This window comes from Paenibacillus sp. FSL H7-0331 (assembly GCF_001956045.1).
This window is the reverse complement of record NZ_MRTH01000023.1, coordinates 1-57,671: the sequence shown is the minus strand read 5'-3', so window position 1 is coordinate 57,671 and position 57,671 is coordinate 1. Positions and strand designations below refer to the sequence as shown.

The following is a 57,671-nucleotide window of genomic DNA, read 5'->3' as shown; positions in this document are numbered from 1 at the left end:
CCAGAAGGTATCCGCCGTATAACCAAAATGCTCACGCGTGTAACGCTGCCCTTTCAGAAACTGGCGGACCAATGACTCACCCGACACCAAATTGCAGTCGCATTCAATCCATACTCCCCCATTCGGCTCCCAACGTCCTTCCAATATGCGCTGCTTCATCCCTTCGAAGATATCGGGATAATGCCTTCTCATCAATTCCGTATGAAAGGCGGAGCTTTGCACAAAGGTATATTCCGGGTATTGCTTCATCAGGCTGAGTACATTCGCATAAGTGCGGGCACATTTGCGAATCGTTTCCTCGCGCGTCCACAGCCAAGCTGTATCCATATGGGAGTGGCCAACTATACCGGCATGCGGAGCCGAATCGCCATTCCTCTGCTCCAGCAGCGGCTTCATAATCGCCCGGGCTTTGGCAAGAGCAGGCCTCCACACGCACTCTTCTATTTCGTCCGGTGATTGAACCAACACCTGAAACACCTCAAGCAGGGCGTTGATGATTTTCCCTTTGCGGAATGCATCGACTACCTCCGAGCTCACAAGCTGGTTCAAAATCCGCAGATCAAACACAAAATCTTTGACATCATCCCGGCGCTGCATGATATCGATCGACTTGAACAAACGTTCAAAGCGGTTCGGATAGCCGTCATGTGAGCGGTAATTTTCGTAAGGCTGCGTACCTACGCACGGATGACCGGCGTAGCTCTCAAAAGCCAGCTCAAAAGCCGTTCCGGCCTCTGAGCCTTCGGTCAGCAGCAGCGTATGATGGTTGCCGCGGTTGGCCGCCTCCTTCACATGTGTGAAAATCCCGTCCGGCTTTCCGTTTACCCAGAACAACGTCTCGACACCGTCCGTATGCGCACTGACATATAAGGGCTGCCCCTTCAAAGCATCTGGCACAAGATACATGCCCTTGAACCAGGCCGAGCTCCATTCTTGGCCCCAGGCCATTCCTTGCCGGATCGGCTGCCATGGCTTCTCAGGACCCGGAACTTCATATCTGTGCTCAGCCGTCTCCCAATAGTGGACAGCAACCTCATCCAGCTTTTCAAATATATAATCCGTGTAAATCTCGTCCAGCTTCCTCAATTTACTTAAGGTCTTGGCGATTTGCTTTTCGTGAATCATCTGTGTTCACAGCTCCTCAGAGAAAATAAACGAACGGCTGCTTGTCATAATTTCAGCCGCCCGCTCCATCCATCTTGTTCAATTTATTCTTTAATCGCGCCCAGCATAACACCCTTGACAAAATAGCGCTGCAGGAATGGGTACATCAATAACACCGGTATCGTGGCGACAATGATCGTGGCGTATTTGATCGTTTCCTGAAGCAATCCTTTATCGATATCACTGATGCCTGAAGTCATCGTGTCCGTACTCGTCGTTATTAAGATCTCCTGGAGCACCAGCTGCAGCGGGTAATAATCCCGGTTACGGATATAAATCATCGCATCCAGATAGGAATTCCAGTGCTGAACGCCGTAAAACAGCAGCATAACAGCCATAATCGGAAGCGATACCGGTATGAATACGCGCATCAAGATCGTAAAATCATTGGCCCCATCGATACGAGCGGACTCCTCAAGCGCTGCCGGAACCTCCTGAAAGGAAGTTCGCATAACGAGTAAATTCCATGTATTAATCGCAGAAGGCAAGATCATCACCCAACGGGTATCGAACAAATGCAGGTTCTTAATGACGAGATAGGTGGGAATCAGACCCCCGGAGAAGAACATCGTAAAGACGATAAAGAAAGTAATCGGACCTACCAGCATAACCTGCTTGCGGGACAAGGCGTAAGCGGCAAAGGCCGTCAATATAATATTAAGCGCTGTCCCCACAATCACATAAATGAGTGTGTTTCCATAGCCGATCGCGATCAACGGATTGTTGAGAACAAGCCGATAAGATTCCAGGTTGAAACCGGCAGGACGAAATAACAAACCGCGATGCTGCAGCAGATCGGCCGGATTGCTGAGTGAAGCGAACACAATATATAGAAACGGGTAAAGTGTTATTAGCATCAACAGGAGCATCATCACGATATTGAAGAGGTCAAACGTATGCTCGCCCCAATTTTTTCGAACGTTCATGGCGCTCCCCCCTACCATAATTTACTCTCGCTTAGTCTGCGGCTAAGCGCATTAGCCGAGATCAGCATAATAAAATTGATGATATTGTTCATCAGGCCAATCGCCGCTGAGAAGCCATAGTCCATTTGCAGCAAGCCCCTGCGATACACAAAGGTTGAAATCACATCAGCCGTATCATAAATCGTCGTATTGTACAGCAGTATAATTTTCTCAAAGTTAATGCCGGACATCATCCCGCCAATCCGCAGAATAAGCATAATAATGACTGTCGGCATGATGCCAGGAACTGTAATGTGCATCATTTGCTTCAACCGACCAGCCCCATCCACCCGGGATGCTTCATATAAGGAAGGATTAATGCCGGCTATAGCAGCAAGATAGATGATGGAGCCCCAGCCAACACCTTGCCAAATGCCGGAGGATACATAGATGAATCGGAACCACTCCGGTTTAATCATGAATGAAATCGCCTCTGCCCCAAATATCGCCGTAAGCCTGTTGATCAGCCCGTCACTCGCCAAAAAATCAATCAGCATTCCTGACACTACAACAACAGAAATAAAATGCGGCAAGTAGGTAACCGATTGCACAATATTTTTGAATATGCGGTGGCGAAGCTCGTTCAGGAACAAAGCCAGCACAATCGGCGCCGGGAACCCAAACGCAATGTCATAGATGCTCAGCACAAACGTGTTGCGGACGATCCGCCAAAAATAATAGCTTTGGTAAAACGAAACGAAATGCTTGAAGCCTACCCACTCGCTGCCCCATATCCCTTTGGTGGGCACAAAATTTTTGAAGGCAATCTGCAAGCCGTAAATAGGGAGATACATGAATATAAAATAATAGGCAAGTACCGGAATCAGCATCAGGTACACATATTTATTTCTAACCAGATCTCTCCTCAGTCTCAATCCTAAGGGTTTGTCCATCCTAACGCTCACCTGCCTTATGCCTTGTTAGAAACTGGCATTGAAGCGCTCCCGCTCTTCCTCTGCCGGTTCCGGAATGTAAGCTTGATTCCTTCTAACGCTTCAAATAGCGTTCATATGCGGCTTGCTCGATTTTGACGGCTTCCTGGATGTTCATTTTATTCAGTCTATCAACAAACTTGTCGAAGTTTTCGATAGGCTCTGCGCCCATAACAAATTTATCAAACATTTCATCCGTGTAGGTTTTCACGTCATTCATAATTAAAGCGATCTGCGAAGCTTCCTCGGAAGTAAGCGACAGTGGAGGCAGTATGCCCTTATTGTCAGGCTGCACCCAGGTTTTGAGCGCTTCGGTTTGCTGCGGCATCGATGCATTTTGCTCCTGGTAGCGTTTATCCTGAACAAGCGGTGCACCGAACGGAACCGCATATTTGGATAAAGCTGCCGAGAATGACAGTCCGTCCTTGTTTTTCATAACATCGTCCGTATATTTGGGAAAGCCGTTCTCCATCGTATAGCTTTTGCCCGGAACACCAAAGTTGAACAGCATATGGCCTTCCTCGCCGTACTTGTAGTCAAGCCATTTGACCGTTTCTATAATGTGCTTGTTGTTCTTCGTGATCACCGCCCCATACCCGTTAAAGATCGGCTCCTGCTGTCCCTGTACAGGCTTGTCGCCTTTTTTCAAGGTCGGATAAGGCGCCCCTGCCAAGTCGAACGTAGGATGCTTATCCTTCATGGCTGCCAAGTATTTGCCGATCCCGCCGCCAACCGCCATATCCGTTGCGCCGACCAGATCACCTGTGACCTTGGCGTCCTTCTGCTTATCGTTCGTTGCCGCATAGTCAGGATCGATCAGCCCTTCCTTGTACCAATTCCGCATCGTGGTAAGGAATTCTTTATACTGCGGCTTCACAGGACCGTACTGGACCTTGCCGTTATCCAGGTAAAAGTCATAGCGGACCCCCCAGGCATTCAGATACAGATTACCAAAGGCCAGCTTGCTCTTGAGCAGAAGCATCGGTATTTCATCCGCCTTGCCATTTCCGTTCGGGTCCTTCTCCTTGAACGCTTTCAATACGGTGTGCCACTCATCGATTGTCTCAGGCATAGGCAGCTGCAGCTTCTGGAGCCAATCCTTACGAATACCGAGTCCAAAATAAGTCTGTAAGGACGGGTCGTTGCGAATGAACGGGAACGTATAAATGTCACCATTATCGGTAGATACCTGCTTGCGCGCTTCCGGATTTTCTGCCAAAAACTTTTTCAGATTCGGAGCGTACTTGTCAATGTAATCATTGAGTTTAATAATGACTCCATTGTTAAGTGCATTTTGCCCGCCGCCGGGATAGGCGCTCCAGCCCCATTCGATCACATCCGGGTAATCACCGGAGCTGAGCATCAGATTAAACTGGTTGGCCTCTTGACCAACCGCTGGATGCATGAAATTCACATGAATCCCTGTTTTCTTCTCCAGCTCTTTATAGGCTTCCATTTCGTTCGCGTCCTTTAAGCCATTCGGAAGCCCAACAAAATAACTGAGCGTTAGCGGACTGGACACAACTTTGCCATCAGCCGGAGTATTGGCGGCTCCCGCAGGTGCACCGGATGGGGCTTGTGAACCCCCGCTCTCCTCTTTCCCGCTGCAGCCCGCCGCAGCAGAAGCTAAAGCTACCATCATGGCGGTCGAGACGAGTATCCCTTTTATTTTGGTATGGGTTGTGGTTATTTCTATCTTCCTCATTCACAAACTCTCCCTTTATGCTGAATTAGGTCAGCGCCTGTTAGACGTTGGTGCCTTGAATCGATTGTAGGCGTTATCGTTTGGCTTAGGATACAGCTCATTGTTAAGATATATAAACTGTAGACCCACTACTGATAAACCAATGGTAAGATTAATGATCTTTTGGCAAGCTCGAACGGAAAGCTCCGGGGGTCACGCCTTCATTTTTTTTGAAAACCCGGATAAATCCAATGTCATTCGCATAACCAACCATGATCGCAATTTGGGCGATCGTATAGTCAGGATTGGCCATAAGCCGCTTGGCTTCACGAATTCGGATCATAACCACATAATCAGCAAGGTTCTGTCCAGTCGATTTTTTGAATAAGCCGGACAAATATTGAGGGGTTAAGCTAAAGTGCTCAGCAATCGAACTCACACTTAGAACGTTCTCACCATATTGCTGTTCAATATAACGCATAATGTTGTCCATCAGCCGCTCGCTATGTCCTGAACGCTTTTGCTTATAGACCAGGCATACGCGGCCGTACAGCTCCTGCATTTCGCTGAACAACCGTTCACGTTCGCTGCTATCGTAAGTATGGGTAATGTCCCATAGCTTGGCCGCAATCGCTTGCTCGGTTTGGGGTTGTCCTTGCACGATCTTCAATAACGCTCCCAATAGATTGGTGATGAGTACACGTTCAAAATCCGGTGGGATGTCATGGATCACAAAATTTTCCTTGTAGACGGAATCGATCAACGCAGAGGTTTTGGATGCGTCTCCAGCCTTGACCAGGTTCACCAACTGCTGCTCGACCTCCAGTGGAAAGTAATAATAGAAGCTGCTCTGCACCCTATCATCATAGGCTGCCGTCCGGTTATCCCTCTTCCTGTTGCTCGGGTCCAGCCCTTTCAGCGCTTCGCGAAACGCAGCACCCATCCCCGCAGCATCAGTCACCCCACTGACTCCAATTGATATTTTCAGGTGAAATCTATTTTCCAACACTTGTACGAGCGTTTCGCTTATCGCTTGCAAATCCTGAGCCGAATCATTCAAGCGTTCCTCATTCAGATTCAGTAAAACAGCCACCCGCTTGTGCTCCAATTCGACCGGAAAGCCCAAGTGCTCCTGGTTGGCAAGCTCACCTGCAATATTAGAAACAATAAAGCTGACCAATGGCCATTCGCGTTCGTTACCATCAGCTGTAAACCCGCTCATATCATCGATCTCAATAAGCAGCACGGCATAGGAGGGCCCTACGAACTGCACACCCACGAAAGCAAGCGTTTCCGGCTGCAATTCGGCAGGGTCCACATTACCATAAATAAATCGAGTCAAAAAATTAAAGCGGATAATCGGCGTTTGCTGGGAGATCAGTCCCCGCAAATGGGATTCGGTTAATTGAGCCGATTCAATTGTCTTTCGTATGAATTCGTATTCACTGCCTCTTGGCCCTGTAACAGCTTCATTGCCTTGCCTGATCGTGCGTAGCACCTCTCGCAGCGGAGCATAATTCCGGTAAGCCAAAAACAGCGATGCCGTAATGCCCCCAAGCACACATAACGATAAGAGCAGAAGCGCCCATCTTTTGACAGAGAGGACCTGATCAAGAAATACATCCTGAGGAATGGTGTATACATATTTCCAGCCATTCGTGTTCGATGTCGTATAGGCTGCCACGTAGGTTCCTTCATCCCGGTTAACGATTAATTTGCCCTGCTGTCCAGCCAACTGCTCGTAGCGAAGCTGCAATTTGTCCGCATTCGCGCTCGTCGCGCTTATAATCTGATTGTGGTTATCGAGAATATAGACGGATCCCTGATTGACATCAACCAGCGTTTGGAACAAGCTGCGAAGCTTATTTTCATCAATGAAAATAAGCAGTGCTCCTTTCAAGGAGGATCTGTCGGCAACGGGAAGCGACTGTTTGTAGGTTATGATGCTCTGCATACCGCCACTCCCTACATTCACCGGCAGCGCAGGCATGTATTCGCGAAAATGTATACTCTGCATGTCTTTACGCCATTGATCACTGCTGATGCCAGTAAAATTGTACATGCCATCAAACAAAATCCCGGGCGATGACTTCACGTTGGGTCCGATAAAGGTGTCCGTTTTGGAAACATAAATATAAAAATCCAGGATATAATTGCTTAAGCTTTGATATCTTTGCAGCTCGTTCGTGAATTGAATGATCTCATAAGCGTCTGCATCCGACTCTTTTCCGTCGTTGTTCAGCAGCCAATGCAGCTTGGGATGCAGCGTAATTTGATGCTCTAGCTTTTCGATTTCCTTCAACCTGCTGTCAACAGCCTCACGCAGCTGCTCAAGCATTGCGGTATTCGTATGATCTACGGTTCGTTCCACTACCGATTTGGCTTTCCAATACAAGACGCCGCCGATCACGATAGCTAACATCAGTATCGCTATATACGACCAAAACATCGGTACCATGACACTTTTGGAGCTGCCGCGAAGCCTGATTCTCCAACTCTTTAAGGTCATTTCCTGCATCTCCTTTTCCATTCGTTGGAGCCTGAATAAGTCTTCATTTTATCACTTCCGTGAGGGAAGCAGAATAATCCATTCACCATGTCAACTGCTTATTTGTAAGGTCAGCTATACCAAACCTTGATATAAACAACAAAGAGGACTGCCTTCTTCGGCAATCCTGGTTGTACCTTGTATTGAATTATCTCTTTCGGTTATCGAGCGGCTGTTCAAGAGTATACAATTCATCTTCGATTTGAGCGGCTTTTTCGTTTATTAAGGTTCTGGCATCAGCAATCCCCTTGTTATACAAATACGGCCCAAGCTCCTTGATCATAAAATCAATTAATTGCTCTGCTCCCAAATCTCCTATCGTTTCCGATCTTTCTTCATTAAAATAGGCTTGAACATTTTTAATGATTTCTTCCTTTTGTTCTTTAGGCAGCTTCATGGGTATGATCATAAGTAATAGCATCTCCTTAAGATTGATTATTAAATTACAGGATATGGAAGGCCTGAAGCGCGTATTCAATGCCGTCATCGTCTACTGTTCTAGTTACGAAATCCGCCTTTTCTTTCAAACTGTCTCTGGCATTCCCCATGGCAACCCCAATTTTAACCATCTGGAGCATCTCGATGTCATTGCCACCATCCCCAAAAGCCATCGCTTCATCCGGGGTAATCTGGTAATGCTGTAACACTTGTTCAACCGCTCTTGCTTTGTTGTTACCTTTTCGCTCTATATTATACGCATTCGGTATCTCGCTGCCCCAATGATAAAACTGAAGATCGTCTGAAACCTGAGCGTAATCTTCAATCTTTCCACGGTCCAGGAATAAACACATCCCCATATATTCTACTTCATTGTCAGGGAATTTACTTGGAATCACCTGGCAATCTATATGCTTCAAGATAGGTAAGGCTACCTCGGCAGCGAGTCCATTCGAAAAGGTTTCTTCTATCCCAAAGCAGGACAAATGATCGCCACTGAGGCTGCTGATTTGGACCAAACGATCCCAATCTCCTGTAGAAATGGGGTCCTTATAGATTTCTGTTCCATCCAATGTGATGTAGGCACCACTACAATTAATAAAATTGTTAACTCCAAGCTGTTCCCCTACCGACTTCGCAAAAAAATAGGAGCGACCTGTAGCGACAACGACGTGGATCCCTTTTTCATGTAACGTTTGTATGCTTTGTATGGTTGAAGCTGGCACTTTTCCCGTTGTATTATCCACAAGCGTCCCGTCTAAATCGAAGAAAACAATTTTGATACTCATCCCAATCCTCCCACACGGGTTTATTCATATATCAGCCATATCTGCTTAACGGCTAGAAACATTATACATCAGTCGGCCATTTTTTACCTGTACAGGGAATCACTTTATAAGAAAACACAAGGTGAACGTAAAAAATGTCCTTTTATATTTTGTGCAAACTAGTATCATGAAGCGATTACTAAATAATGCATACAATTTGTATGATGAAGGTGGCGGTCTGCTCGATGAAATTAATTAAAGCCAGTAATTTCTTTTTTCACATGAAAAAGGTCGAGCAGAGGAATCTATCACCCTCTTGACTCGACCTTTTGGGGTCAGCTATACACCTGAATAAGCCATAAATCCGCCATCCACCGGCACCGTAATACCGGTCACAAAGCCGGATAGATTCGAATCGGCCAACCACAGCAGCGTTCCCAGCAGATCGTCGGGAGTGCCGAATCTTCTCATCGGCGTATGCGTGATGATTTTGTGCGATCTTTCGGTTAACGAGCCGTCTTCGTTGGTCAGCAGCTTCTTATTTTGCTCTGTCAGGAAAAAGCCCGGTGCAATTGCATTTACCCGAATACCGGAATCCGCCATGTGCACAGCGAGCCATTGGGTAAAGTTTTCGATAGCAGCCTTCGCCGCGCTGTAGACCGGGACCTTGGTCATCGGACTTGGTGCGCTCATCGAGGACATGTTGATCACAACCGCACCCGGACGATTGATCATCCCCTTGGAAAATACTTGTGTCGGCAGGATCGTTCCCAGGAAGTTCAAATTGAATACATATTCAATCCCCTCCTGGCTCAAGTCAAAAAACGTCTTCAGCTCTTTGTTATCCAAATCCTCAAGCTTCAGCGTTTCATTCGTTGTGATGCCCTTCGGATGATTGCCTCCTGCACCATTAATCAGAATATCACAAATGCCGAGCTGTTCGGTGACCTGTTTCTCTGCAGCCTTTACGCTTTCGATATCGACCACATTACATGCCACAGCAATCGCCACGCCGCCAGCCTCCCGTATCGCAGCCGCGACGAGCTCGCCTTTCTCCGCTGTCCGATTAAGGATAGCCACCTTGACGCCTTGACGTCCAAGCTCTCTGGCCATTGCCGAGCACAGCACGCCGCTGCCTCCAGTAATAACCGCTACTTTTCCTTGTAAATTCTCATTAATGCTGATCATACCCTCGTCCCCCGTTTCGTTCTCTCCAATGAATCCCATATTCCCCATAGATACATAATGCCAAGCGCACGGTCATATAACCCGTACCCCGCCCTGCATTTCTCATCCCAAATATGACGGCCGTGATCCGGTCGTGCGTAGCCTGTGAAGCCATTCTCATGGTACGCCTTCACAATATCGCAAATATCTACGCTTCCGTCGGAGGCTCTATGCGAGGTTTCGATGAAATCCCCATTCTCGTAAAGCCGCACATTGCGAATATGGGCAAAAGGAATCCGGTCAGCGAATTCCCTGACCATCTCGGCTACATTATGGTTCGGATTCACACCGAGTGAACCGCTGCACAGCGTCACGCCGTTATACGGATTATCGACCAGCTTCAGCAGCTTACGGATGCTGTCCGGACCCGTCATAATTCTCGGCAAGCCGAAAATCGACCAAGGCGGATCATCCGGGTGAATCGCCATTTTGATATCGTTGGCTTCCGCTACCGGAATAATCTGCTCCAGAAAATATTGAAGATTATTCCACAGGTCATCTTCGGTTACGTTCTTGTACGACTCGAATACCGAGGATAAGTGAAGCAGTCTGGCAGGCTCCCAGCCCGGCATCGTAAAGTCTGGATTCTCATTAATTTTTCGCACCAAATCCATGGGGTCCATCGCGTCAACCATCGCTTTTTCATAAAACAGCGCGGTTGAGCCATCCTCCAGCTCCTTGAACAAATCGGTGCGAATCCAGTCGAACACAGGCATGAAGTTATAGCAGATCACCTTCGCGCCTACCTTGGCCAGCTTCTCAATCGTCCGTTTGTAATTTTCGATGTAGCGATCGCGCGTCGGCAGGCCCAGCTTGATATCCTCATGGACATTGACGCTTTCAACGACCTCCAGATGGAAGCCGTAAGGATCAGCCAGTTTTTTGTAGGCAAGGATGTCCTCCATGGGCCATTCTTCGCCTGCGGGCAGATGATGAAGTGCCCAGACAATGCCTTCAACTCCGGGAATTTGTTTGATTTGCGGCAGGGTTACGGTATCGTTGCCTTCTCCATACCATCTAAATACCATTCTCATCCTGATTCCTCCAACAACAACTAATTATACTGATATTACTAGTATACTAGATTATTTATATTTTTGAATACGTTTTCTTAAAAAATAAATAGCCTGCGTGAGACTATTTAAAATATCCAGGATATTTGTGTTTTAATTCCTCTTTTTCAATAACGACCAGCTCCAGATGATCCCGTAACACCTGTTCGGCTGCATCGGGATTCTTTTCCTTGATGGCGCGGACAATCCCATGATGCTGGGAAAGAATAATTTTCCAGTCATGATTCGTAGCCAATCGCAAAAAACGGATTCGGTTATAATGTGTCGTCACCTGCTGAATAAGACCCCAGGTGCGCGTACGACCGCAGCCTACAATAATGGATCGATGAAACTCCTCGTCCAACTCGAACAATCGTTCATAATTCTCTTCGGATTCGCACAGCTCCTGTAGCGCAATCAGGTTCTGAAGGTGCAGCACCTGCTCACTGCTCAGCTTTACGCACGCCTCACGTACAATCGCCGACTCCATTGTTTCTCTTAGGAATCGGGCTTCCTCAGCATGCTGCATATCGATCAGCGAAATCACGGATCCTTTTTGCGGAGTGGTTTCAATCAGCTCATCCTGCGACAATTTAACAAGCGCCTCACGAATCGGAGTCCTGCTAACCTGAAGCATTTCCACCAGCTCTTTTTCCGAGATTAAACGTCCGGGCTCCAGCTTTAATTCCATAATATTTTTTTTCAGGTTTTCGTATACATGATCCCGAATGAGTCCCTTTTTATCTTTTAAAGTTGTTAGTTGCGTAGACATTAAAAAACCTCCCAGGCTCATTCGAGCTCATGCTGTATGATAGACGAGGACAAAAAACGCTATCTGACAGATGCTGCACACATTGCGGTTTTCTGCTCACTATTTATCACTATTATATACGAAGACCTGTCAGCGACATAGAAAAATTGTCAGCGTCCTCCGATTTGCCGTTTTTGTTTAACCTTTGACTGAACCCATTAAGGCTCCCTTGGCAAAATGCTTCTGCAGGAATGGATATACGATCATAATAGGAATCGTGGATACGACGATAACCGCCATTTTGACGGATTCGCCATAGAAGGCCACCGATTCGCCGCCATCACCCAAGCCGCCGGACGCCAGCACGACGATCTGTCTGAGCAGTACCTGAACCGGCCACTTATCCGGAGTGTTGATGAACATGATCGCGTTGAAATATTGATTCCATATGCCAACGGCATAAAATAAACCAAAAGCAGCGAGCGACGGGAGCGAAAGAGGTAAAACAATTCTTATTAACACGACAATCTCATGGGCCCCGTCCATCTTGGCGGATTCGATCAGCTCGGTCGGCACGCTGGAAAAGAAGTCGCGCAAAATGATCAGATAAAAAGCACTGACCAAACCGGGAATCATAAGCGCCCACAGCGAATCAATCATGTTCAGCTCTTTGACCACGAAATAAGTAGGGATAAGCCCGCCTTGAAAGAGCATCGTGAATAACACGAGCAGCATGATTTTGCTTCGACCGGGAAGCTGCTTATAAGATAAGGAATAAGCCATCAATGCGGTCGTAAGCAAGCTTAAAGCCGTTCCCAGCAAAGTAATGTAAATCGAAACGCCCAAGCTTCTGACAAACGTTTTCGTTGAGAAGATGTAGCGGTACGCGTCCAGATTATAATCACTCGGCCAGCCTGAGGTATCTGCAGAGAAAGAAGTGATAATGACGTATACGAATGGTAAAAAAGTAAGCAAGCCGATCAAACCAAGCAGGACGTAGTTGCACATTTCGAATATTTTTTCACCAAAAGTCTGATTGTGATGCATGGTGCTCTCCACCTTTGCTTAATATATTCCCTCTTCGCCAAACCATTTGGCAATCTTGTTTGCCATGAGCACCAGGACGAGTCCCACCACCGACTTGAACAGCCCGACCGCCGCGCTATAACTAAATTGGCCTTGCTGTAAACCGACGCGGTACACATAAGTATCAAACACTTCGCCGACATCACGGTTAACGGAATTGACCATCAGGAAGATCTGCTCAAATCCCAGATCAAGAAAGCTTCCGAGTCTCAGGATGAAGAGAATCACAATAACGCTCCGAATCGCAGGCAGCGTCACGTGCCAAAGCTGCTGAAACCGATTAGCACCATCCATACGGGCCGCCTCATACAATTGCAGGTTCACTCCCGCCAGGGCTGCCAGGAATATGATGGTGCCCCAGCCAGCGTCTTTCCAAATCATCTGCATCACAATCAAAGGCCGGAACCAATACTCGCTCGTTAAAAATTCAGCAGGCTTGTACCCTAGCGCTATTAATATTTGGTTGATGATACCGCCCTCTGTAGTCAGAAGCACGTAAGAAATACCAGCAATAACGACCCACGACAGGAAATGTGGAATGTAAACAAGGGTTTGCACGAACCGTTTGAACATCTCTCTGCGGACCTCATTCAGCAGCAAAGCCAGGACAATCGTTATCGGGAAAAAGATTAATAGGCTGTACAGCCCGATAACGATGGTGTTTCGGAAAAGCATCCAAAATTCCGGCATCCCGAAAAATCGTCTGAAATGCGCCAACCCGACCCATTCGCTTTGCATCAATCCGGCGAAAGGCTGGTAATTTTTGAATGCCATGATCACGCCCCATAAGGGGACATATTTGAATAAAAAGAAATAAATAATGCCCGGAACCATAAACAAATATAACCAGCGGTATTTCCACATTTCTCTCATGGCCAGTTGTACCTGCATTGTGTTCTTCACCTCATCCTACTTGAATTCTGCAGCTGTCCTTTAGTTACTCTCAGCCCATGGTTGACGAACCGATACTACGGTTTCACCGGACACGATCGCCTGCTCAATCAGCATCCCGATATAGTGGTCCTGGGATGCCTCCGGCAAACCATAGAACCCGGGACCGCCTGTGGCGTAAGCAGCCATTTTGCTCAGGCAGGCAGCAATGGCGATCTCATCGTCATACAGCCTTGCCGGCATAAAAGGATTTTCGTATACCCAACGTTCTCCCGCCATAATTCCTTTCAGGAAGTAGCCCTCCGCGTTCTCATATTCGCCTTTGTTGATGCGCTTTAATTCTGATTGAATCTGAGTGCAGGATGGGTCCTGTATGCTGATCCGGTTATCGAATATTTCCCCGCGCTCTCCCCTTATACTCATATGATTGGAGCGTGTCCATGAACGATGCTGATCCTTGGTGAAGTCATAAATACCGAGCTTGCCGCCAAAATCGAGCCAAGCCAAATCCCTCTCCGATTTGACTAATTTATCTTCTGTCGGAGGACCGCTGCGGTTAGGCCCGGCAACCCAATTGGATTCGAATCGCATGGCCTTAATTTTGACTTGCTCATACTGGACCCCAAGCATTTTTCGAATTAAGCTGACAGCATGATAAAATTGAGAAATCGATACGGTCACCTGATTAACGCTGCCTAATTGTCCTGACTGAATAATAGTTGACCGCGCTTCTTGTATAGGGTGAAACTGGTACTGCTCGGCTACTTGAATCCGCGCTCCTTGGCGGATAAGCTTATCATACACCTGTAATAAACCTTCGAGATTAGGAGCCGGAGGTGTTTCCGCAAGAACAGGAATTCCCCGTTCTGACAGCTGCACCATATAATCAAAAGCAGCCGACGAGCTAACGGATAATACGACAAAATCTGGCTGTTCATTTGCCAACAGCTGCTCCAGACTCCGATAGGTCGCTACATGCCATTGGTCCTCCATGGCCCGACCCTTGGATTCGTCACGGACCACCATGCCACTAATGCGAAACTGCTCCGGCAGCGCTTGTGCTATTCTCAGAAAATATTGTGCGCGAAACCCACTGCCGCCGATGATGCTGAATGTTGCTGGTTTTGCCATCTATTCCACCGCCTTTTCAATATAAGAAAATGAATCGAAGTCAGCATGTTTTCGAGTGCCGCTTAAATCCTGAACGCACATTCCGATAAAGGTGCCGGTAAAACGAATATAATCAGGATAATCATCTGACAAATGACAAATATCGACAACCGGACCGATGGCCGCCCATTCACCACCTTCGGCTGCGTAATAAAACTGCAGCGCTTCACGGTCGATAATGGCTTTTAGCTTACAGCGGGTGATGTCCTGCAGTGGGATGTCCGTATCCAACAGCTCATCATACACGCCACCCACCGATTGAATAATCCCGATGCATTTGCCATGTACCTCATGGTGTGTGATACGCAAATACATGTAATCCTCCGTATCGTAGTAAACAATCAACCCCGCCAGCTGCTGAAAGTTGTCAGGCTCAAATTCCACAACGGTTTCAACTTCGCAATGAAACGCCTGCTGCCTGCGGGCTACAAGACTTTGCCTGTGAAGCGAGCTCATCGATTCCATACCCTTCAGTCGCAGAAACCCAGGTCGTTCTGTCAAAGAAAGCCAATCCGGCCCCGGCGCAATCCGCAGCGTATTCCATACGACGCCGAGACTCGCATCATCAAAGTGATCCACTACCGGTTCCGCTTCAAAAACAAACGGTTCGATCCTCGGCGCCTTAACGCTGGATTTGGGCCAATTGCCCTCTTCGACCCTAAGCCAGTGATCCTCTGTCCAATAGCAGCGCTGTAAAGCCGTCTCTCTACCCAAATTGCAGTATTTGTCCTTAACCGGTCTGGCACATAGATGGGCTAAATACCATTCTCCGGTATGTGTTTCCACCAATGAGCCATGTCCCGCTTTTTGCAGCGCCAGCTCGGGTTTACCGGCAGATGTGAGGATGGGATTGGTAGGGTCCACCTCGTAGGGGCCTTCAATGGACTTGGCTCTCGCCATCGTCACCGCATGGTTATATTGCGTACCGCCTTCAGCGGTCATTAAATAATAAAACCCGTTTCTTTTGTACAAATGCGGCCCTTCGGTGAGCTTTAGCTCCGTCCCTTTAAAAATATTAATGACCGGACCGATCAGCCTGCGTTCCTCTACCGAATATTCCTGCAGCGCTGTGCCCGCGAATTTATTGTTTCCTTTGCGATGGTCCCACAGCATATTGACCAGCCACTTCCGCCCATCATCATCGTGAAACAGCGAAGGATCGAATCCACTGCTGTTCAGAAAAATAGGCTCCGACCAGGGACCCATCATATCAGGGGCTGTAACCATATAATTATGGGTATCCTTAAATGCCCCTTTTCGGCTCTTCACATCGGTATATATTAAATAAAATAGACCGTCATCATAAGTTAAGCAGGGAGCCCATACGCCTCCGGAGTTCAGTTCACCCTCCATGTTCAGCTGCGAAATGCGATTCAAGGGCCGGGTTAAGAGGCGCCAATGCACCAAATCCTTGGAATGATGAATCTGAACCCCGGGAAACCATTCAAATGTTGATGTTGCAATATAATAATCTTCTCCAACCCGAAGAATTGATGGATCCGGGTTAAATCCAGTCAGAATCGGATTCGTAATCGTCTGCATGGCAGGTAAACCTCCTCTATTCATATTTCCCGCCTAACGTAATATCGTTTTTGGCAAATCCGGTTACCGAATTTGTTTTTTCGTAGAAATGGGTAGCGTTGGCCATAATGCCTTCCCTTGTATAGAACAGGCTGTCCGGCTGTAACGGCAATTCGACCTGCCGCCCTGTGCTGGCTGCCATATAAATCGCGGTAATCAGCTCCAGCGTCTTCTTTCCTTCATAGCCATCGACCAATACGGTCAACGTATCGTTTTCTATAGCTGACAGCACATTATCAATTTGTCCTTGATGTCCACTGTAAGGTACCGAAGGGAGCTCGTTGTACAGCTGTTCAATTTCATTTTCCAATTCGACATTTTTGATGGGGAATCCATTTTCTTTGGGAACGGAGGCGTATACTTTCCATGGTGCCGAGATTCTCGCTTTTTCTCCTTGAAAAATGAGCTGCTGTTCTTCACCATGATGAACAACCGAGCTTGTGATTTGCGCCAACGCACCGCTCGGATAAGATAAGACGGCGATCGATAAATCCTCCACTTCCGCATTGTCATGTGAAGTGTTGCTCATGATCGCTTGAACCTTGGTCGGCATCCCCATCATCCATTGAAGCATGTCAATGTGATGCACTGCATGATTGAGCGTGCAGCCCCCGCCTTCCTTCTCCCACGTGCCTCTCCACCAGAGATCGTAATAAACATGTCCACGCCACCAGTACGATTCCACCTGAGCGTGTACCACCTTGCCCATTTTTCCTGAATCCAGCACCTGCTTTAATTTCATGATCGGATCGCGGAAGCGGTTTTGACCGACTACGGACAGGATCTTTTTCGCTTTCTCTGCCGCTGCAATCATCCGGTCACATTCAGCTAACGAGGAGGACATCGGCTTCTCCACCAACACATGCTTACCGGCATTCAAGAATTGAACGGATAAATCGGCATGTGTATAAGGCGGCGTACAAATGGAAACGAGATCAATATCATCCCGTGAAGCAATGTCGGCGGAATCACTGACGATGTCACAACTCAGTTTGTGTTGTTCCTTAAGTATTGCTGCTTTTTCCGGGTAAATATCGCATAAAGCGACGATTTGGCACCGCTCCGGAAAAGAAAGGTATGCTGCCAAATGAGCTGCCGAAATACCGCCTGTACCTACTATCGCGACTCTAATCATGATAATAACCTCCTGTTTTTAACTGATCATCCTCATAGAACACTATTCAAAAAGATGCGCCGCTACTACTGAGAAAGGGAGTGCCTCCGCTCATTACGCTCCTCCAGCAACCACAATATGGCAGTTACGCCTCGAGGATAATATTTGCTGCCGATAATAACCCCGGCAAGAATTTGATCGCTCCAACTCCAGTACGAATGCTCCGGATGCTTCAGCCAGGCAACGTGAGCCTCATCGGCCTTCTCATCCTGCGGGAAGCCCAGCAGCTTACGGGCAATAAACTGGCATAAATAAATTTTACTCAACCATGAATTGCTGCTGGTTGAAGACAGCTTCCAGCCTCCATCAGGAAACAGGCAGATGTCCGGGACCAGAATGGCAGCCAAGTGCTGCTTCAAAGCCTGAATGTAAGGACCGAACCTGCCATTCGCATCTAAAGCTTCCTCGCAGCCTGCAAAATAAGGGAAAATCAGACCCTCTATCGCCGGAATAATTTTCGAATCATTATTCTCATTAATAACTGCGGGAATATATCCTTGATCCGTCATCTTGGAGGCAAGTGTTGCTGCGCATCGCTCAGCTTGTTTGCCCGCTTCGATGGATAGCTGTTCCTCGCCTGTGCTGCGGAATAGCTTCTCAAGTGCAACATAAGCGGCCCAGCATTTGCCTGCCATATAAATGTTGTTGCGCGCTTGACCCAGAGAAATGTCCAGGCTGTCATAGGTCGATATTTCCGCTCCACCCATCGTTCGGCTGCTGTCGAGTCCCATAATCCCATTGCGCTGCTCGGGAATCGGATGATCCCGGTTCAGCATGCTATTGAAGCATAGCTTGAGCGTGGCCAGATGACGGTTCAGAAAATCGCTGTCCCCCGTCTGCTCCATATAAACGACGGCACAGCAAATCCAGTTGACCAGCTGCTCATGCGTCATGTAGGAGAAGCAATCTTTAATACCGGATATTTCGTAGGATGAATACTGTGGACGGGAGAACACATTGGCTACACCCATATCATGGGTAAAGCTGATACCTCCGGGGTATTCGACAGAATCATCGGGAAAGCTTACTTGATCTTCATAGCTGTACCTCCACACAAACATGTCCAGCTCGTTACGGACGGTCCATGGGTTCATCTTCAGCTCATAGAACAGCTGATCTGCTGTCAAATCGAAGGTGTTCATCATCCGATACTCGCCTTCGTTGACCACCCAGAAGGGCTCCCCTTCATAGTCCAGCAGCTGTGTGTTGCCGTAATAACTGCGGATGGCATGAGCAAGCATAAACTTTTGGTCATCGGATAAACGGGCTGTATTGACCATTTCATTCGATTTCTCGCATGAAGCGACCAGTGCGTCATAATGCTCAAGTGCGTAGGCCGAGACTGCTTCGATATTTTTGAAAAAGCGTGTGTACAGGTAGGACGTATCCATCCCGGCCGTAACAATGCCTCCGCGATAAAAGCAGATCGCATACCGCACGGTTTTCTTCTCACCGGCCGCAACGTCCGTAATCAGGGCGCCGCATCCGCCAAGGCCGAACGCACGGTTTTCATTCAGGGAATTGCTCAAAATTTTCTCCATCGTAAAGCCCTGAGCGGAAGAAGTATCCGGGTCGAGGGAAACAATAGCTGTGTTAAGCCCCTGCCCGACACCTTTAAATCGACCTTCGCTCGTATCGTCCAACCTTCTCATCGCACTATAAGGATCATTGCCCTGATAGCCGAAGAAAGCCCGCCTTGTACGGGTGCCTTTCGTATTATCTATAGTCAGCTCGGCAAAAACAGCGGGAACGATTGCTTCCTTCAATAGATCAGCCTCTGCAGTCTCTGGATCAGGAACGCTGCGTACCGGTGAATAAATTCGAAACGTAAGCTCTCCCGCTTTCCATGTATCCGTGCCTAGTTTATAATCGCGAACAATGCTTTGAGCAGGGTAAGAAACTAGACGCTGCTTGTTCGCAGGGACGGTCTCTTCCGCTTTTTCCACATCGTATCTTGCACTTTCATCCACAGCATCCACCGCCTCCGCAAAGAAGGGCAGAGCCTCATACAAGCTGCCGTCATCAGACTGCAATCCAATGAATACACTTTGATCGGCTGGCTTGCCGAGCTCAAGTCCCAACCCGCCCTTAGCGCCGCGGAATCCCAGTGTAAAGCTGGCAAATGCACCGATAGGCGAATGATGTGCGTTAAAAAATATTCGATCCGTCATGATGTCCTCCCAAGTTAAAATACAAGCGTATTCCTATCTTATTTAACAAATCGCAGGATGTCGGCTGAAACAGAAAAACCTCCTGTTGTGGAAGTTTCTCTGTTTCTGCCTTAATGGCAGTTCTCTATTATTTCTTTTGTGTCTTAGCGTAAGCTTCTGCGTATTCCTTGGCTGTTTGATCTCCGCCTGCGCCTTTGAATTTATCTATTGCGGCCTTCCAGCCATTTTCATCAATCTTGCCCATGATGTATTTCACCTTGGCATCCAGCAAAATTTGCTGCAGCTCCTGGCCTTTGGTTGCCCACGTCGGCGAGATCAGCACAATCGTTGGATCAAGCACCGCATATTTATCGTTATCTTCCTCGAGCTGGATCTGCAGCTTGGTCATAGGGTCCAGTACGCCCTCAGTTCTGATTTTGGTAACAGGAATCGTTTCAAAAGGAAATTTATACGGGAAACCTACTTCGTTGTCGAAGGCATCCTGATTCGTTCTGACCGCTTTTCCATCCTTCAGATCATAGTGCTTGCCTTGAATACCCCATTCCAGTAAATCAGCCATCGGTTTATCGGACAACTTGTCAATAAAACCAAGCAACTGCTTTAAATCGGCTTCTGTTTTGACACTCGATTTGGGGAACATCAGAATACCGTTGGAGCCGCGTTCGCCATTAATCAACTTGCCTTTAGGGCCTTCCACAATACTGAAAGCATCCATAACGGCATTCGGATTATGGCTTTTAACACGAGTTTCAAAAGTCAGTATTTTGTTGGTAGCCTCATTAATAACACCGCTTTTGGCATTTTCCAGATTGGCTTCAAATTTAGGAACATCGATCGAAGCAAAATCCTGATTGATCAATTTCTCGTCATACAATTTTTTCGTAAATTTGATGGCTTCGAAATACTCCGGGGTTTCCTCGGATTTGGTAAATTTACCGTCCTTCAGACCCCACGCATTGGGCGCACCGAACGTTACACCGAAATCAGGTCTTAAGGAATCATTCTTAATCATCATCGTCATACCGTAAGTATCGTTAACCCCATTTTTGTCGGGGTCATTGTTTGTAAACGCTTTAAACATGTTGTATAAATCATCAACGGTTTTGGGCTGCTGAAGACCAACATTCGTTAACCAGTCTTTCCGGTACGTATAAGCGTATCTGGCGAACGGGCGATACCGCGGAATCCCATACAGCTTGCCATCAATCTTCACATTGTCATACACAGCCGGCGGCATTAATGACAGATTCTTGTAATCTTTAATATAAGGACCGATATCCCAGAAAGCCCCATTCTGCGCTGCACTGATCAGGTACGATTGATTGGGCGCTCCACAGCTGGCGAGAATTTGCGGCATGTCACCCGAGGCAATCATAACGGGAAGCTTGCTGCAGAAATCGTTGCTCGATATCAAGTTAATCGAAAGCTTCGAATTCGTATATTTCTCTATCGCCTTCTGTGCTTCATTCCCAGGCTGCGGGATATCCTTTCCGTCAAAATTCAACGATATTTTGATGGGCAGCGGTTCTGGACCTTGTGCTGAATTACTTGGGGGAGCGGCATTATTGGTATTGCTCGAACAGCCGACTAACAACGACATTGTCACGATTGAAGTAATGGCAACTACACTTCTTTTTTTAGTATTCAGTGCTTTCATGGCTGACCTCCATTTGTAATAATAAAGTAACAGCTAACTTGAAATCGTTTTCATTATGTGCATTCTTAATGCCCCGGACCGCTGTCATACCCTCCTTTGTTTAGTAGTAATACTAACATACCACTAACCTTAATGAATGACGATACACTAATCGTGGCTACAATTTACCCTTTTCGCGCATTTTCCAAATTCGGTGATATACTAGTATAACCTGCTGCATGAAACTGAAAATACCGGAATTAACGGGAGGCGTAATGATGAAAAGCTATTCTAATGAATTTGAGCTGGGACGGCTTCCTGATCTGCGAATTACCGTTCAACTCATGGGTCTGCATGGACGAAAGGTCGATTCGCACTGGAGCTATCCTTCTCATGAGCATCCGATGTACGAAATTCATTGGGTCATTGACGGTGAGATGGAGATGGTCGTAGATGGGCACATTTATCGACAAACCGAAGGGGACATTCTGTTTATTCGGCCAGGGGTTACCCATTCCTGCAAATCGTCCGGACCGCATGGCTTCACTTACTTCTGCGTGCACTTCAGTGTCATTGACCGTATTTTTTCCAAGGAGCTAGAGCATCACCAAACGACCTATTATCCGGCAGCATCACCGCTGGCGATAGGCATTCAACCTGCATTATCTACCCTTTATGACCTGTCGATCGAGATCAAAAGTTCCATTTTGTCCACCTCGAAAAGCATGAAGGTTCATTCAGCTGTATTCGATCTGCTTGGAAGCCTGATTGACCAGCTGTCGCAATCCGATAATGTCATGCTGACCAAAAAAGAAGTCATAGCCAGTCAAATTGCCGAGCAGATTGAGGACTCCGTACAAACTCTATTGCTGCATGGGCAGATTCACGAAAATGGACGGACCTGGGTACAGGATATTGCCAAGTCGGTTAATATGAGTACCTCCCAGGTCAATCGTATTTTTCATCAGGTGTATGGCAAAGCCCCACGTAAATATTTGTCTGAAATTTTGTTGAACGAGGCCAAACGTCTGCTGCAACAAACCGATCTGTCTGTGGATCATATTGCGATGATGCTCGGGTATCGAACAAGCCCCCATTTTAGCCGCCAATTTAAAAGATGGACCGATATCACGCCAAGCGAATACAGGGAGCAAATCGATCCCCAGATCAACGCTCATCAGGAATCGCATGCTCCTTCTACTCTGGCTGGAAATGCTATTCATAGTGAAAATGCAGCATCAAGGCTTTAAGCTCAAAAGCGAGCTTGGAAATAGTACCTGCTGACGAAGCAACCTGCTCAATTGTAGCAGTCTGCTGTTGGGCTGCTGCGGCAACATAACCCGAATTATCTGCGGTTTCACGAGCCAAATGAACAATTCCATCCATTTCATGGACCATATTCTCAGCACTTGAGAAAATTTCCTCGACAGCAGCCGACACCTCTTCAGTTTGCTGTGATACTTTATTCACCGCGTCCACAATATCCCCGAACGAATTACCAGCATGTCCGGCCTTCTCCATACCAGCGGCGACTGCCTGCCTGCCCGATTCCATGCTCTGTGCCGTTTGCTGTATCGTTCCCTGAATTTCTGTAATACGCCTCTGATTTGATTCGCCGCCTCAGCAGCCTGGTCAGCCAGCTTGCGCACCTCTCCCGCTACTACAGCAAAGCCTTTTCCCGCCTCACCTGCACGGGCCGCTTCTATGGCAGCGTTCAGCGAAAGCATGCTCGTTTGCCTGGAAATTGTCGTGATCATGCTCACAATACCATCGATCTGCTGTGACTTATCCTGCAGCTGCTTGACACTATGAAACGATTCATGAACCGTGCCGTGTATCGTGTTCATCTGCCGGATCAACTCATATAACGATTCATTGCCTGCTGTAGCAGCTGCCATCGCGGTCGAAGACGATTCACTGACCTGCTCAACACTACCTGCAATTTGCTCCATACCCAGAGAAATCTCGGTAGACATTTGCTTCAAATTGCCGATAATATGGACTTCCTTCTCCGTACCTTCGGCAACGCCTTGAATGGAGGTAGCAATCTCCTCCGTAGCCTTATTCGTCTCCATCGCTCCCTGCTTCAGCTGCTCGGCCTGGGTAGCCACTTCTTGCGAGCAGACCGAAATCTGGCCCATCATTCCTTTCAAAACTCCGATCGTACGATTGAAGTTATGTCCCATCTGTTCAAATTCATCCTTCGTACGGATCTCAAGCCGAGTATTGAAATCTCCTTCCGCAAGCGAGGTCGATAACGCATTCACCTTGTGAATGTTGGTCGTAATATAACGACTGAAAGCAATAATGGCTCCGATCATGACCAATACCGCAATAACAATCACAATCAGCATCCGCTGCAGCAGGCTATTCAATGGAGCATACAGCTCCTGCTCCGGTATCGCCAGTGCAAAGCTCCAGCCAGTCTCGGGAATGATCGAATAGAACACCCGAACCTGCTTGCCCGACTGCTCAAAGCCTCCTTGAAATCCGCTGGAGCCGCCGATCTTAACGTCCTCCATAATCTTTTTGCCCAGAGCAGCGAGGGAAGGATTGGCATCCTTATACACTCGTCCTTCATCACCTTTTGCGCATCCCAGTCGGCGATGACCTTGCCCGTTTTATCCATCAGGAAGGCCCATCCGGTTTCACCGACCTTAATTTCCTTGATCATTTGCTGCATGCTGTTCAAGCTGATATCGCCAGTGGTCACGCCCAGAAACTGCTTGCGCTCATCATAAAAAGGGACGGTTGCCGTTATCATCGTTGTCTTGATCGTCTCGTCATAATACGGATCAGTAAAAATCGCGCTTTCCCTGGAATTTATACCATTGCGGTACCAATCTGTATTAGGATAATCGTACTCCGCGGTCATATACTGCTCGGTATAGGTGATCTTGTCCCCATCCTTGTACACATAGGGTCCAAAGTACTGCTGTTCCGGCTTGTACCGATTGGGTTCGAACCAGACACCAACGCCCAGCGTATCGGGATTTAAGGAGGGAACATTCAGCAGCATGGCCTTATAATCCTGTGGATTCAATGCCATTCCCCGTGCTTCGACCAGTCTGGCCACAGTTTGCGGGATTCGGGTGTGCGAAGAGAGCTTGTTTTGAATATCGTGAATGGTTTGCTGCAATTGATTGTTCATCTTGCCTTCGATCTCGTGGGTAATCATATTTTGCGAGAACGTATAGCTGATCCACGACAAAGATAAGGTCAAACATATAAGGATGGGAAGCATAAATACCAGGAATTTGGTTTGAATCCTTGTAAATTGCATCAATGCTCTCTGCTTAATCACCCGATTCCCCACCTTAAGCTAGATTCTATTGGAGTGCGACATCCAAAACCTCGAATAACCGTCGATTTCGACCAGTACACGACCCAACTGAGGCGCAGCATCCTTGGCATTCATATCCATGTTCAAATGGGTCATGCTTATATACATATCCTTAATCGCAGCTTCAAAAAAGGCGGCTTTCATGCCAAAGGTTCCCCCAGAGCTTATGTATTCATGATGTTTTCTGATATCATTTTCGATCAAAGCATATTTCTCTGTAAGGTCGATCCATGCCTGAGTGCTGCCATCTCCACCCAGCTCTACTACCTCTAACGACTGTTTTAATTCCCCTACACGTACCATGTAATGAGTAAGTACCTCCACCGCTTCTTCCTTCGAGATTACAGCTGCTTCGTTTACCATACACATAGGCCTCCTTGTCCATATCACTCGTATTGGTCTTTAGGATCACTAGAATAGGTATGAATCCCTATATCATTGAGTATAGGTGATGAGATAGCTAACTATATTAAATAAAAGTAGGAAAATTGTAAAAAAAAGAACCCGGAGCTGCTTTTCCGTGTTCAGATCTGAATAATTGGAATATGTCTATGTAGGATGCCAAGTTTAACATTTATTACCATATATTAGGAAGCATTAACACCTCCGTTCATGATTTGGTGTAGGAACCTTTGATGGTATTCAGCGCGAACAACCATCGCTTTCAAACTGACGAGTACTTCCCTCGCTTCCTCCAAATACTCCTTATCTCCAAAAATTTCATATAGTCTCAAGTAATCATTATATTCATCCAGCCATTCGTTGAAATAAGAAGATGTCATATGAATCACTCCTTTAGATTCAAGATTAGCAATGCAACATTAATGTTTGATTAGAACAAGATAAATGCCAAATATATTTTTCCCAAGCGCCTCCACAATAGCCGTTGATCTCCAAGCAGACTCATTCCTTCGCATCATTCTTGTTAACGCTTCCAAATCTGATAGTCATATGTCATTAGCCGTTACACATGCCGCTGGGCCTTTATATACTAGTTTAAGGTTTAGATCTTGTGTGTATGCCTGTTTTCCCAAAAAATCCGTTTTTATTTATTTGGCCAGGAGTGAGCGCTATGAAATGGAATGACTGTACGGGCAGTTATAAAGCCTATCTTAGCTTAGGTACGACCTGTCAAACGGCTCATCAGTTACAAAGACTGGGATTGCGTCAATTTGCCGGTCCCTTGGATTGGTTTATTTCTGATTCCGTACCTGATCTGGTCCAACTGATTCGCAAACGATTTTATGGTTTTATGGAGTTCGATCATCTCCAGCTCATTGACAGAACCTATGATCATTTCGTTGTCAGAGATAATGCTTATGAGGTTGTCTCATTTCACGATTTCCCCCGGTACCTTACGACCGAGCGAATATGGGATGCCTATCCTCCTTTCAAAGGAAAGATCGATCGGCGAGTTCAGCGTTTTTTGAGAACAGCAAGGTACAGCAGTCCGGTTTTATTTATTAGAACACAAACGTCCAAGAGAGAAGCGATCCAACTTAAAGCTGCCCTAAACACGCTGATGTACGGCAAATTTCGATTACTTATTGTTAATAATCATGCCAGCGGCTTACACACAGTGATGCACGAAGATTGGGGTATCGATGGAGTGAGCTCGGTTAATATACCCAGCGGACGCGATTGGAAAGGCTCCGATCAGGCTTGGAACACCATAATGAGAGGCTTCACGCTTAGCTACTAATGAACAATCATCAATCGGTATCCGATAAGGACGCAAAAAAAGCTTAACGAAAGCGAATGAACACACTCCCGTTAAGCTTTATTTATTACGTATATCCAAGCATATATGTCTATATGCTTTACCTTTACAAGTCTCTTATTTTAAGCGTATGCGTATAAGCTTTTTTCATAAAGGTCGCTTTTAGTTCCCTGTCCATACTATGTTCATGAAGGATCAAGTAAAAGTTGGACAGGAAATGATGCCAGTTAATTCTGGTTTGTTTCATAATTTCATCCATATTCAGCCCGCCTCACCTGTAGCTTTGATATGGTATTTTACCCATCTCCACTGTTTACTAATCAGGAGGTATCATCTCTGTGCTTAACCCAAGGTGCTCGGCCAAAATACAATCGAATTGCGATCTCGCTCTGCACCGCGTTTCAGCAGCAATTGCCCTTCGGGGGAATCGACCGCCTGTCGGCCGTTCCATGAATCAATAACGATTTTGCGGGATTTGCCGTAATCCAACATCTGGCGAAATATCGGCAGCAGCAGCTCCGGATTCTGATTGTAATCGTCCCTCAGAAATACGATCTTGCGTCCGTAATTTTCCAGCCAGCATACCCACATGCCCCGATGATATACAAGGAAATTACCTTGCTTGCGAGTAAAATGAATCCCATCTACCTCTGGCCAAGGTACAACGGTTCCGAACACATCGGCAGGGTCAGCCGCATGGATCGCTACAGCACGATCCGTATCCTCCACTGTTGATTGGGCCTCGTCTTGCTGGCGGAGCATACCAATGACATCACGCTCCATAAATTGCATCGACTGCACGCCCTGAACAAACAGCCCACGCGTGAGCGTCCCGAGCTCCTCCAGGCGCTTGAGCACCTTCAGCATGTTGTCCCATAAAAAGGGTGCGTACTGGGAGACGACCTCCTTGGTGATGATCCCGTGATTCTGAAGCAGGTGCCGAACCCAGGCAAGCGCGGATTCCTCAAGGGGAATAGCAGCACTACCCAGCGATTCAACGGGATACCAGCGTCCAAGGCCCGAGCCCATCTTGGGATTCAGCTTGCCTTTGGCCGCGCTATAATTACGCAGTGGAGACCATTGATCGTTTGAGATATGACCTTCCCAGACAAGATCGAACAGCTGGGCTAGAAGCACGGAAGGAACCAGACCGGATTCGGTGGATAGCCGGGTTAAAAAGCTTGCTCCTCGGGTACGAAGCAGAGCCAGCAGCTCGGGATGTGCGGTTTCCGTTGTTGTTGGCATAAACGGACTATAGAGCGAAGCAGAATCTGCCAGAAAAAAGGCGATCTTGCCTTCCTTTTCGTTAGCCTCCTTACGGCCCATCCATATCACCTCGCCCGAAGCGCACAACAGATCCAGATCCGCCTTCTGGTACCCAGCTACCCTGGACGGAAATATCAGCTGCTCCCATTGGGAATAAGGTAGAAAAATCCCTTGCAGCAAGGTCACTGCATGACGCAAGCTATCGATACCTTTCATTTGCTGACCCGGGAGCAGGTGATGCCGCTGCAGCAGCATAAGTCCGAGTCGAGCTGGTGCCACAGGCTCACCCGCATTACGGAAGTGCTGCAAGGACAGGCGTGTGATACGGTCGCAAACCTTGCTGCCCGACCACTGGATTTCATCAGCTTCGTAAGCCAGATCAGCTTTGCTAAAAGGAGTACGCTCGATACGCCGCTCCTGCTCCCATTTCCTCATGAGCTGCGCAGTCTGCACCTCGCTCAGCAAATATCTTCGTCCCAGCTCTGCTTCCGAGAACGACAGACGACCATCGATATAGCGACCCAGCACGAATGTAACAGAAGATGGATCATGTGGAAACAGCTCGTAGGTGTCCTTTTCATCACGGCAGATCCATCTTGTTTCACCGCCTACCTGCAAGCGGATAACGACACCCTGCGCCTCAAGCTGTCGGGTCCACGTCTCGGCTTGCTCTCCGTAAGCTTCTTCCAGCTCGGCATTACTTAAATCGCCTCGTTTTTTCAGCAGTGCAGCCAATTCATCTGGGCTTTGCGGCTCGCCCAGCAGACGCTGCCGTTCCGCAGCCACTACCTCCGGTTCATAAACAACACCTACCGCAGCCGTTCCGAATACCGCACCTGCCATCTCACGGTTAATGTTCATTACCTGCATTTGCAGCTCGCTGCTGAGCGCATCCGACTCATAAATTTGAGTGTTCACATAGTCCCACATAAATTGATTAGCCCAAGGAGAGGGGAAACGACTTGCCGTGATCTTGACCTCTATCGCTCCTGACTCTAAGCCACCCAGTACATATTTGAGACCGTCTGCATCCAGATGCTCCTCGAAGCATTCCGTGATAGCCGCCTCGAAGAAAGGAAACTGCTCGGCATAAGGCAGCACTTCCTTCAGCAGCTCCTCGCTGCGCAGGCGCTTTTGCCACATCGGTGTCCGTGTAAACTGCCGTGACAGCAGCAGGCCTACCTCAGCCATCCGGCGAAAGGTAATTGCGAACATCGGTGAACGCCCCATTGCCTCCATCAGAATCGGGTCGACCGCTGACACCGCAGCCCGCCAAATCGATGACAGCCACTCCGGGTCCCATTCCTTGAAAATCATCTCGATCCCATTATCCTTAGCCCCCATATAAGGGGATTGCTGCAGCTTACGCTCAATCTCATGCTCCAGTACGATCTGCCACGTACGGTTCAGCCTGCGTCCCCACACATTATGAAGAATGACATGGGTTTGGTTCATCGCATCCTGATAGTGCTCGATCACAATAGAGCAGTGCGTCGGAACTGCACTTGCCGCCTGCTGCTTTCTGATCAGCTGAATCAGACTATCCGATGCAAGCGCATCAAAGCCATACATCTGCTCCAGCCAATCGACAGTATCCACATCCGCATGACGATCTTCCAATCGAGCACATATTTCAGCCAAAAAAACACCTACCCGCTCTCCGAGCCCAAACGTTCTTCCGAGCCCCTCGCTGCGCCAAAAAGGGATTTCGCTAATCCGGTTAGCTGTTTCACTTACCAATATACGATCATTGCGGATTTCCCGGATCGTCCACGACTGAGCACCCAGCTGGAACAGCTCGCCAACCTTGCTCTCATGCACATATTCCTCATCCAGCTCACCCAGCTGGATCTGGCTATCCATATGGTAAACCGGATAATTGGCGCTCCCCGGAATCGTGCCGGTTCCCATAATGGCTGCCATCCGGCTGCTGCTTCTGCTGCTCAGCCTGTCCGTGTCCAAATCCCAATCGATCAGAGGTCGGACAAATGGATAATAACCGGATAGTACACGCAGCAGCGCTGCCAGTCTGTCGCGTGTCAGCGTGTGGTAGCAATCGCTGCCGCGCACGAGCTGGAACAGTTGATCAACTGTCCAGTCATCCGCTGCGATCATTGCAACAATCTGCTGATTCAGAACATCGATTGGATTGCGCCGAATAACGATGGGCTCAATTTCCCTTTCCCGAATCATCCTGCTGAGCACAGCCACCTCGGGAAGTGTACTGCGTTGACGGACGATAATGACACCGCGGCTGACCTCTCCGACACCGTGTCCAGCTCGGCCGATTCGTTGTATACCCGTCGCGGCTGCAAGTGGAGAATCGATCTGGATGACCACATCGATCTGACCCACGTCGATTCCAAGCTCCAGCGAAGAGGTGGCGATCAGACATTTAAGCTCGCCCGCTTTCAGGCGTCGTTCGACCTCCAGCCTCTGCTCACGCGAGATGCTTCCATGGTGCGAGCTGGCGAAATCGCCGCCGCAATAATCGTTCAATTGCTGGGCCAGCCGCTCACATAGCCTACGGTTGTTGACAAAGATCAATGTCGAGCGGCAGCCTTCCATTTCCTTGAGGATACGGTCCATAATCGCAAACCAGACTACCTCTTTATTTTGAGCAGAGTCATGATCAAGTACCGCCACACGAAGCTCAAATTTTTTATCGATGCTGCTTTCAACAATACTGACAGGTCGGAGCGAATCTTCTGACCAACCGCCAAGGAAAGCAGCCACCCGTTCCAATGGCTTTTGCGTAGCGGACACACCAATACGAAGAAACGACTTCCCGCACAGCGCCTCCAGCCGTTCCAGCGAAAGCGATAAGTGAGCCCCCCGTTTATCCCCTGCGATATAGTGAATTTCATCGACAATAACCTGCTCTACCGAGCGCAGAATTTCCCGGGCCTTGAGCGAGGTCAGCATCAAATACAAAGTTTCCGGGGTCGTCACAAGTATATCCGGCGGCTTCCGCAGTATGGAGGCACGTACCTTTTGCGGCGTATCTCCTGTACGAACGGCAGCTTTAAGTCCAAGCCAGCTGAGCTCCGTACGTTCGGCCAGCTTATCCAATTCCGCCGCAAAAGAAACCACGTGATGGTGGATATCATTATTCAGTGCTTTGAGTGGTGTAATATAGAGCAGCTTGACCCCCGGCCGCTCCTCACCTTCAGGATTCAGCTTGGACTGAATAATCCGGTTTAATCCCGGCAGCATGGCGGCCAATGTTTTACCTGAACCTGTCGGAGCAGCAATCAGCGTATGGCGATTGGCTTCAATCGATGCCCATGCCTGCACTTGCACATCCGTAGGCTCATTGAAGCTTTCCTTGAACCACGCAGCCAGAACCGGATGTACTCGCTGCAAATAAGGATCTGTTTCCATCTATATAGAATCCCCCTTATATGGATCGGATTAATTGTATCAAGCGTCTCAAATCATCGTTACCATTATTATATACTTATAACGACAAACAACAAAAAACGGTCACCTGTAAGTCGCGGCGCCGTTTCTTTTGTAATCTCAAACCATCCTCTAACCCAAGCTTACCCGTTCCAACTACAGTACCGTATACCCGCCGTCCACCACGAATACCCCACCGGTTGCATAAGCGGAAGCCTCGGAAGCCAGATATACGACAATTCCGCCCAAGTCCTCAGGAATTCCCGGTCTGCCAAGCGGAGTCCGTTCCATCCACAGCTTCGTCATATCCCCACCGTTATCAAAGAAAGGCTGTGTCAGCTCTGTTTTCATATACCCGGGAGCAATCGTGTTCACCCGGACTGAATGGACTGCCCACTCGGCAGCCAAGCTTTTCGTTAATGAAATAACAGCGGCCTTGGAAGCATTATAAGAGCTTTGGCATTGAGGCGTATTTACAATAATTCCGGACATCGATGAAATGTTCACGATAGAACCTTTTCGCTGCTGAATCATCACTTTCCCTACTGCTTGTGCCATCAGAAAAACACCATGGAGATTCACATTAATCACATCGGACCAATCCTTAAAGGACATTTCCTCCGCTTTGGCGTTACGCACGATACCCGCATTATTCACCAGCACATCAATTTTACCGAAGGAAGCGAGCGTCTCTTCAACAATACGCTCAACATCCTCACTCTTGGTGACATCCGCCTGGATCGCCAGTACCCGGACCCCTTTTGCCGTGCGCAGTGCCTCAGCCGTTTGCTCGGCCCGCTGCTGATCCAAATCAGCTATGACGATATGGGATCCCATATCTGCAAGTGCCTCGGCCATCGCTTTTCCAAGTCCTGTTGCCCCTCCAGTAACGATTGAACAATAATCCTTCATCGCAAACTTTTCCCAGATACTCATCCATATTCTCCTCATCCTACTGTTCTGCTAGCCTACTTATACTATTGTATATTTATAGAAAATAATCAAGCAGCTTATACATTTCAGATTCGGCTCCTCTGCTTCTGATTCCTATTAGATTAAACAATACCCTTCGTCATAACCCAGCATCAGGTTCATATTTTGGATAGCTGCTCCTGACGCCCCTTTGCCTAAATTGTCATATCTCGATAACAGGTGAATATGATCCCCTTCGCCAAATACAAAGATTTCAATCCTATTCGTATTGCTGCACTCTGCCAGCTTAAAGTAACCCTCATCCAGATAAGCATCGGATTCGTATGGCATCACACGCACAAACGGTTCGGATTCATAATAGGCTGACAATAGCTCATGCACGTTCTTGGCAGACATTGGTTTAGTCAGATTCCGTTTGATTAAGGGAACAGACATAGCCAGACCTTGATAGTAATTGGCAATAATAGGTGTAAAGAGCGGCTCGTACTGGAGGTTGGTGTACTTTTGCATTTCAGGGATATGCTTATGTGTTTGCTGCAGAGCATAATGTCTGGGTACGCCCAGCTTTCTCTCATTCACGATGGAAGCATCCTCGTACATCTCGATCTTGCTTTTTCCTCCACCGCTATAGCCTGTTACCGAGTAGCAGCTAACAGGGTAATCTCTGGGTACTACACCAGCGTCAATAAGCGGTCTCAGACTAAGGATAAAACCTGTAGCATGGCAGCCGGGCACCGACACTCGCGTTGCACTGCGAATCGCTTCTCTTTGGCTGCTTGTTAATTCAGGTAATCCATACACCCAATCGGGGTCAGTCCTGAAGGTAGTGCTCGTATTGATGATTTTGGTCTTGCTGTTGGTAACAAGTGAAACCGACTCCTTGGCTGCAGCGTCAGGAAGGCATAGAAAAACAATATCAGCAGCATTCAGCAGCTCACTGCGCGCTTGCGGATCTTTTCTTTTCAGAGGATCAATGGCTAACACTTGGATTCCTGTTATTTTGGATAAATACTCGAATATTTTTAAACCTGTAGTTCCCTCTTGACCATCAACAAACACAGTATTGCTCATACCTGTACACCTCAATTTTCCAAATTAATATAAATAATTATACATTTTTATGTATTTATATGCAATTTTATTTAAAATGTTTTAAGTGATCGGTGTTGGCAAGCTTTTGTGTTATAATGTCGAATATCAAACTTTGGAGGATTCATAGCATGAAAATATACGTAATTCTCTCCTTTAATGGAGAATCTATGGACAATGTGTATGTAGGAACAGACGAGGAAAAAGCACTGGCTTTCAAGCCAGAGGACTTCGAAGACTGCGATGCGCTTTTCGTGGAAATTTGGGAGGATGGGGAAAAAACCGACGATTACCGTTTGCAGTAAACAGGTAGATGCAACCTTCAGTGGATATCGTCCGTCTAATTGAAAGCAGCCTAAACAACAACTGCAACAATTAACAGGATGATATCTATGAAGGAGATAACACCATGAAACCACAGATTAAAGCTTTGGCTTATTCCATGATGCTCGCAGGTGTGCTCACACTCGCGGCCTGTAATTCAGATAGCAAGACGGCGACACCTGCTACGCCTGATCCTGCAGCAGCTACACCTGCTGCACCGACGAATAACACGACTCCAAGCCCTGCACCGACAGCAGCCTCCCCAACAACTGCACCTGCACCCTCTTCGGCACCGACAGCGGCGGCAGGATCTGAAGACACCAGTAAGCAGCTTAAAGAGCTCCTTGAGCAAGCCAAACAAGGCAAGATTCCTGGCATTAAGTATGCGGCACATACCGCATTGATAGATGAGGTAGAAAAGGATTGGGGTAAAGCCGATAAACAGGATTCAGCGGGCAAAGGCTTTGTGTACGCCACCTATAGTAAAAAGAACGCCGTGCTCGGCTTTAACAAAGGCATGCTTATATTCGATGTTCGTTCCAATGATCCTGCTCTGCACAAGCTTACGCTTCAGCAGATTGAGCAAACATTGGGCAAACCCGCCGACATCAAGTTGAACGGAGACGATACGATCTACATCTTCAAAGCAAATGATCAATTTCAGCTCAAATTCATCATCCCTAAATCGACCGGAAAAGTGGACCATATATCCGTATTTTCTCCTCAGGACTCCGTCAATTTAATGGCGGAATAAAAGACATTCTGTCCTTACCGGACATACAAAAGCAGCAGGTCTAGGAAAATCCTGAGACCTGCTGCTTTTGTATGCTCAATCCTTAACCGAATCAGCTGTCTGTCTTCAAGCTGCTGCCTGTTGTAATCGCCTGATCCTGAAAATTCTCAACCGATGCCTTCTTCTCATAGAAGTGAGTGGCATTCGCCTGAATCCCTTCACGGGTATAGAAAGGATCGTCCGCGCTAATAGGGAAGGTAACTTTTTCACCTGTGCTTGAAGATTTGTAAATCCCCAGAATCAGCTCCAGCGTACTGCGGCCGCTAATCCCATCGATAAGCAAGGGAGCACCGGTTTCGATGGCTTGCAGCACATTATCAATTTGCCCCTGATGGCCTTCATACGCTACCTCCGGCAGCTCCTCATACAGCTTGACGATTTCCTGCTCCAATTCAACATTCGGTTCAGGAAACCCATTGGCTTTCGAGCTCGATGCCTTCAGCTTCCATGGCGCTGAGACGCGCGCCTGCTTGCCTTGGAAAATAAGCTGCTGCTCCTCGCCGTGGTGGACAACGGAGCTTGTGATTTGCGCCAATGCACCGGACGGGAAACGCAGCATGGCGATAGACAGATCCTCAACCTCGGCATTGTCATGCGACGTATTGCTCATGAATGCCTGAAGCTCGCTCGGACGTCCCATCATCCACAGGAACGCATCGATATGATGCACGGCATGATTAAGCGTGCAGCCCCCGCCTTCCTTCTCCCAGGTACCACGCCACCACAAATCATAATAACAATGTCCACGCCACCAGAAGGAATCAACCTGTGCATGAACGATCGGGCCCATCAGTCCGCTTTCCAGAACCGATTTCAGCTTCATCATTGGTGTTTTAAAACGGTTTTGAGCGACGACCGACAGGATCTTGCCGCTCTTGCGGGCGGCTTCATTCATTTCATCGCATTCCTGCAGCGAGGACGCCATCGGCTTCTCTACCAGTACATGCTTGCCTGCCTGCAAAAAATCCACAGTAATCGGCGCATGCGTGTAGGGAGGTGTACACACGGATATGAGATCAATGTCCAGCCCCAGCAGCTCTTTATAATCCGAAATGGCCTTGGCCGCGGTCAATTGGAATTGATCGATACGCGACTGCGCCTTGTCCACATAAATATCGCAAATCGCCACAATTTCACAGCGCTCCGAAAATTTCAAATAAGCTTGGATATGAGACGGGCTTATCGCCCCCGCTCCGATAATCGCTACCTTCAACATCACTGAATCCCTCCAGATTAAGATACTTCATGCTTTTTCATATCTTCATCATAATCGAATCCGGGCTTATTTTATGCAGCGATGTTGTGATAAAATGTTCATATCTTGCTATTATTAATACGAAGCGTGGTGAACCCAGAGGATGAGCATCGTCTCCGATCCGTTCCAATTTGACTATCGGCGAACGTCAACGCTAAATTTTAAAGAAGTCTTCCATGCCCACCCCGAGATGGAGTTCACCTATGTGCATACAGGAAGAGGTAATTTAATTATTGAGGGCAGAACCTATTCCATCGAGCCCAACACCTTAATGATTTTCCAGCCGTTTCAGCTGCATCGCGTGCAAATACATGTCACTTCCGATTCACCATTCATCAGAACCGTCATCCAGTTCGACCCTGCATTGCTGAAGCCCTATTGGGCCAGCTTTCCTGTCATTGAACGGTTTTTTCTTGATTTGCAGCAGCAAACCAACGTTATACCGGTACACAGCATTCGGGAATCCGAGCCGATTATTACGCTTATGGGGACATTTAACGAGGCACGATCCAAAATGAACACCCATGAAATCAAGGAGGAATTCCATTTTTTCCTGCTTGGCTTTCTTCGTCAATTAAAGTCATTAGGGTATAAGCCCGAGGACAATTCCTCCTTACCTGCGAGAAGGCATCATCATCGGGCTGAAGAGGTTATGCAGTGGATCGAGGAGCATTATCATGAGCCTTTTCGGTTGGAGCAGTTGGCTGAGGAGCTTCATCTCTCCCATTACCATATCGCCCATTTATTCAAGCAGGCCACAGGAACGACCATTGTCGCTTACACGCAGGCAACGAGAATCCGGCACGCCTGCGTGTATCTGATTACAACATCATTATCCATTCCGGAAATCGGGGTCCGAGTCGGAATACCCAATCCGTCTTACTTTTGCCGTGTATTTCGCCATACGATGGGCAGCACACCGCACCAATACCGGCTGCATATTCACAAAAGAACCTGACCCATCAGGATATTGACGTTGGCGGAATGCCGTCTACCAAGGTAATTCTTCACCGGTATCGGCTTCTACATAAATCGGCTGCTCACGCTGCAGATCCTTCAGCGCTTCGATCCGGTTCCAGATATGTACGGCTGCTTCTTCTGGCGTATGCGTCCCTTTGTCGCTCCAGGCACCATGCATGAAGGTTTTCACCCAGCCTGGATGCAGCAATAGAACACGCCCGCCTTGCTTGCGAATGGTGTTATGAATTAGGGATGAGCCCATATTCAATGCCGTTTTGGCCATGCAGTATCCGAACCAGGCTTCGCGTTGATTGTTCCCGATGCTGCCTGCCTCCGAGGAAATATTGACGATCAGCTTGCCGCCCTTCATAATCGGGCCAATCAAGGCGTTCGACAAGCGAATCGCGCCAACTGCCGTAATATTGTACACTCTTTGGACTTCATCGAAGTCAATAGTGTCCTCCACCGTAGCCTGCGTATCACCGAGTATCGCCGCATTATTGATCAGCAGATCGAGCTTGTCGGCCTTACTCTCAATGAATGCAGCGGCTTCCCTTACGCTCTGGTCACTGCCCACATCCAACGTAATGACGTGCAGCTGCTCGGGAAACTGTACCTGAAGCTGCTTCAACCATTCATTGTCAGGCACGATGCCCCCAGCGAATACTATATAGCCGGCGATCAGCAATTGATGGGTTAATGCCAGTCCAATCCCTCTATCGGTACCCGATATACAAACCGTCTTTGTGCTCGTCATGATTGCTGCTCCTTTTCGGTTACCCAGACTACGGACCGCCTCAGCATTTCCCTTACCTCAGGCACAAGGTAAGCATTACGATCATGTCCCAGCAACGTTTGATATACTCTTGAATTGCGATATTCACTTACCCAGGCAAGGGGTTCTTCCTTACCCGTAATCTTCGAATGTGCAGCATACAACGGATGGATATCCACGTCGCCCTCTTGATCAAAATATAATTCATCCGTAATGGTAAAAGACGCAATCCCCTCTGTAATCGGATGGGTATTGTCCGTTACATACACTTCAAACTCGCCATATTTGTCATGCCTGCTCTTGCCATGATGGTTCCATGCCCGAGGTACGATTCGGTGATATTCCGGCCAATCGGACGGACCCGCCTCCGGCAGGGAAAAATGAAACGCACCGTTGGCAAAATGCAGAATCACAATCCCGCCGCCTCGTTCGCCAAATTCAATGACATTAGCCTTGGCCTGCTCGCTCAGCTCGGTCGGGTCCTGCCAATTGCAGTAATTGAAAGCAATGACGTCAAAAGTAAGCAAACTTTCCTCGGCCAGACTTTCGATATCATAAGACACCGTTACATTAATCGTTCCATTTTCCTCCAGCGCTTCCTTGATAAGTGGCGTTGTTTCCTCCCAATTATGCCATTTATGCTGGTCATTTCCGGAAATCAGCAGTACGTTAATGTGTTTACTTGTCATTGTTCTCTCTCCTCACACCCAGATATGATAGAACTGATTGCAGCATACAAGAGGGGCATCGCTGCCCCTCTCTGTTTCAATCCGGTTATTTTTTGATTTTTGCGTATTGTGCACTGTATTCCTCGATGACCTTGTCACCGCCTGCTTTTTTCCACTGCTCAATCGCTTGCTTCCAGCCAGCTTCATCCAGCTTGCCCAATACAAATTTAGTGCGAGCGTCATCAATGATCGGCTTTAATTCATTGCCTTTGGTCGTCTGTGTATCCGATACAAGCGGATTGGTCGGATTATTAACGGCAATCGATTCATTGTCTATAATCATTTTACCATATTTCTCCATTAGAGGTGTTTCTTTACCCGTTGTTTTCGCCGAATATTTGGCTACCTGCAATTGAAGCAAGCTGGAGCCGACCTCCGTGTCAAACAGCTTCTGATCGATGAAGGTTGGCTTATTGTCCTCCATTTTATAATGTCTTCCTTCGATACCCCATCCGAGTAAATCCAGCATCTTCTGATCAGACAGCTTATCAAAGAATCCCAAAATCTGCTTCAGCTCGGCTTCCGTTTTCACACTGGATTTAGGGAACATAAACACGCTATTATAGCCCTGTCCGCCTGGTGATCTATCTCCTGCAGATCCTTTAATGCGGCTAACCACATCTACATCGGCCCCAGGGAATGATTTGGTCAAGGATGCCTGGTAGTTCGGCGCATCGAGCATGCTCGAGATAACTACCCCTGCTTTGCCTTGGTTGATATCATCTTTCTTCTGCTGATTGTTCAGCACAGGGAAATCCTGCTTGATCAGCTTCTCGTCATACAGCTTTTTGTAAAATTTCATCGCTTCAAAATAAGCAGGTGACATGAAATCCGGGCTCATCTTGCCGTCTTTTGCTTCCCATCCGTTTGGCGCGCCCATATACGATGCGACTACCGCGAAGCCATCCATCGTTTTCTCATCGGTCAGTCCCACGGTATCTGCTTTCCCATTTTTGTCCGGATCGTTAAGTGTAAAGGCTTTCAGCACATTGTACAAATCGTCAATCGTTTTGGGCTCACTCAGTCCGACGTTTTTCAACCAGTCACTACGGAAAATAATCCCGCTGGGCGCCAGGTCACGAGCCCGGAATACGCCGTAAACCTTGCCGTCCACACTGATGTTATCGAACACGGACTTATTCATTTTGGACAGGTTCGGATAATCCTTCAGGTACGGTCCTACCTCCCAGAAGACGCCCGAACGGACGGCAGCCAGGATGTTGGAATCCTTATTATTTTGAACGAGCAGTGCCTTGGGCAGCTCGCCGGAAGCAATCGTAACATTAACCTTTTCTTTATAAGAGGAATTCGGCACCCAGGAAATATCCAGCTTGGTGTTGGTATATTCCTCGATTTTCTTTTGCGCCTCGCTGTCAGCTTTGGGCGGTTCGGAATACATGAGCGTCATGATGCTGAGCTTCAGCGGTCCTTTGTTTTCTACGGCCGCATTATTGCTGGCGGGACTGGCCGCAGGAGCCTTGCCGCTGTCACTGCCGCAGCCTGCAAGCATGGCCGCAGCTCCTACCATAATACCCATTGTGGCGATGCCTGCTTTGTTTATACCGTTACGTCTTTTCATTGTGAATGTGCCTCCCCTAATCTAATTGTATGTGAACGTGTCCCGAACATCAATTGTCCGAATCCGTTTCAACCTTTTACGGAACCAAGCAGTACCCCTTTGGCAAAATGCTTCTGTAAAAAAGGATACACGAGCAAAATCGGTACGGTTGAGATAACAATAACGGCCATCTTGATAATTTGCGGCGGCAGCGCCACAAAGTTCTGGTCAAACTGGGTCGAGTCGCCAATCCCGCCCTGGGACAAGATCACGATTTGCCGCAGCCACACCTGAATAGGCCACATTTTCGAATCGTTAATGTACAGAATCGCACTGAAAAAGGTATTCCAATGGCCTACCGCATAAAATAAGGCAAACGTCGCCAGCACCGGCGCTGACAAAGGAAGCACGATACGCACCAATATACCCGGATCGCTGCAGCCGTCGATCTTCGCCGCCTCCTCCAGACCGTCCGGCAGCTGCCGAAAAAAACTGACGATCACGATTAGATTGAAGGCACTGATCGCATTCGGAATCAGCAAAGCCCAATAGCTGTTCAATAAACCCATAGCTTTCACTACGATGAAGGTCGGCAAAATGCCGCCATTAAACAGCATGGTGAACACAATCAGCATCATGCAAAGCTTTCTCCCGTCAAAATCTTGTCTGGATAACGGATAAGCCAGCAGCGAGGTGAAGATGAGATTGATCAGCGTACCCGCCACGGTAATGCCGATGGTCACGAACAGACTGCGAACAATCGTATCTGTTGAGAAAATATAACGATATCCCTCCAGTGAAAAGGTTGTCGGAAAGAGGATAAAGCCACGACGAAGCACCTCTTCCGGCTCTGCAAAGGAAACCGACACGATGTAAATAAACGGGATTATCGTGATTAAAGCGAATACGAATAAAAAGGTATAATTAAAGCCGTCAAAGATACGGCTGCCCAAGCCTTTATTAACCATCCTGCACCGTCCCTTTCTTAATACAGGCCGCTTTCACCGAATTTTTTGGCCATTCGATTTGCGCCCACTACAAGCACCAGCCCGATCAGCGATTTAAACAAACCGACTGTTGTGCTGTAGCTGAATTGTCCCTGCTGAATCCCGACATTATAGACATACGTATCGAATACTTCGCCTACCTCGCGGTTCATCGAATTGAGCATCAGGAAGATTTGTTCAAATCCGGTATCCAGGAAAGATCCAAGTCTCAGAATGAACAGAATAACAATAACGCCGCGGATTGCTGGAAGTGTAATATGCCACAGCCGTCTGAATCGTCCGGCCCCATCAATCGTTGCCGCCTCATACAGTTGAGGATCAACCCCTGCCAATGCTGCCAGGAAAATAATCGTTCCCCAGCCGGTTTCCTTCCATACGACCTGAGATACGATCATCGTTCGGAACCAGTCACTGGAAATTAGAAAATCGATTTTGGGAAATCCCAGAGCTGCCAGCATATCATTGACAATTCCACCTTCCGTTGTGAAGAAGATATAAGAGATCCCGACAACCACGACCCACGATACAAAATGCGGAATGTATACAATGGTTTGAATCGTGCGCTTGAAGGCTTCCTTGCGAATTTCATTCAACAATAAAGCCAGTACAATCGGCAGTGGAAAAAAGAACACCAAATTGTAAATAGCCAATATCAGTGTGTTCTTGAACAGCATACCGAAGGATGCATCAAAGAAAAAACGTTCAAAATGCTTCAGTCCGACCCAATTGCTATTCATCATGCCGAGAGCCGGTTGATAGTCCTGAAAGGCAATAAGCAACCCCCACATCGGAAAATAGCGAAAAATAATAAAGAAGAGCATACCCGGGAGTGCCATCAGATACAGCCACCTGTTTTTCATCAGACGTTGTAATCTTCGGCGGGCTTTGCTCCGGTTGGCCGTTTGTGCCGGCACAGAAGTTAGTTCCACCAATCATCGTCCTCCTTCATTCCTGTTGATAGCGTCAGCATACCAAGGACTCCGAATTGCGCTCAATAATCAACAGCGCTCCAATTGCTATTTCCCAGTGATATCAAGGGTTTAGCAGCGATTTAGCATGGATAATAATCACTAGCGTCCCTTATCCGTAATCATTGAAAGCAGGCCCGCAGACCCAACATCATCGTGCACGAAATGTCGGATGAAGGTTTTCAATTCCTGTTATTGTATGAATCAAGGAGGTCAAATAAATGGATTTGCTTAAGAACATGAATAATGCGATAACGTACATGGAGGAAAATCTTACGAGTGATATTGATTTAAAAGAAGCAGCAAGACGGGCTTACTGCTCCGAATACCATTTTAAAAGGATGTTTTCCTTTCTCTCAGGCATCACGTTATCGGAATACATCCGACGCAGACGCCTTACTCTGGCAGCATTTGAGTTGAAAGAGAGCAGCGTAAAGGTCATTGACATCGCGATCAAATACGGTTATAGCTCTCCTGATTCGTTTGCAAGAGCTTTTCACCATTTGCATGGTATTACACCGTCAGAAGCCAGAAATAATGGCCATTCTCTGAAAGCCTACCCGCCTATGACCTTCCAGCTAACCATTAAAGGAGGAATTGAAATGAACTATCGAATTGAAGACAAAGAAGCATTTCGCATTGTTGGTATTAAGAAAAGAGTTCCGATTATTTTCCACGGGGTTAATCCGGAGATTGCCTCTATGTGGAAAAGCTTAGATGCTGAGACGATCCAGAACCTTAAAGGCCTTTCCAATGTCGAGCCTATTGGACTGCTTAGTGCATCGACAAACTTTTCTGAAGGCCGGATGGAGGAAAAAGGGGAGCTTGATCACTATATTGGTGCAGCAACAACCAAGGTGTGTCCGAATAATCTCACACAGCTCGAGGTCCCTGCCTCAGCATGGGCTGTATTTGAAGCCATCGGACCCTTTCCTGATACGCTGCAGAATGTGTGGGGCCGTATTTATTCCGAATGGTTTCCATCCTCCAGCTATGAACAAATAGAAGGTCCGGAAATGCTGTGGAATGCAGACAAGGATGTAACCTCACCCACTTTTAAAAGTGAAATATGGATACCGATTGTGAAAAAAGAAATGAATCCAACGGAGTAAAGTACAGTTGTGCGGCAGGCGGATCGCTCTGGATTTATGGATCCAGGGATCTTCCTGCCGCATCTGATAATCGGTCCTTGGAGGCTAGCGCCGACCTACAATAGATCCAGTAGCGCCAAAGCTCCTTCATGATCAGGCTCCAAGGCTGTAGCTCTATAGGCATAATTTCTTGCAGCAGCTTCTTTGCCTACCTCATAATAGCAAAGCGCCATCGTGTATAGGATATGAGAATCTGCATCATCTACATAACGTGATCGTTCAAAGAAGACCAACGCATCCTCGAACAAATCCATTTGAACCAGCAGCCTACCGCAAGCTAAAGCTAAATCCGGTTTCTCCTCCATGGGGTAGTAGCTCTTCCACATCGTATGCAGACCATGACAAATATCTTTCATTGCTTGCTCACTGCATGTGGGCAGCAGCTCCTCGATGCGCTCAGCGCTATGAAGGAACAACTGAGCATCGTAACCACTTAATCTCCAGAAGGCATGCAGCTGCGGCAACTCCATGACAGACGTTTGCTCCTCAAACCAGGCTTTGAGACTAAAAAAATCATCCGGTCCAAAGCGATCTACAAACCGCCGATATGCGAGACGGGTATGGGCATAATTGATCGGTTCCTGAAGCATAAGGATGCAGCCCACATTTAAATTGTTATATTGATGCGTCGTGAATAAGGTTAACGCACCCATGTGCTCACAAACATATTGAATAGCATGGTAGTTGGCCTCCAAAGAGAAGCTGCCATGATGAATCAGCTTGGGAGGTTCGGCAAATTCCCAGCTTTCCAATCGATGATCTCCCTTATCTGCGGTGAGCAGACAAAAGCCTGCTCGCGACAATTGCCCAAGGCGTTCCAAACAGGCCAGTCCCACTACCGGAAGCAGAACGTGCGAATCCTCCAGCTTGTCCGTGTACAGCTCTATAAGGCTGCGGTAAGGGTACGAATCCTGTTCGTATTCAGCCGCTCTGCGATAATGGTACTCAGGAATGATGGTTCCTAGCACATCCGACGGAGTTTGCTTGGTGGCTCCATTCGGGACATGCAGCGCAACGTCACATTCAAATATGCGGCCCTCATCCACATACAGCAGTTCCTGCGGGATACTGTCAAAAAAATAATTCGCGATAATCAGCAGCGGCTGCTCCAATTCAGCAGGTCCTATACGCTCGCCTGATTGCGTCAAATGCAGCTCTGTGCCCGTCACCGCATCGAATTGAGCAAAATCCAATATCCCCTGCTCGACATAGGGAGCCAAGCTCTCATGCTGCTGCCAATACGAAATATTGCGGATAGCTAAGTCCGTCATGACATAACGAAAAGGAGGCAGCGGGAGGCCTGCATAATCCTTAAGCTCACATAACTCCTTAAGAACCTGACAGGCTAATCGACCCGAGCCTGCTCCAAGCTCCACAATCGTAACGGGTGCGGATGTAAGGCCTAATCTGGCTCTATCCTGAAGAAAACCGAAGATGATTTCCGCATATGCAGTCGCAATCATCGGATTACTCGTGATGTACTGCGGAACTTCTTCACTCTGCCAGGCACGAATTCCTTGTTCCTCATAATAAGCTCGCTGCAGCTCCCAAATAGGTGCTTCACTGAAACGATATTTAGACGGTTCGTTATGGTTCATACTGGATAACCTGCTTTGCTTAATGGATTTAAACGCAGCATAAAGGAGCTCCGGGTATACATAACCTGGCTCCTCTACGATGCGTTTACAGCTCACTCATTTTCTGTTCCCGATATTGTCCCGGCGTCATCCCTTCCAGCTTACGGAACTGCCGGATGAAGTTTTGTGCATTCGTATATTGCAGTCGCTCAGCGACTTCCGTGATTTTCATATCGGTTCCACTCAGCCAGCTCTTGGCCATATCATGTCGATACCCGGCCAAATAGTCGCTGTAGTTCATTCCGGTTTCCTTGCGGAACATCCGGCGAATATAGTGGGTACTGTAATTCAGACGCAGCGCACACTGCTCAAGCGTCAGATCACTGTCATAATGCTCCTGTACCAGATCCATTACCGAGCGGGAAATGCTTTTGCCTGATGATTCATGCCGCTTGCGGGTCAGTTCCATCATAGGATAAATGATCTGGGTCTTGAACCAGTCTTCAATTTCCTGCGGCGTCCTCAGACTGAACAGCTGCTCGTACTCATTGCGGTGATCCTGAGAGAACAGCTCTCCGGTATCCCCCATATCGTAGAGCATTCGGGCGAGATCGGTCAGCAGCATCGCGAACGACATCCGGTACAAGTGAGGATCGGTTTCGACTCGAAGTACATCCTGTATGAACTGCTGGAGAAGCTCTCCGGCCTTGTCCTTATCGAGAAAGGAGATTGCCTGCGTAAGCTCGGATACCAAATGATGCGGATAATAATGACGTGACTCCTGCTGCGGCTTCAGATCATCCAGATACAGAATTGCCTTTTCTCCAAGACGAATCCGGTATTGAAGAGCTTCCTTCGCTTCCAGAAAGGCTTGCGACGTTGTGTAGAGCAGCTCATACGGCCTGCTGATCCCGATACTGACCTTCAGCTCCAAATATTCAGCAGCAGCCCGCTGAACCGACTCGGCCAGACTGCCCAGCTCACTTAACAGCTCGCTCTGATTGTCGGCATCACTACCGACAAGTGTCACCTGATAATTACCAATCGGCATCGCATGAATTCGCTGCGGTGGCGGAATCAGCTCGGACGCCATATTATTAATGGCAAACAGGAGCAAATCCTGTTCATTCGCATTGTAGCGGGTTTGCGCAAGTGTATCGATTTGCAGAACCAGCACCGCATAACGGCGCCAGACCGGGAATTGAAACTTGGCTGCTTTGTCCTCCAGCTCGCTGCGATACAACTCGCCCTGAAACATTTTCAACATAAAATAATCGATCAGCTGTGCGGATTGGATCTTCATTTGCCCCTCCAGCTGTTCATTGGACTGATGCAAGGATGCAAACTGCGTACCAATCCATTGCAATTCATCCTTAACCGCAGCGCCTCCACTCGTAGGCTTGCTGTGACGCATCGTAAATTCCATCAGACTGCGCACTGGAAAATACATGCGTCTGGAGCCCCAATAAGACAGCAGTCCGGTAAAAAGCAGCAGCAGCACAACAGCTGTCAACGTTGCCCAACCGATCGAGGCGGACTCCTTCTTCGCTTCCTCCAAAGGAATGATCGACACATACGTCCAGTTGTTATAGCGAGACTGGTTATAGATAACACTGTACGAAACTCCCTGTGAAGTGCTGTTGATATAGCCATGCGTCTGATCCGTGTTTTTGAGCTCCTGCAGCCAGGGCTCGGATGCAACGCTTTGGCCGATCCTCTGCACATTGCTGTGTATAATAATATTCATTTTATCGTCCAGAATCATCGTTTCCCGAGTTGAAAAGCCCTGCGTGAGCAGCTTGGCAAGCTCCGTATTGGATACACGGACGGACAAATAACCCTTTGGCTCAGCAGCCGTGGCAGGAATGGCCTTCACCAGCTTCAAGCCGGCAAAAGTTGGACTCTGCTCCGGCATCCAACGGGAATTATTGGCAGCATTCAAAGAAACGGGTATCTTCGCTGTATCCGTTCCAAAGTAAAAACCGCTATCCTTGATATACCAGCCGTTCTGAAGACTATGCAGCTCGATGTCTTTAACACCAAGCTCATAGGTTTGAACACTAAGAAGTCCTTTAACGAGCAAATCCACATCCTGAAAGTCTTCAATTTCCATACGTCTCGATACAGAATTGACAACCAAAGGCGTTTCTGCGAAACGGCCTGATACTTGCTCAATAACTTTGAGAATTTGCTCGACGCGGCTTTGCGACTGCTGCAGGATGAACACGTTGGCTTCGTTAACTTTAGTTTGAACCGTGGAAGTCGATTGGAAGAATGAATAGATACCGAGAAATAGGAGCGGAATGGTGCTGATCAAGGTAGTAAATGTCATAAGCTTGATAAAAAAAGAATATCGCGAGGGCATACTGCTTCCTCCATACTGCATGTATAATGGTTCTCATTGTATCATATACTTGCGCTTTTGAGGACAAATCTTGGCGAAGAACCTTCACTTCGCCAGACTGTCCTACAAGCCCCATCAATTGGACAGTATCTTCGTTGATCCGTCCTTATAGCCAACAACAACCGAGCTTGCCATTTGGACAAAAAGTCCATGCTCCACAACTCCCGGTATCGAATGAATTTGGGTTCCCAGCTCTTGCGGCAGCAGGATTTTCTCAAATTTGCAGTCCACGATCCAGTTGCCATTATCGGTCACAAATTCCTTGCCGTTATCCAGACGCAGCTGCGGTTTGCAGTCCAGTTCTGTGAGACGGTTAATCGTTAGATTGGAGGCAAATGGCACGATCTCGACAGGCAGCGAAAACCGTCCCAGATGCTGCACCCGCTTCGATTCGTCCACGATGACAATAAACCTTTTGCTATGGAAAGCGATGATTTTTTCCCGCAGCAGCGCACCTCCACCACCCTTGATCAAATTCAGCTGATCGTCAACCTCATCGGCCCCGTCTATGGTCAGATCAATACTTGTGATTTCGGAAAATTCGACCATCGGAATACCAGCTTGTCTGGCCAGATCCTCTGAGCTTTGTGAGCTTGCCACCGCACGGATATGCAGTCCTGCTTGTACTCGCTGCCCTATCTGTTGAATCGCCCAATAGGCAGTAGATCCTGTTCCGAGTCCTACAATCATTCCCTCTTCAATGAATTGGACAGCCTGCTGAGCGGCAATTTCTTTTGGATTCATAGCTATCACTCCCTGCTATTTGCATGATCGATCACTTTGATTATAAATCAGGAAAGGCTGGAATGGTAATTTCCCTATGGTACAATAAGGAAAATAGAATGGAAGGGATTGATTCCATGCATTCTCGCAATCGTTTAATCGCTGCTGTAAGCTTAATCATACTCACACTGGTCTTATCCTGGACATATCCTGACGCAACCCCATTAGGCGAACAATGGTTAACAGCGGTAGGCTTGCCTACATGGTCAAATGGCCATTCCGGTATTAATTATTTTAGTATTTTACTTTTGCTGATTGCATTTACCGGCTTGTTTTTACTGAGATCGTCCTTATACAAGCATCCGCGTATAATAGTGCTCGCGGCTATCATCGCACTATTATGGCTGCCAGCAAACCTGGTTATCGGCTATCAAACCGTGTTTGCAAAAGGAATTTATACATTGGAGTATGACAAGCAAGGCAGCAGCTGCAGCTTCAAAAGAGAAGAGCAGTGGCTGAATGGCAGCTGTACCTTAACGTTTATTAACCATGGACAGAGTGTCGATTTTTCTGTCATGATTCGAAAAGAACCGTTTCCGAACAACGCTTTCCTTGAGCAATTGGATGTGCTAGGTGATCAAACTCTTCACATGGCCGCCCATAATAAAAGCTCCATAACAGTAACCTTCAAAAAATGGGTCGGGGATGTCGAAACACCTTTTAGCGGAAGCATGTCGGGCTTTGATATTACGGTCAAAAATGAAGTCGCCCAAAGGCATTTGTAGAACTTAGTTTGTAAAACTTATTTTGTATAATGACCTTCTTGTGATTCCTTGTACAGCTTATTCGCTTTATAGGCCAGGATAAAACATACAAGGATCATAACCGGAATCAGCATCCAGAAAAACCCTCTGAATAAGGCAAACGGTGTTTCAAAAAGAAAGGCCTGCCAAAAAATCGCTCCGCTTTTCTCCCATAATCCTTGTGTATAATACAATAATTTCGGGTTCAAAAAAGCCTTCACATCAATCGAGTCAGTAGTCGTCAGTACAACGAACAGTGGGATTAAGGCAGTAGCCGTTGAGACCCATATTTCTGAAATTCTTTTATATCTTGCTGCTTTGGAATCGGTGTCCGAGAAAATATCCTCGCTTCCGTGAGCGCCTGAATTTTTAAAATATTGAGCGCCGGAGCTTTTCGTTCCGGCGATATGCTTCCAGCCGCTGTCTTCAAATAGTGCGCGGTAATCTTCAAAATCCTCTGTTTTCTTAAAGGTGCGGTAATCCATTTTTATCGCTGCATGTTCGGGCTTGGCTGGTTGAAACTTATACCCGAATGATTTCCCTGTGAATATATAGCCTTGCCTCGCCATTTCATTCAGCCACTCTTCTTCCTTGTCAAAATTAATAAAAAACTTGAATTTTCTCATCACGATTTCCCTCATTTCTCATCTCAAGGTAAGTTTCGTAACCTCAATCATGTGATTCATTCTTTCAAAGTCGAGACGCAGGATTTCCTGTCCCAGCTCTGTGATCGCATAAACCTTGCGCCGGCTGTCCTCACTGGTAACGGGCTGTATAAATTTCAGCTTCAACAAGTTTTCAATAGCTCCGTAAAGTGTCCCCGCCGCCATTCTTACCTGTCCGCTGCTGAGCTCCTCCACCTTTTGCAAAATCAAATATCCATGAGCCGGTTCGATCAAGGACAGAAGAATATAATAAACGGTTTCCGTCAGTGGTAAATGTTTGTCTCTACTCATGGTTCCCCTCCTTTTACTCAACGCGACTGTATATAGTTCAAATGTATAGTTATACTATATACAGTTTGGCTGTATATTGCAACCCCATGAAAGGCTCCATTTACTTTTTGGCAAGGTAGCGTTAAGTTATAAGAAAAACTTCTGATCGAAGCCTATTCGAGGAAGATACATCCGTGTTTTAAATGTAGCTTTTCTTGCAATATCAGAATATTCAGCTCTGCTGAAAATTTTTAAATTCTGATATTATAATATAATCCGGGTCGTGCATACTAGATAATCGACCTTACCCTATGCTTGGAATCGACGCTTGCTGTATTTTCATACTAAGAGGTTTGGAAGGTGTTTAACTATGAATATATTAATTATCGAGGACGATCCCAGTATTCAAATGCTGCTCAAGCTCAGTCTTGAGGTTGAAGGCTTTCAAACGACGGTGGCCGGATCGGCGGCAGCTGGCATGGACACATTGGCGGCTCAACACACGGATCTGATCCTGCTCGATCTGATGCTGCCCGATCGCTCCGGCTTTGAACTCCTCCAAACGCTCCAGCAGCACTACAAAACGATTCCCGTTATTGTACTCAGTGCCAAAAATGAGATGAACGATAAAATACTCGGCTTTCAGCTGGGAGCGGACGACTATTTAACGAAGCCCTTTGAAACAAGGGAGCTGATTGTACGCATCCGGGCAGTTATCCGGCGAATGAACACCACGAGCTCAACCCCTGAAACTATCCAGGTAGACAAGATCGAGATCGACAAGCGGGAGCGTTCTTTAAAGGTCGGCGGCACCCTCATCAAAACGACCAGCAAGGAGTTTGATTTTATGTGGCTGTTATGCAGCCATCCCAAAGCCGTATTTACGCGTGAGCAAATTCTGGATCAGGTATGGGGCTTTGAATTTTATGGACAGACACGCTCCGTCGATATGATGGTGAATCGGCTGCGGGAAAAGATGAAGCCCTATGACCATTTAGTCGCAACTGTACACGGTACCGGCTATAAGCTGGAGGTATAAGCCATGGGACTGCGAAATAAGCTGTTTCTCCAACATACCGTGACCATTATTATGCTGCTTACCGCCATGTATTTTATCGTAAATTATACAATTAGCAAAAGCATGATTGAACGCGATATCCGCACCTTGAGCCAATACAACACCTTGCACCGCATCGAAGCGTTAAAAATTGTCAATGATAAAAGAATCAGCATCGAGCAGCTGTTCTCCGGAACCTATGCGCCGCTTATTGCTTCACATCTGGCTGCTAACAGCAACTTTCAGGTCCAGCTGTTTGCTTTGGACGAGACGATCGTTGGCAATAGCGGCGACAAAGAAAATTTGCTTAAACGTGATGATATTGAGACCGCTTTGACAGGGCAAAAGGCTACCGTGATTACGGAATCTGAGGATACGCAGTATTTAATTTATTCGGCCCCGTTTATGTATGAGGGTAAAATTGTCGGCGGATTTCGGTACTTGCTTGATCTGAATCAGCACGTCCAAACACTTGATGAAATGAGATATTGGTTTATTGGTGTAGCTTTGGGATGCCTGCTCTTATCGTTACTGGCAAGCTACTCCTTCTTTTCTATCCTGATGAAGCCGCTGCACGATTTGAAGCAAGCGCTCAAGCTTGTATCTGTCGGTGATTTCAGCAAAAAAATTGTCGTGAACAGCAAGGATGAAGTCAGGGAGCTGGCTAAAGACTTTAACCACATGTCCGATTCCTTACAGCACCATATCGAGATGCTGCACTACGAGCAAAGTAAGCAAAAAACGTTTTACGACAATATGACCCACGAATTGAAAACACCACTCACCTCCATCATCGGCTTCTCCGATTTGATCGCACACATGGATCAGAAGGACGATATCCGCAATTGCAATGTGTACATCCGCAAGGAAAGCGGCCGTCTGCTGAACATGGTCGAGGAGCTGCTGCAAACCTCACTCAAAGGGGAAGAGGCATGGCGTGTGAAGCTGCAGCTCATGGATCTGGCAACCGTGATCACCGACAGTCTGCGAATTCTGGAGCCAACCCTGCACAAGTCATCCATTACGACAACCCTGCATATAGCGCCATGCGATGTGTATCTGGACCCGGAACGGACCCAGCAAGTGCTGTTCAATGTGATTGACAATGCGATTAAGCATAGCGAATGCACACATCTGGATATTTTGCTGGAGGATTATGAGGGACAAGGCTGTGTTCGCATTGTTGATAACGGCAAAGGAATCTCCGAGCAGGACAGGCTCACCTTATTTGTACCGTCCGAGCATAAGCAGGACCGGATTATATCGGCTCAATCTCATGGACTCGGCTTGCCGCTATGCAAACAATTAATGGAGCTGCAGGGCGGCAATATCGTGATAAACAGCCGGACAGGTGTCGGGACTGAAGTACAGCTGCAATTTAATAAGGGACTTTTCTGGTGAAAGGTTGTTACAAAATTGATACAAACCTACAATTTTTTTGAGATAAAAGGAGCGTAAAGTAAATGCCAGAGGAAAAGAAAGGGCTTTCATGGTTTCGCCTCATCTTACTACAGGTTGTTGTTGGCTGCATATTGATAGCCGTGTGTGCCTATACCTTTCGCATCCCTGTGGATGAAGTTCGCATCGTTCCGCCTCAGCAGGATGACCGCGACAAGGTAGCCGGAGTTCCCATGCGCGTCAATATCACCTACCCAGGCCTTGGCACCATCTCGATTGATGACCCAAAGGAGCTTCTGAAATTATCCAATACCTTCTCAGGACTATTGTCCGTCGGCAAGCAGCAAAATCCAGCTAAATCTCCACGGCTGCTGCTTACAGGCTCGATGGCATATCTGGATCAGGAGGACATTCCTTTTCAAGTCGAGACCAACGCCTTCCGTTTCGGTGATGAATCAGTCAATTCACTCAATGTCAGTGCCGAAATTCGCAAGCTGCAAAGTACGCTCATCGATAAAACGCTGACTTCAGATACCATTGGAGCCGCTATGGACGATACTCGTAACGATGTGTTCTCTTTGCAGCAAGGTGAGCTTACCCTGCTAACAAGTGCCCAACGGGAAGCGCTTACCGTCAAAATGCGTTCGGCTATCCGCGTCATCGACTTCAGCCATTTTGATTACCTGGCAGAGCGGCCTGACGCCCACTATGTTGTACGGCTCACAGATGACTCCAAGTCCAAGCAGCATTGGCTACATCTGGACCGATACAATAACGCTTACATTGTGGTATTCGACCTGTTGGATGAGACCAACCAAAGAGCCTATTTCAAATTGAACGATGCCTCATAACAATTTGAAGGGATGATGGATGGAATGGCTAGAAAGAAAAATAATACACCTGTCATAGTTTTATCAGTAATTGTAATTGTGCTTATAGCGGGGTTCTTTATGTACAAATCCGGCGTGTTTGGCGGCAAGGCTCAAGGCAAAGTAACCGTATATTCGATTTTCCAAGAGGAAGAAGCACGTAAAATCATGGATAAGTTTAAAGCGGATACTGGAATCGACTATGACATTTTACGTTTGCCAAGTGGTGAAGCGGTTTCAAGAGTACAAAATGAAATGGGTAAGCCGCAAGCTGACTTCCTGATGGGTGGTCCCGCAGATTCCCATGAGGTATTGAAAAAAGCTGGCGCATTGGAAAACTACATCTCTCCGAATGCCTCGGATATTCCAGATAACATGAAGGATAAAGAAGGCGCATGGACTGGATTTTATTTAAATCCAATTGCAATCGGTATTAATACTCAACGTTGGAAAGAAAAATACGGAACAGCCGCTTATCCGGAAACCTTTAAAGATCTGTTAGATCCTAAATATAAAGGTGAGATCGGGATGTCCGATCCGGCTACTTCCGGTACTTCCTACACAGCTGTTGCATCGCTCGCTCAAGTATGGGGCAAGGATGAAATGCTGAAATACATGACTCAACTGCTGCCGAACCTGAAGGAAAGACCGAAATCCGGTATCGAACCGATTCAAAAGGCCGGTAAAGGCGAATATACCATCGGGATTACGTTCCTCGGCGACCAAATCAAAGTGAAAAATCAAGGCAATCCGATTATTAGCATCGTACCGGAAGCAGCTGGCTATGAAGTAGGCGGATTAGCTATTGTCAAAAATGGCCCTAACACGGCAGCAGCCAAAAAGCTGATGGATTATATGTTAACTGCTGAACCAGGCAAAATATACACAGAATCTGCCTATTCCGTCTCCGTGAAGCCAGGCGTTCCCGTTCCACCAGGCGGCGTCGATATCAAAACGACCAAATACAATAAATCGTACAGCTTGTGGACAGCAGCCGAGCAAAGAAAAGTATTGCAGGATGCATTAAAGGATTTGAAATAAGTTGAACCATTGCGGCATAGCAGGACGGCCAATGTCTTGCTATGTCTCCATTGGAAGATTCAGAAAGGTGGTAGCTCTCCCCCTATGATGAAAGAAAAAAAAGGCATCGGGGAGTCGATAGGCCGGCTCGTCAGGGATCCCTCTTCACTCATGCTTGTATTGATCAGCTTTATCATTCTACTTTTATTTGTTGTCTATCCACTCGTGTTTGTCGTTTTTATTCCTAGTGGCGAAGACTGGATCACTTTTTTTAGCAAAGGCCGTTACGGCACAGCACTGATGAATACGATAGTTAGCTCCTCGCTATCCGCAATCACGGCAACGATATTCGGTTTCATTTATGCTTATGCGATTAACTACAGCAACATCAAAGGTAAAAAGTTTTTCCGCTTTATTGCCTTCTTACCGCTGCTGGCTCCTTCCGTTATGAGCGGTCTAGCTTTTCTGCTGTTGTTCGGCAGAGGCGGCATGGTGTCCCAATATTTGAAATTATGGTTTAATGTTGAGCTTGACTTATACGGGTTACCTGGACTATGGATTGTTCAAACCATCTCCTATTTCCCGCTTGCGTATATGACAATAACCGGCGTCCTGCGTTCGATCTCACCGAACCTGGAGGTTGCTGCACAAAACCTGGGCGCACGAGGCTTTAAGCTGTTTCGCTCGATTACCTTTAAGCTTGCGCTTCCGGGTGTTATCAATGCCTTCTTGCTTGTAGCCATTAACTGTTTTGCCGATTTTGGTAATCCGAAGCTGATTGGGGGCAACTATTCCCTGCTGGCTGTTGAAATTTATGGTGAAATCATTAATAACCAACCCGGACTCGCTTCGGTTATGGGGATCATCTTGGTCATTCCTGCCCTGCTTGTTTTCGTTATTCAAAACAAACTGTTGTCCAAAGGCTCCTATTCGACCATTACAGGTAAACCTGTTTCCGGCCTGAATCGGGTGACCACCTCCAAAAAAACCGATATCATGCTCTTTTCATTTAATACTTTGATGTCCATTTTCATTATTGCGATGTTCGCCATTACGATCTTGTTCGCTTTCACAAAAAACTTTGGCCGAGACAATACATTCACACTGGATCATATGATGAAGGTTGTGTTCAGCACTTCCAGTCCTGCGGTGCTTAACAGCTTGGTGCTCTCCTTAATCAGCTCCCTTCTTGCTGTGGCGTTTGGGCTCGTATTAGCGTATGTGGTAGTACGCAAGCCTTTCCCAGGCAAAAAATTGCTGGATTTCACGGCTGTGCTGCCTATCGCTTTACCGGGTACCTTCGTAGGACTCGCATTGATCGTAGCCTTCAGCTCCGGACCAATTATTTTGCAAGGGTCTGCTGTCTTAATTATCGTAGCGATGCTGCTCAAGCAGATGCCTGTTGGTTATCGTGGTCTCAGTGCTTCCTTCAAGCAGGTGGATAAATCCATTGAAGAAGCATCGATGAATCTTGGCGCTGACAGCCGAAAAACACTAACAACAATCGTATTTCCGATGCTGCAAAAAACGATCGTCGCGAATTTCGTTTATGCGTTTATGAAAAACATGAACACCTTAAGTACCATTGTCTTTTTAATTACACCTCAATGGGTCGTTGCGGCTGTGTCCATTTTCAATTATGCAGAGACAGGCACCTATTATTGGGCTGCCGCAGTTGCTGTGGGACTGATGGGCGCAACATTGGGTACGCTTGGTATCATTAAATTGATTTTCCGTTCTAAAGTGAAGATATTTGATTTCTAGAGGCTGGGAGTGGGAATAATGGGTACAGAAATATTACTTGATCTCAAAAACGTGAATAAAGTGTTCGGCGTCAATCACGTTTTGAAAAATATTAACTTGCAGATTGAACGAGGCAAATTCATTACTTTCCTGGGTCCGAGCGGCTGCGGAAAAACAACCCTGCTGCGTTCGATCGCGGGCTTCTATACGGTCGATGAAGGGGAAATCTGGATCGATGGGAAGCTGATGAACGATTTGCCTCCTTATAAACGAGGAACTCCCATGGTATTCCAGGAATACGCGCTGTTTCCTCATATGACCGTATTTGATAATGTAGCCTACGGCTTGGATGTTCAAAAGCGCCCTGAAGGTGAAATCCAGGATCGGGTGAAATCCGCATTAGCCAAAGTGAAGCTGACCGGACTGGAGGAACGCTACCCGCATCAAATGTCCGGTGGACAGCAGCAGCGTGTCGCTATGGCCCGCGCACTCGTCATGGACTCTCCGATTATTTTACTGGATGAGCCGCTCAGTAATTTGGACGCCAAGCTGCGTGAAGAGGTACGGGTCGAATTGAGAAATATTCAGCTCGATCTAGGCTTAACGGTCATCTATGTGACCCATGATCAGGTGGAAGCCTTATCGATGTCGGATCATATCGTTGTGTTTAATAAAGGGGCGATCGATCAGTACGGCACCCCTCATGAAATCTATTACAAGCCTCGCACCCAATATGTAGCCGATTTTATTGGAACGACTAACTTTGTCGATGCGGTCGTTTTGCAACTCGAGGGTGATCAGGCGACTGTCAAATACGGCAAAAAAAATGATATCGTTACCGTTCAAACCAATGAACAGCTTACGGTTGGGGAGAATGTGCTATTAAGTGTCCGACCGGAGTCGATGCGTATCAACGGACCCGATGCAGGGGAATTTATTATGGATGGAGTCGTCGTCACCTATTCCATGTTTCTCGGTGAAAAGGAGCGGTATTTCCTTTCTGGTGATGACGGTAAAGAGTGGATTGTCGATGTATATGACATTGGTCAGACCTCTTATCAGGGAATCGTAAAAATACATGCCTCAGCCAATAAAATTCATTTGATTAAAATCAGCAATTGAAATAGATTAAATTAAGAGTTAGAAATAAGAGCTATGAAAGGAAAACAACCGTTTTCCTTTTTTGCTTATGTATGTGGAGGAGGCGGTTGGGATGTGGAAAAAAGGCCTTGTATTCTTGATGCTTCTGGCAAGCGTGATCATTATCTATACGTTGTACTCGGGCAGCCCCAATAACCAGCCGCTCAAAGTTTATGTTATTTTTCAGGAGGATGAAGGCCGGATTCTGTTGGAAAAGTTCAAAAAGCAGACCGAGCAAGCGTATGAAATCATTCGCATGTCCAGCGGGGAAGCCAGCTATCATCTGCTGACCATGAACAAAAGCGGAATTGATGTTGTGCTGGGTGGACCCGCTGACCTCCACGAGCAATTAAGAAACAGCGGCAAATCCGTAAGCTACTTCTCCCCGAAGAGCGATAACATCCCGCTGCAGTATAAAAATAAAGAGGGCTATTGGACGGGCATGTATATGGGAGCACTTGCGATCGGTGTCAATCAACAAATATGGCAGCGCGATCCTAAGCTGGCCTCATTACCGCTGCCGCAGCGGTATGAGGATTTACTCCTGCCTGAGTTAAAGGGCAAAATCGAAATTCCGGACCCTGAAACCTCCGGCACCGGCTATACGCTGTTGGCCTCTCTTGCACAGGAGCGTGGAGAAGATGCGGCCATTCAATTGATGCAAGCTTTGAAGAAGCAAAGCTCATCGACCACATTCGCCGGAATTACTTCGGCCCAACGGCTTGCCGTAGGCGATGTCGCCGCAGTCGTATGCTTTCTGGGCGATCAGCTTCGCTTTACGAACTCAGGCTATGACATCCACTCCTTTATTCCGCCCCAGGCCGGTTGGGAGATCGGAGCTGTGTCCATCCTGAAAAGCGGGAACAACACGACAGCAGCCAAAAAGTTGGTCGATTTCGTCCTGTCCAAAGAAGCACAAACCGATTACATGAATGCCGCCTTCTCTCTCCCTGTACTTCCCGACATTCCAGTTCATCCTCTGCTCTCTCATGTGAAGCTGGAGAATTTGTTGGTTACGTATCGGTTTGATGTTGCCGCTCAGCGTCGTGAGCAGTTGTTGACGAGGTGGCGAGCTGTGAAGGAGTGAAGGTTGTGTGAAGGCCGATTTGTTCGGGCTAACTTGTCATGAAAAAAAGGAACCCAGCCAATGGGGCGTAGGTTCCGAGATTTTTATGATTTTTAGAGAGTGAGAGATAAGGAAAATCAATGCGTAAACCCTTTTGCAGCAAGTGTTTGAACTTTTTAGCCAAGATAATTTATTAATTAATTTTATACGCTAAGGTAATCTGTACAATTTATTTTTTATCAACAACCTACCATACTATTAAATGTTACTCCACTGACCTCTTCGCTGTAAGTGGAGGTTTTTTTGTACGTTAAAAATAAAGAGGGGAAGAAATCTTTGTTATCTATATAGAATGAACTCGTGTTTTAAACAACCGACCAATTCGGGTAATGATGTAGAAAAGACCGAAAAGGAAGGGATCAGAGAT

51 protein-coding genes (1 of these 51 running past the window's edge) are annotated in these 57,671 nt (G+C 47.2%); 14 read left to right on the top strand and 37 right to left on the bottom strand.

All coding sequences use genetic code 11. The annotated features are described in order from the left end of the window. The 17 genes from BK127_RS27465 to BK127_RS27385 all read right to left on the bottom strand — a co-directional run. Positions 1-1,125 carry the beginning of an alpha-mannosidase gene (locus tag BK127_RS27465; protein WP_144026573.1) on the bottom strand. The gene continues 2,040 nt to the left of window position 1, outside the view, so only the first 1,125 of its 3,165 coding nucleotides appear in the window; it begins with the start codon at positions 1,123-1,125; its stop codon lies beyond the left edge, outside the window. A gap of 83 nt (positions 1,126-1,208) precedes the next feature. Continuing rightward, complete coding sequence (locus tag BK127_RS27460) at positions 1,209-2,090, bottom strand: carbohydrate ABC transporter permease (RefSeq protein ID WP_076235068.1); 882 nt, start codon at positions 2,088-2,090, stop codon at positions 1,209-1,211. A gap of 11 nt (positions 2,091-2,101) precedes the next feature. Then, the gene (locus tag BK127_RS27455; RefSeq protein ID WP_076235066.1) at positions 2,102-3,022 is read right to left on the bottom strand and encodes an ABC transporter permease; all 921 of its coding nucleotides are present in this window, start codon (positions 3,020-3,022) and stop codon (positions 2,102-2,104) included. Positions 3,023-3,116: 94 nt separating this feature from the next. Then, a complete protein-coding gene (locus BK127_RS27450; RefSeq protein ID WP_076235063.1) occupies positions 3,117-4,766 on the bottom strand; it encodes an extracellular solute-binding protein in 1,650 nt (549 codons plus the stop codon). Between the two features lie 151 nt (positions 4,767-4,917). Then, positions 4,918-7,254 carry an AraC family transcriptional regulator gene (locus BK127_RS27445; RefSeq protein ID WP_076235060.1) on the bottom strand — a complete coding sequence of 779 codons (2,337 nt, stop codon included), beginning with the start codon at positions 7,252-7,254 and terminating at the stop codon, positions 4,918-4,920. A gap of 187 nt (positions 7,255-7,441) precedes the next feature. Continuing rightward, the gene (locus BK127_RS27440) at positions 7,442-7,702 is read right to left on the bottom strand and encodes a DUF2164 domain-containing protein (RefSeq protein ID WP_179097625.1); all 261 of its coding nucleotides are present in this window, start codon (positions 7,700-7,702) and stop codon (positions 7,442-7,444) included. 34 nt (positions 7,703-7,736) lie between these two features. Next, positions 7,737-8,519, bottom strand: coding sequence for a Cof-type HAD-IIB family hydrolase (locus tag BK127_RS27435; RefSeq protein ID WP_076235057.1), 783 nt, complete (start codon positions 8,517-8,519; stop codon positions 7,737-7,739). 318 nt (positions 8,520-8,837) lie between these two features. Further along, positions 8,838-9,686, bottom strand: coding sequence for an SDR family oxidoreductase (locus tag BK127_RS27430; protein ID WP_076235055.1), 849 nt, complete (start codon positions 9,684-9,686; stop codon positions 8,838-8,840). Further along, a complete protein-coding gene (uxuA, locus tag BK127_RS27425; protein ID WP_076235053.1) occupies positions 9,683-10,759 on the bottom strand; it encodes a mannonate dehydratase in 1,077 nt (358 codons plus the stop codon). The genes BK127_RS27430 and uxuA overlap by 4 nt, the downstream gene beginning before the upstream one ends. Positions 10,760-10,862: 103 nt before the next feature. Then, positions 10,863-11,549, bottom strand: a complete 687-nt coding sequence (locus tag BK127_RS27420) for a GntR family transcriptional regulator (protein ID WP_076235051.1) — start codon at positions 11,547-11,549, stop codon at positions 10,863-10,865. A 177-nt stretch (positions 11,550-11,726) separates the two neighbouring features. Next, the gene (locus tag BK127_RS27415) at positions 11,727-12,575 is read right to left on the bottom strand and encodes a carbohydrate ABC transporter permease (RefSeq protein WP_076235048.1); all 849 of its coding nucleotides are present in this window, start codon (positions 12,573-12,575) and stop codon (positions 11,727-11,729) included. 18 nt (positions 12,576-12,593) lie between these two features. After that, positions 12,594-13,505, bottom strand: a complete 912-nt coding sequence (locus BK127_RS27410; protein ID WP_076235046.1) for an ABC transporter permease — start codon at positions 13,503-13,505, stop codon at positions 12,594-12,596. A 42-nt stretch (positions 13,506-13,547) separates the two neighbouring features. After that, positions 13,548-14,636 (bottom strand): Gfo/Idh/MocA family protein, encoded by a 1,089-nt coding sequence (locus BK127_RS27405; protein ID WP_076235044.1) that lies wholly within the window; start codon positions 14,634-14,636, stop codon positions 13,548-13,550. Beyond that, positions 14,637-16,217 (bottom strand): glycoside hydrolase family 43 protein, encoded by a 1,581-nt coding sequence (locus BK127_RS27400; RefSeq protein WP_076235041.1) that lies wholly within the window; start codon positions 16,215-16,217, stop codon positions 14,637-14,639. Between the two features lie 16 nt (positions 16,218-16,233). Beyond that, entirely contained in the window at positions 16,234-17,391 is a 1,158-nt protein-coding gene (locus tag BK127_RS27395) for a Gfo/Idh/MocA family protein (RefSeq protein WP_076235038.1), read from the bottom strand. Positions 17,392-17,456: 65 nt separating this feature from the next. Beyond that, positions 17,457-19,601, bottom strand: coding sequence for a glycoside hydrolase family 52 protein (locus tag BK127_RS27390; RefSeq protein ID WP_076235036.1), 2,145 nt, complete (start codon positions 19,599-19,601; stop codon positions 17,457-17,459). 127 nt (positions 19,602-19,728) lie between these two features. After that, positions 19,729-21,258, bottom strand: a complete 1,530-nt coding sequence (locus tag BK127_RS27385; RefSeq protein WP_076235034.1) for a type 2 periplasmic-binding domain-containing protein — start codon at positions 21,256-21,258, stop codon at positions 19,729-19,731. A gap of 257 nt (positions 21,259-21,515) precedes the next feature. Here BK127_RS27385 and BK127_RS27380 point away from each other — a divergent pair, with 257 nt between their 5' ends. Continuing rightward, a complete protein-coding gene (locus tag BK127_RS27380) occupies positions 21,516-22,487 on the top strand; it encodes a helix-turn-helix domain-containing protein (RefSeq protein WP_076235032.1) in 972 nt (323 codons plus the stop codon). Here BK127_RS27380 and BK127_RS42600 read toward each other — a convergent pair. From BK127_RS42600 to BK127_RS27365, 5 genes are all read right to left on the bottom strand, one after another. Then, positions 22,453-22,707, bottom strand: a complete 255-nt coding sequence (locus BK127_RS42600; RefSeq protein WP_179097624.1) for a hypothetical protein — start codon at positions 22,705-22,707, stop codon at positions 22,453-22,455. The genes BK127_RS27380 and BK127_RS42600 overlap by 35 nt on opposite strands. Further along, positions 22,704-23,558, bottom strand: coding sequence for a methyl-accepting chemotaxis protein (locus BK127_RS42595; RefSeq protein ID WP_256711480.1), 855 nt, complete (start codon positions 23,556-23,558; stop codon positions 22,704-22,706). Before BK127_RS42595 ends, BK127_RS42600 begins: the two co-directional genes overlap by 4 nt. Before the next feature lie 50 nt (positions 23,559-23,608). Beyond that, positions 23,609-24,541, bottom strand: a complete 933-nt coding sequence (locus tag BK127_RS44970) for a PDC sensor domain-containing protein (protein ID WP_083689631.1) — start codon at positions 24,539-24,541, stop codon at positions 23,609-23,611. Between the two features lie 18 nt (positions 24,542-24,559). Beyond that, positions 24,560-24,943 carry a hypothetical protein gene (locus tag BK127_RS27370; protein WP_076235030.1) on the bottom strand — a complete coding sequence of 128 codons (384 nt, stop codon included), beginning with the start codon at positions 24,941-24,943 and terminating at the stop codon, positions 24,560-24,562. Positions 24,944-25,167: 224 nt separating this feature from the next. Continuing rightward, on the bottom strand, positions 25,168-25,362 hold the full coding sequence (locus BK127_RS27365; RefSeq protein WP_076235027.1) for a hypothetical protein: 195 nt from the start codon (positions 25,360-25,362) through the stop codon (positions 25,168-25,170). A 290-nt stretch (positions 25,363-25,652) separates the two neighbouring features. Between BK127_RS27365 and BK127_RS27360 the strand changes: the two genes are divergently transcribed. Then, the gene (locus BK127_RS27360) at positions 25,653-26,282 is read left to right on the top strand and encodes a DUF1796 family putative cysteine peptidase (protein WP_076235025.1); all 630 of its coding nucleotides are present in this window, start codon (positions 25,653-25,655) and stop codon (positions 26,280-26,282) included. A 124-nt stretch (positions 26,283-26,406) separates the two neighbouring features. Here the strand turns inward: BK127_RS27360 and BK127_RS43915 are convergent, their stop codons facing one another. From BK127_RS43915 to argC, 4 genes are all read right to left on the bottom strand, one after another. Further along, positions 26,407-26,547, bottom strand: a complete 141-nt coding sequence (locus tag BK127_RS43915; RefSeq protein ID WP_179097623.1) for a hypothetical protein — start codon at positions 26,545-26,547, stop codon at positions 26,407-26,409. Between the two features lie 95 nt (positions 26,548-26,642). Next, positions 26,643-30,950: a DEAD/DEAH box helicase gene (locus BK127_RS27355; RefSeq protein WP_076235022.1), complete on the bottom strand. Its 4,308-nt coding sequence runs from the start codon at positions 30,948-30,950 to the stop codon at positions 26,643-26,645. Between the two features lie 174 nt (positions 30,951-31,124). Continuing rightward, on the bottom strand, positions 31,125-31,904 hold the full coding sequence (locus BK127_RS27350) for an SDR family NAD(P)-dependent oxidoreductase (RefSeq protein WP_076235020.1): 780 nt from the start codon (positions 31,902-31,904) through the stop codon (positions 31,125-31,127). A gap of 114 nt (positions 31,905-32,018) precedes the next feature. After that, entirely contained in the window at positions 32,019-32,972 is a 954-nt protein-coding gene (gene argC, locus BK127_RS27345; RefSeq protein WP_076235017.1) for an N-acetyl-gamma-glutamyl-phosphate reductase, read from the bottom strand. 149 nt (positions 32,973-33,121) lie between these two features. Between argC and BK127_RS43910 the strand changes: the two genes are divergently transcribed. Together BK127_RS43910 and BK127_RS27340 are read left to right on the top strand one after the other, a co-directional pair. Further along, positions 33,122-33,295: a hypothetical protein gene (locus BK127_RS43910; RefSeq protein WP_179097622.1), complete on the top strand. Its 174-nt coding sequence runs from the start codon at positions 33,122-33,124 to the stop codon at positions 33,293-33,295. A 104-nt stretch (positions 33,296-33,399) separates the two neighbouring features. Continuing rightward, complete coding sequence (locus BK127_RS27340) at positions 33,400-34,068, top strand: YjgB family protein (protein WP_076235015.1); 669 nt, start codon at positions 33,400-33,402, stop codon at positions 34,066-34,068. A 91-nt stretch (positions 34,069-34,159) separates the two neighbouring features. Here the strand turns inward: BK127_RS27340 and BK127_RS27335 are convergent, their stop codons facing one another. Further along, on the bottom strand, positions 34,160-35,323 hold the full coding sequence (locus BK127_RS27335) for a Gfo/Idh/MocA family protein (RefSeq protein ID WP_076235013.1): 1,164 nt from the start codon (positions 35,321-35,323) through the stop codon (positions 34,160-34,162). A gap of 142 nt (positions 35,324-35,465) precedes the next feature. Here BK127_RS27335 and BK127_RS27330 point away from each other — a divergent pair, with 142 nt between their 5' ends. Further along, positions 35,466-36,320, top strand: a complete 855-nt coding sequence (locus BK127_RS27330; RefSeq protein ID WP_076235011.1) for an AraC family transcriptional regulator — start codon at positions 35,466-35,468, stop codon at positions 36,318-36,320. A gap of 33 nt (positions 36,321-36,353) precedes the next feature. Here BK127_RS27330 and BK127_RS27325 read toward each other — a convergent pair whose 3' ends face one another. From BK127_RS27325 to BK127_RS27305, 5 genes are all read right to left on the bottom strand, one after another. Beyond that, positions 36,354-37,079 (bottom strand): SDR family NAD(P)-dependent oxidoreductase, encoded by a 726-nt coding sequence (locus tag BK127_RS27325; protein ID WP_076235008.1) that lies wholly within the window; start codon positions 37,077-37,079, stop codon positions 36,354-36,356. Further along, on the bottom strand, positions 37,076-37,786 hold the full coding sequence (locus tag BK127_RS27320; RefSeq protein WP_076235005.1) for a ThuA domain-containing protein: 711 nt from the start codon (positions 37,784-37,786) through the stop codon (positions 37,076-37,078). Before BK127_RS27320 ends, BK127_RS27325 begins: the two co-directional genes overlap by 4 nt. Before the next feature lie 85 nt (positions 37,787-37,871). Then, entirely contained in the window at positions 37,872-39,404 is a 1,533-nt protein-coding gene (locus BK127_RS27315) for an extracellular solute-binding protein (RefSeq protein ID WP_083689629.1), read from the bottom strand. A gap of 68 nt (positions 39,405-39,472) precedes the next feature. After that, positions 39,473-40,351 carry a carbohydrate ABC transporter permease gene (locus tag BK127_RS27310; protein WP_076235003.1) on the bottom strand — a complete coding sequence of 293 codons (879 nt, stop codon included), beginning with the start codon at positions 40,349-40,351 and terminating at the stop codon, positions 39,473-39,475. 17 nt (positions 40,352-40,368) lie between these two features. Next, positions 40,369-41,250 (bottom strand): ABC transporter permease, encoded by an 882-nt coding sequence (locus BK127_RS27305; RefSeq protein WP_083689640.1) that lies wholly within the window; start codon positions 41,248-41,250, stop codon positions 40,369-40,371. A 329-nt stretch (positions 41,251-41,579) separates the two neighbouring features. On the opposite strand from BK127_RS27305, the gene BK127_RS27300 reads away from it, so the two are divergent. Further along, on the top strand, positions 41,580-42,470 hold the full coding sequence (locus BK127_RS27300; protein ID WP_076235000.1) for an AraC family transcriptional regulator: 891 nt from the start codon (positions 41,580-41,582) through the stop codon (positions 42,468-42,470). A gap of 95 nt (positions 42,471-42,565) precedes the next feature. Here the strand turns inward: BK127_RS27300 and BK127_RS27295 are convergent, their stop codons facing one another. From BK127_RS27295 to rpiA, 3 genes are all read right to left on the bottom strand, one after another. Continuing rightward, the gene (locus tag BK127_RS27295) at positions 42,566-44,107 is read right to left on the bottom strand and encodes an SAM-dependent methyltransferase (RefSeq protein ID WP_076235174.1); all 1,542 of its coding nucleotides are present in this window, start codon (positions 44,105-44,107) and stop codon (positions 42,566-42,568) included. An 85-nt stretch (positions 44,108-44,192) separates the two neighbouring features. Further along, positions 44,193-46,451 carry a helix-turn-helix domain-containing protein gene (locus BK127_RS27290; RefSeq protein WP_076234997.1) on the bottom strand — a complete coding sequence of 753 codons (2,259 nt, stop codon included), beginning with the start codon at positions 46,449-46,451 and terminating at the stop codon, positions 44,193-44,195. Between the two features lie 114 nt (positions 46,452-46,565). Beyond that, a complete protein-coding gene (gene rpiA / locus BK127_RS27285; protein WP_076234994.1) occupies positions 46,566-47,234 on the bottom strand; it encodes a ribose-5-phosphate isomerase RpiA in 669 nt (222 codons plus the stop codon). Positions 47,235-47,350: 116 nt separating this feature from the next. Here rpiA and BK127_RS27280 point away from each other — a divergent pair, with 116 nt between their 5' ends. Beyond that, positions 47,351-47,998, top strand: coding sequence for a hypothetical protein (locus tag BK127_RS27280; protein WP_179097621.1), 648 nt, complete (start codon positions 47,351-47,353; stop codon positions 47,996-47,998). Positions 47,999-48,015: 17 nt separating this feature from the next. On the opposite strand, the gene BK127_RS27275 is transcribed toward BK127_RS27280, so the two are convergent. Further along, positions 48,016-48,642, bottom strand: a complete 627-nt coding sequence (locus BK127_RS27275; RefSeq protein ID WP_076234989.1) for a DUF2812 domain-containing protein — start codon at positions 48,640-48,642, stop codon at positions 48,016-48,018. 18 nt (positions 48,643-48,660) lie between these two features. Further along, the gene (locus BK127_RS27270; protein WP_076234986.1) at positions 48,661-48,972 is read right to left on the bottom strand and encodes a PadR family transcriptional regulator; all 312 of its coding nucleotides are present in this window, start codon (positions 48,970-48,972) and stop codon (positions 48,661-48,663) included. A gap of 349 nt (positions 48,973-49,321) precedes the next feature. On the opposite strand from BK127_RS27270, the gene BK127_RS27265 reads away from it, so the two are divergent. The 7 genes from BK127_RS27265 (at position 49,322) to BK127_RS27235 (ending at position 57,265) form a co-directional block, all read left to right on the top strand. Beyond that, on the top strand, positions 49,322-49,990 hold the full coding sequence (locus tag BK127_RS27265; RefSeq protein WP_076234984.1) for a response regulator transcription factor: 669 nt from the start codon (positions 49,322-49,324) through the stop codon (positions 49,988-49,990). Positions 49,991-49,993: 3 nt separating this feature from the next. Further along, positions 49,994-51,409: a HAMP domain-containing sensor histidine kinase gene (locus BK127_RS27260; protein WP_076234982.1), complete on the top strand. Its 1,416-nt coding sequence runs from the start codon at positions 49,994-49,996 to the stop codon at positions 51,407-51,409. Positions 51,410-51,471: 62 nt separating this feature from the next. After that, complete coding sequence (locus tag BK127_RS27255) at positions 51,472-52,257, top strand: DUF3919 family protein (RefSeq protein WP_076234980.1); 786 nt, start codon at positions 51,472-51,474, stop codon at positions 52,255-52,257. A gap of 24 nt (positions 52,258-52,281) precedes the next feature. Next, the gene (locus tag BK127_RS27250) at positions 52,282-53,316 is read left to right on the top strand and encodes an ABC transporter substrate-binding protein (RefSeq protein ID WP_179097620.1); all 1,035 of its coding nucleotides are present in this window, start codon (positions 52,282-52,284) and stop codon (positions 53,314-53,316) included. An 87-nt stretch (positions 53,317-53,403) separates the two neighbouring features. Continuing rightward, positions 53,404-55,059: an ABC transporter permease gene (locus tag BK127_RS27245; RefSeq protein WP_076235172.1), complete on the top strand. Its 1,656-nt coding sequence runs from the start codon at positions 53,404-53,406 to the stop codon at positions 55,057-55,059. Between the two features lie 18 nt (positions 55,060-55,077). Beyond that, positions 55,078-56,160, top strand: coding sequence for an ABC transporter ATP-binding protein (locus tag BK127_RS27240; protein ID WP_076234976.1), 1,083 nt, complete (start codon positions 55,078-55,080; stop codon positions 56,158-56,160). A gap of 91 nt (positions 56,161-56,251) precedes the next feature. After that, positions 56,252-57,265, top strand: a complete 1,014-nt coding sequence (locus BK127_RS27235; protein WP_076234974.1) for an extracellular solute-binding protein — start codon at positions 56,252-56,254, stop codon at positions 57,263-57,265. Positions 57,266-57,671: the final 406 nt, after the last annotated feature.

Coding starts and splice junctions, on each gene's coding strand:
- BK127_RS27460 (WP_076235068.1), bottom strand. CDS start 2,090: ATGAACGTTCGAAAAAATTGGGGCGAGCATACGTTTGACCTCTTCAAT.
- BK127_RS27455 (WP_076235066.1), bottom strand. CDS start 3,022: ATGGACAAACCCTTAGGATTGAGACTGAGGAGAGATCTGGTTAGAAAT.
- BK127_RS27450 (WP_076235063.1), bottom strand. CDS start 4,766: ATGAGGAAGATAGAAATAACCACAACCCATACCAAAATAAAAGGGATA.
- BK127_RS27445 (WP_076235060.1), bottom strand. CDS start 7,254: ATGACCTTAAAGAGTTGGAGAATCAGGCTTCGCGGCAGCTCCAAAAGT.
- BK127_RS27440 (WP_179097625.1), bottom strand. CDS start 7,702: ATGATCATACCCATGAAGCTGCCTAAAGAACAAAAGGAAGAAATCATT.
- BK127_RS27435 (WP_076235057.1), bottom strand. CDS start 8,519: ATGAGTATCAAAATTGTTTTCTTCGATTTAGACGGGACGCTTGTGGAT.
- BK127_RS27430 (WP_076235055.1), bottom strand. CDS start 9,686: ATGATCAGCATTAATGAGAATTTACAAGGAAAAGTAGCGGTTATTACT.
- uxuA (WP_076235053.1), bottom strand. CDS start 10,759: ATGAGAATGGTATTTAGATGGTATGGAGAAGGCAACGATACCGTAACC.
- BK127_RS27420 (WP_076235051.1), bottom strand. CDS start 11,549: ATGTCTACGCAACTAACAACTTTAAAAGATAAAAAGGGACTCATTCGG.
- BK127_RS27415 (WP_076235048.1), bottom strand. CDS start 12,575: ATGCATCACAATCAGACTTTTGGTGAAAAAATATTCGAAATGTGCAAC.
- BK127_RS27410 (WP_076235046.1), bottom strand. CDS start 13,505: ATGCAGGTACAACTGGCCATGAGAGAAATGTGGAAATACCGCTGGTTA.
- BK127_RS27405 (WP_076235044.1), bottom strand. CDS start 14,636: ATGGCAAAACCAGCAACATTCAGCATCATCGGCGGCAGTGGGTTTCGC.
- BK127_RS27400 (WP_076235041.1), bottom strand. CDS start 16,217: ATGCAGACGATTACGAATCCGATTCTGACTGGATTTAACCCGGATCCA.
- BK127_RS27395 (WP_076235038.1), bottom strand. CDS start 17,391: ATGATTAGAGTCGCGATAGTAGGTACAGGCGGTATTTCGGCAGCTCAT.
- BK127_RS27390 (WP_076235036.1), bottom strand. CDS start 19,601: ATGACGGATCGAATATTTTTTAACGCACATCATTCGCCTATCGGTGCA.
- BK127_RS27385 (WP_076235034.1), bottom strand. CDS start 21,258: ATGAAAGCACTGAATACTAAAAAAAGAAGTGTAGTTGCCATTACTTCA.
- BK127_RS27380 (WP_076235032.1), top strand. CDS start 21,516: ATGAAAAGCTATTCTAATGAATTTGAGCTGGGACGGCTTCCTGATCTG.
- BK127_RS42595 (WP_256711480.1), bottom strand. CDS start 23,558: ATGATCGGAGCCATTATTGCTTTCAGTCGTTATATTACGACCAACATT.
- BK127_RS27370 (WP_076235030.1), bottom strand. CDS start 24,943: ATGGTAAACGAAGCAGCTGTAATCTCGAAGGAAGAAGCGGTGGAGGTA.
- BK127_RS27365 (WP_076235027.1), bottom strand. CDS start 25,362: ATGACATCTTCTTATTTCAACGAATGGCTGGATGAATATAATGATTAC.
- BK127_RS27360 (WP_076235025.1), top strand. CDS start 25,653: ATGAAATGGAATGACTGTACGGGCAGTTATAAAGCCTATCTTAGCTTA.
- BK127_RS43915 (WP_179097623.1), bottom strand. CDS start 26,547: ATGAAACAAACCAGAATTAACTGGCATCATTTCCTGTCCAACTTTTAC.
- BK127_RS27355 (WP_076235022.1), bottom strand. CDS start 30,950: ATGGAAACAGATCCTTATTTGCAGCGAGTACATCCGGTTCTGGCTGCG.
- BK127_RS27350 (WP_076235020.1), bottom strand. CDS start 31,904: ATGAGTATCTGGGAAAAGTTTGCGATGAAGGATTATTGTTCAATCGTT.
- argC (WP_076235017.1), bottom strand. CDS start 32,972: ATGAGCAATACTGTGTTTGTTGATGGTCAAGAGGGAACTACAGGTTTA.
- BK127_RS43910 (WP_179097622.1), top strand. CDS start 33,122: ATGAAAATATACGTAATTCTCTCCTTTAATGGAGAATCTATGGACAAT.
- BK127_RS27340 (WP_076235015.1), top strand. CDS start 33,400: ATGAAACCACAGATTAAAGCTTTGGCTTATTCCATGATGCTCGCAGGT.
- BK127_RS27335 (WP_076235013.1), bottom strand. CDS start 35,323: ATGTTGAAGGTAGCGATTATCGGAGCGGGGGCGATAAGCCCGTCTCAT.
- BK127_RS27330 (WP_076235011.1), top strand. CDS start 35,466: ATGAGCATCGTCTCCGATCCGTTCCAATTTGACTATCGGCGAACGTCA.
- BK127_RS27325 (WP_076235008.1), bottom strand. CDS start 37,079: ATGACGAGCACAAAGACGGTTTGTATATCGGGTACCGATAGAGGGATT.
- BK127_RS27320 (WP_076235005.1), bottom strand. CDS start 37,786: ATGACAAGTAAACACATTAACGTACTGCTGATTTCCGGAAATGACCAG.
- BK127_RS27315 (WP_083689629.1), bottom strand. CDS start 39,404: ATGAAAAGACGTAACGGTATAAACAAAGCAGGCATCGCCACAATGGGT.
- BK127_RS27310 (WP_076235003.1), bottom strand. CDS start 40,351: ATGGTTAATAAAGGCTTGGGCAGCCGTATCTTTGACGGCTTTAATTAT.
- BK127_RS27305 (WP_083689640.1), bottom strand. CDS start 41,250: ATGAAAAACAGGTGGCTGTATCTGATGGCACTCCCGGGTATGCTCTTC.
- BK127_RS27300 (WP_076235000.1), top strand. CDS start 41,580: ATGGATTTGCTTAAGAACATGAATAATGCGATAACGTACATGGAGGAA.
- BK127_RS27295 (WP_076235174.1), bottom strand. CDS start 44,107: ATGAACCATAACGAACCGTCTAAATATCGTTTCAGTGAAGCACCTATT.
- BK127_RS27290 (WP_076234997.1), bottom strand. CDS start 46,451: ATGCCCTCGCGATATTCTTTTTTTATCAAGCTTATGACATTTACTACC.
- rpiA (WP_076234994.1), bottom strand. CDS start 47,234: ATGAATCCAAAAGAAATTGCCGCTCAGCAGGCTGTCCAATTCATTGAA.
- BK127_RS27280 (WP_179097621.1), top strand. CDS start 47,351: ATGCATTCTCGCAATCGTTTAATCGCTGCTGTAAGCTTAATCATACTC.
- BK127_RS27275 (WP_076234989.1), bottom strand. CDS start 48,642: ATGAGAAAATTCAAGTTTTTTATTAATTTTGACAAGGAAGAAGAGTGG.
- BK127_RS27270 (WP_076234986.1), bottom strand. CDS start 48,972: ATGAGTAGAGACAAACATTTACCACTGACGGAAACCGTTTATTATATT.
- BK127_RS27265 (WP_076234984.1), top strand. CDS start 49,322: ATGAATATATTAATTATCGAGGACGATCCCAGTATTCAAATGCTGCTC.
- BK127_RS27260 (WP_076234982.1), top strand. CDS start 49,994: ATGGGACTGCGAAATAAGCTGTTTCTCCAACATACCGTGACCATTATT.
- BK127_RS27255 (WP_076234980.1), top strand. CDS start 51,472: ATGCCAGAGGAAAAGAAAGGGCTTTCATGGTTTCGCCTCATCTTACTA.
- BK127_RS27250 (WP_179097620.1), top strand. CDS start 52,282: ATGGCTAGAAAGAAAAATAATACACCTGTCATAGTTTTATCAGTAATT.
- BK127_RS27245 (WP_076235172.1), top strand. CDS start 53,404: ATGAAAGAAAAAAAAGGCATCGGGGAGTCGATAGGCCGGCTCGTCAGG.
- BK127_RS27240 (WP_076234976.1), top strand. CDS start 55,078: ATGGGTACAGAAATATTACTTGATCTCAAAAACGTGAATAAAGTGTTC.
- BK127_RS27235 (WP_076234974.1), top strand. CDS start 56,252: ATGTGGAAAAAAGGCCTTGTATTCTTGATGCTTCTGGCAAGCGTGATC.